This window comes from Micromonospora sp. NPDC050200 (assembly GCF_040656135.1).
Lineage (GTDB): Bacteria > Actinomycetota > Actinomycetes > Mycobacteriales > Micromonosporaceae > Micromonospora.
The window spans coordinates 1-57,249 of sequence record NZ_JBFALG010000032.1; the positions used below are offsets into that span (position 1 = coordinate 1).

Annotated in this window: 53 protein-coding genes (1 of these 53 only partly in view); 37 read left to right on the forward strand and 16 right to left on the reverse strand. The window is 73.1% G+C overall.

Going from position 1 to position 57,249, the window contains the following annotated elements:
* Together AB0I41_RS21215 and AB0I41_RS21220 are read left to right on the forward strand one after the other, a co-directional pair.
* Positions 1–247 (forward strand): hypothetical protein (locus AB0I41_RS21215; RefSeq protein WP_357110085.1); only part of this gene is annotated, 247 nt, incomplete at its 5' end.
* Positions 248–317: 70 nt separating this feature from the next.
* Positions 318–860: a phosphatase PAP2 family protein gene (locus AB0I41_RS21220; protein ID WP_357110088.1), complete on the forward strand. Its 543-nt coding sequence runs from the start codon at positions 318–320 to the stop codon at positions 858–860.
* A 15-nt stretch (positions 861–875) separates the two neighbouring features.
* Here AB0I41_RS21220 and AB0I41_RS21225 read toward each other — a convergent pair whose 3' ends face one another.
* From AB0I41_RS21225 to AB0I41_RS21235, 3 genes are read right to left on the reverse strand one after another with little or no spacing between them, the layout of a single operon-like run.
* Entirely contained in the window at positions 876–2,102 is a 1,227-nt protein-coding gene (locus AB0I41_RS21225; RefSeq protein ID WP_357110091.1) for a hypothetical protein, read from the reverse strand.
* 53 nt (positions 2,103–2,155) lie between these two features.
* Positions 2,156–3,817, reverse strand: coding sequence for a GTPase (locus tag AB0I41_RS21230; RefSeq protein WP_357110094.1), 1,662 nt, complete (start codon positions 3,815–3,817; stop codon positions 2,156–2,158).
* 17 nt (positions 3,818–3,834) lie between these two features.
* Positions 3,835–5,676, reverse strand: a complete 1,842-nt coding sequence (locus AB0I41_RS21235; protein WP_357110096.1) for an ABC transporter — start codon at positions 5,674–5,676, stop codon at positions 3,835–3,837.
* A 208-nt stretch (positions 5,677–5,884) separates the two neighbouring features.
* On the opposite strand from AB0I41_RS21235, the gene dnaK reads away from it, so the two are divergent.
* The 5 genes from dnaK (at position 5,885) to AB0I41_RS21260 (ending at position 10,704) form a co-directional block, all read left to right on the forward strand.
* Complete coding sequence (gene dnaK, locus AB0I41_RS21240; protein ID WP_357110099.1) at positions 5,885–7,753, forward strand: molecular chaperone DnaK; 1,869 nt, start codon at positions 5,885–5,887, stop codon at positions 7,751–7,753.
* 48 nt (positions 7,754–7,801) lie between these two features.
* Entirely contained in the window at positions 7,802–8,557 is a 756-nt protein-coding gene (grpE, locus tag AB0I41_RS21245) for a nucleotide exchange factor GrpE (protein ID WP_357110101.1), read from the forward strand.
* A gap of 82 nt (positions 8,558–8,639) precedes the next feature.
* Positions 8,640–9,830, forward strand: a complete 1,191-nt coding sequence (gene dnaJ, locus AB0I41_RS21250; RefSeq protein WP_357110105.1) for a molecular chaperone DnaJ — start codon at positions 8,640–8,642, stop codon at positions 9,828–9,830.
* A 29-nt stretch (positions 9,831–9,859) separates the two neighbouring features.
* Positions 9,860–10,300 (forward strand): MerR family transcriptional regulator, encoded by a 441-nt coding sequence (locus AB0I41_RS21255; protein WP_357110273.1) that lies wholly within the window; start codon positions 9,860–9,862, stop codon positions 10,298–10,300.
* A gap of 194 nt (positions 10,301–10,494) precedes the next feature.
* Positions 10,495–10,704 (forward strand): hypothetical protein, encoded by a 210-nt coding sequence (locus tag AB0I41_RS21260; protein ID WP_357110276.1) that lies wholly within the window; start codon positions 10,495–10,497, stop codon positions 10,702–10,704.
* Positions 10,705–10,836: 132 nt separating this feature from the next.
* On the opposite strand, the gene AB0I41_RS21265 is transcribed toward AB0I41_RS21260, so the two are convergent.
* The 3 genes from AB0I41_RS21265 to AB0I41_RS21275 all read right to left on the reverse strand — a co-directional run bounded on the left by AB0I41_RS21265 (position 10,837) and on the right by AB0I41_RS21275 (position 13,148).
* Positions 10,837–11,268, reverse strand: coding sequence for a hypothetical protein (locus AB0I41_RS21265; RefSeq protein ID WP_357110107.1), 432 nt, complete (start codon positions 11,266–11,268; stop codon positions 10,837–10,839).
* Positions 11,269–11,436: 168 nt separating this feature from the next.
* A complete protein-coding gene (locus AB0I41_RS21270) occupies positions 11,437–12,642 on the reverse strand; it encodes a cation:proton antiporter (RefSeq protein WP_357110110.1) in 1,206 nt (401 codons plus the stop codon).
* Between the two features lie 5 nt (positions 12,643–12,647).
* Positions 12,648–13,148, reverse strand: coding sequence for a cation:proton antiporter regulatory subunit (locus AB0I41_RS21275; RefSeq protein WP_357110113.1), 501 nt, complete (start codon positions 13,146–13,148; stop codon positions 12,648–12,650).
* 32 nt (positions 13,149–13,180) lie between these two features.
* On the opposite strand from AB0I41_RS21275, the gene AB0I41_RS21280 reads away from it, so the two are divergent.
* Entirely contained in the window at positions 13,181–14,278 is a 1,098-nt protein-coding gene (locus tag AB0I41_RS21280) for a hypothetical protein (protein WP_357110115.1), read from the forward strand.
* A 185-nt stretch (positions 14,279–14,463) separates the two neighbouring features.
* Here AB0I41_RS21280 and AB0I41_RS21285 read toward each other — a convergent pair whose 3' ends face one another.
* Positions 14,464–14,682: a winged helix-turn-helix domain-containing protein gene (locus AB0I41_RS21285; protein ID WP_357110118.1), complete on the reverse strand. Its 219-nt coding sequence runs from the start codon at positions 14,680–14,682 to the stop codon at positions 14,464–14,466.
* A 224-nt stretch (positions 14,683–14,906) separates the two neighbouring features.
* On the opposite strand from AB0I41_RS21285, the gene AB0I41_RS21290 reads away from it, so the two are divergent.
* Both AB0I41_RS21290 and AB0I41_RS21295 read left to right on the forward strand, forming a co-directional pair.
* The gene (locus AB0I41_RS21290; protein ID WP_357110279.1) at positions 14,907–15,242 is read left to right on the forward strand and encodes a DivIVA domain-containing protein; all 336 of its coding nucleotides are present in this window, start codon (positions 14,907–14,909) and stop codon (positions 15,240–15,242) included.
* The gene (locus AB0I41_RS21295; RefSeq protein ID WP_357110120.1) at positions 15,239–15,490 is read left to right on the forward strand and encodes a hypothetical protein; all 252 of its coding nucleotides are present in this window, start codon (positions 15,239–15,241) and stop codon (positions 15,488–15,490) included. The genes AB0I41_RS21290 and AB0I41_RS21295 overlap by 4 nt, the downstream gene beginning before the upstream one ends.
* Before the next feature lie 76 nt (positions 15,491–15,566).
* Here the strand turns inward: AB0I41_RS21295 and AB0I41_RS21300 are convergent, their stop codons facing one another.
* The gene (locus tag AB0I41_RS21300; RefSeq protein ID WP_357110122.1) at positions 15,567–16,619 is read right to left on the reverse strand and encodes a Fic family protein; all 1,053 of its coding nucleotides are present in this window, start codon (positions 16,617–16,619) and stop codon (positions 15,567–15,569) included.
* 184 nt (positions 16,620–16,803) lie between these two features.
* Between AB0I41_RS21300 and clpB the strand changes: the two genes are divergently transcribed.
* The 16 genes from clpB to AB0I41_RS21380 all read left to right on the forward strand — a co-directional run bounded on the left by clpB (position 16,804) and on the right by AB0I41_RS21380 (position 31,171).
* On the forward strand, positions 16,804–19,395 hold the full coding sequence (gene clpB, locus AB0I41_RS21305; RefSeq protein ID WP_357110124.1) for an ATP-dependent chaperone ClpB: 2,592 nt from the start codon (positions 16,804–16,806) through the stop codon (positions 19,393–19,395).
* A 157-nt stretch (positions 19,396–19,552) separates the two neighbouring features.
* Entirely contained in the window at positions 19,553–19,933 is a 381-nt protein-coding gene (locus AB0I41_RS21310; protein WP_357110127.1) for a hypothetical protein, read from the forward strand.
* A 60-nt stretch (positions 19,934–19,993) separates the two neighbouring features.
* Positions 19,994–20,785: a hypothetical protein gene (locus AB0I41_RS21315; protein ID WP_357110130.1), complete on the forward strand. Its 792-nt coding sequence runs from the start codon at positions 19,994–19,996 to the stop codon at positions 20,783–20,785.
* 138 nt (positions 20,786–20,923) lie between these two features.
* A complete protein-coding gene (locus AB0I41_RS21320; RefSeq protein ID WP_357110132.1) occupies positions 20,924–21,553 on the forward strand; it encodes a DUF4178 domain-containing protein in 630 nt (209 codons plus the stop codon).
* A gap of 2 nt (positions 21,554–21,555) precedes the next feature.
* On the forward strand, positions 21,556–22,050 hold the full coding sequence (locus AB0I41_RS21325) for a DUF2617 family protein (protein ID WP_357110134.1): 495 nt from the start codon (positions 21,556–21,558) through the stop codon (positions 22,048–22,050).
* Positions 22,047–22,472 (forward strand): DUF4247 domain-containing protein, encoded by a 426-nt coding sequence (locus tag AB0I41_RS21330; protein ID WP_357110137.1) that lies wholly within the window; start codon positions 22,047–22,049, stop codon positions 22,470–22,472. Before AB0I41_RS21325 ends, AB0I41_RS21330 begins: the two co-directional genes overlap by 4 nt.
* Positions 22,473–22,506: 34 nt before the next feature.
* The gene (locus AB0I41_RS21335) at positions 22,507–22,929 is read left to right on the forward strand and encodes a DUF350 domain-containing protein (RefSeq protein WP_357110140.1); all 423 of its coding nucleotides are present in this window, start codon (positions 22,507–22,509) and stop codon (positions 22,927–22,929) included.
* Positions 22,930–22,994: 65 nt separating this feature from the next.
* Positions 22,995–23,699: a hypothetical protein gene (locus AB0I41_RS21340; protein WP_357110282.1), complete on the forward strand. Its 705-nt coding sequence runs from the start codon at positions 22,995–22,997 to the stop codon at positions 23,697–23,699.
* Positions 23,696–25,264: a polyamine aminopropyltransferase gene (locus AB0I41_RS21345; RefSeq protein WP_357110143.1), complete on the forward strand. Its 1,569-nt coding sequence runs from the start codon at positions 23,696–23,698 to the stop codon at positions 25,262–25,264. Before AB0I41_RS21340 ends, AB0I41_RS21345 begins: the two co-directional genes overlap by 4 nt.
* 192 nt (positions 25,265–25,456) lie before the next feature.
* Positions 25,457–26,074, forward strand: coding sequence for an IS607 family transposase (locus AB0I41_RS21350; protein ID WP_357110146.1), 618 nt, complete (start codon positions 25,457–25,459; stop codon positions 26,072–26,074).
* On the forward strand, positions 26,071–27,489 hold the full coding sequence (locus tag AB0I41_RS21355; RefSeq protein ID WP_357110149.1) for a transposase: 1,419 nt from the start codon (positions 26,071–26,073) through the stop codon (positions 27,487–27,489). The genes AB0I41_RS21350 and AB0I41_RS21355 overlap by 4 nt, the downstream gene beginning before the upstream one ends.
* Before the next feature lie 56 nt (positions 27,490–27,545).
* Positions 27,546–28,499 carry a hypothetical protein gene (locus tag AB0I41_RS21360; protein WP_357110152.1) on the forward strand — a complete coding sequence of 318 codons (954 nt, stop codon included), beginning with the start codon at positions 27,546–27,548 and terminating at the stop codon, positions 28,497–28,499.
* 73 nt (positions 28,500–28,572) lie between these two features.
* Positions 28,573–29,208: a hypothetical protein gene (locus AB0I41_RS21365; protein ID WP_357110155.1), complete on the forward strand. Its 636-nt coding sequence runs from the start codon at positions 28,573–28,575 to the stop codon at positions 29,206–29,208.
* A gap of 9 nt (positions 29,209–29,217) precedes the next feature.
* Positions 29,218–30,030: an SDR family oxidoreductase gene (locus AB0I41_RS21370; protein ID WP_357110158.1), complete on the forward strand. Its 813-nt coding sequence runs from the start codon at positions 29,218–29,220 to the stop codon at positions 30,028–30,030.
* A gap of 166 nt (positions 30,031–30,196) precedes the next feature.
* Positions 30,197–30,736, forward strand: coding sequence for an orotate phosphoribosyltransferase (gene pyrE / locus AB0I41_RS21375; RefSeq protein ID WP_357110160.1), 540 nt, complete (start codon positions 30,197–30,199; stop codon positions 30,734–30,736).
* A gap of 57 nt (positions 30,737–30,793) precedes the next feature.
* Complete coding sequence (locus AB0I41_RS21380; protein ID WP_120729245.1) at positions 30,794–31,171, forward strand: metalloregulator ArsR/SmtB family transcription factor; 378 nt, start codon at positions 30,794–30,796, stop codon at positions 31,169–31,171.
* A gap of 177 nt (positions 31,172–31,348) precedes the next feature.
* On the opposite strand, the gene AB0I41_RS21385 is transcribed toward AB0I41_RS21380, so the two are convergent.
* From AB0I41_RS21385 to AB0I41_RS21400, 4 genes are all read right to left on the reverse strand, one after another.
* Positions 31,349–32,227 carry a DedA family protein gene (locus AB0I41_RS21385; RefSeq protein WP_357110165.1) on the reverse strand — a complete coding sequence of 293 codons (879 nt, stop codon included), beginning with the start codon at positions 32,225–32,227 and terminating at the stop codon, positions 31,349–31,351.
* A gap of 109 nt (positions 32,228–32,336) precedes the next feature.
* Positions 32,337–34,856: a polynucleotide kinase-phosphatase gene (locus AB0I41_RS21390; RefSeq protein WP_357110167.1), complete on the reverse strand. Its 2,520-nt coding sequence runs from the start codon at positions 34,854–34,856 to the stop codon at positions 32,337–32,339.
* The gene (locus AB0I41_RS21395; protein ID WP_357110284.1) at positions 34,853–36,433 is read right to left on the reverse strand and encodes a 3' terminal RNA ribose 2'-O-methyltransferase Hen1; all 1,581 of its coding nucleotides are present in this window, start codon (positions 36,431–36,433) and stop codon (positions 34,853–34,855) included. The genes AB0I41_RS21390 and AB0I41_RS21395 overlap by 4 nt, the downstream gene beginning before the upstream one ends.
* 389 nt (positions 36,434–36,822) lie before the next feature.
* Positions 36,823–38,358 (reverse strand): LPXTG cell wall anchor domain-containing protein, encoded by a 1,536-nt coding sequence (locus tag AB0I41_RS21400; RefSeq protein WP_357110170.1) that lies wholly within the window; start codon positions 38,356–38,358, stop codon positions 36,823–36,825.
* A gap of 272 nt (positions 38,359–38,630) precedes the next feature.
* On the opposite strand from AB0I41_RS21400, the gene AB0I41_RS21405 reads away from it, so the two are divergent.
* Entirely contained in the window at positions 38,631–39,116 is a 486-nt protein-coding gene (locus tag AB0I41_RS21405) for a SigE family RNA polymerase sigma factor (RefSeq protein WP_357110173.1), read from the forward strand.
* Positions 39,113–40,174: an LCP family protein gene (locus AB0I41_RS21410; protein ID WP_357110176.1), complete on the forward strand. Its 1,062-nt coding sequence runs from the start codon at positions 39,113–39,115 to the stop codon at positions 40,172–40,174. The genes AB0I41_RS21405 and AB0I41_RS21410 overlap by 4 nt, the downstream gene beginning before the upstream one ends.
* Before the next feature lie 59 nt (positions 40,175–40,233).
* Here the strand turns inward: AB0I41_RS21410 and AB0I41_RS21415 are convergent, their stop codons facing one another.
* The gene (locus AB0I41_RS21415) at positions 40,234–40,446 is read right to left on the reverse strand and encodes a hypothetical protein (protein WP_357110179.1); all 213 of its coding nucleotides are present in this window, start codon (positions 40,444–40,446) and stop codon (positions 40,234–40,236) included.
* A 131-nt stretch (positions 40,447–40,577) separates the two neighbouring features.
* Here AB0I41_RS21415 and AB0I41_RS21420 point away from each other — a divergent pair, with 131 nt between their 5' ends.
* Together AB0I41_RS21420 and fbaA are read left to right on the forward strand one after the other, a co-directional pair.
* Positions 40,578–40,961 (forward strand): phage holin family protein, encoded by a 384-nt coding sequence (locus AB0I41_RS21420; protein ID WP_357110181.1) that lies wholly within the window; start codon positions 40,578–40,580, stop codon positions 40,959–40,961.
* 126 nt (positions 40,962–41,087) lie between these two features.
* The gene (fbaA, locus tag AB0I41_RS21425) at positions 41,088–42,110 is read left to right on the forward strand and encodes a class II fructose-bisphosphate aldolase (RefSeq protein ID WP_357110184.1); all 1,023 of its coding nucleotides are present in this window, start codon (positions 41,088–41,090) and stop codon (positions 42,108–42,110) included.
* A 54-nt stretch (positions 42,111–42,164) separates the two neighbouring features.
* Here fbaA and AB0I41_RS21430 read toward each other — a convergent pair whose 3' ends face one another.
* The gene (locus AB0I41_RS21430) at positions 42,165–43,376 is read right to left on the reverse strand and encodes a hypothetical protein (RefSeq protein WP_357110186.1); all 1,212 of its coding nucleotides are present in this window, start codon (positions 43,374–43,376) and stop codon (positions 42,165–42,167) included.
* Between the two features lie 251 nt (positions 43,377–43,627).
* Here AB0I41_RS21430 and AB0I41_RS21435 point away from each other — a divergent pair, with 251 nt between their 5' ends.
* On the forward strand, positions 43,628–44,056 hold the full coding sequence (locus AB0I41_RS21435; protein WP_357110189.1) for a DUF3151 domain-containing protein: 429 nt from the start codon (positions 43,628–43,630) through the stop codon (positions 44,054–44,056).
* 45 nt (positions 44,057–44,101) lie between these two features.
* Here AB0I41_RS21435 and AB0I41_RS21440 read toward each other — a convergent pair whose 3' ends face one another.
* Together AB0I41_RS21440 and AB0I41_RS21445 are read right to left on the reverse strand one after the other, a co-directional pair.
* A complete protein-coding gene (locus AB0I41_RS21440; RefSeq protein WP_357110191.1) occupies positions 44,102–46,219 on the reverse strand; it encodes a chromosome partitioning protein in 2,118 nt (705 codons plus the stop codon).
* A 76-nt stretch (positions 46,220–46,295) separates the two neighbouring features.
* Positions 46,296–47,306 (reverse strand): hypothetical protein, encoded by a 1,011-nt coding sequence (locus AB0I41_RS21445; RefSeq protein ID WP_357110194.1) that lies wholly within the window; start codon positions 47,304–47,306, stop codon positions 46,296–46,298.
* Positions 47,307–47,428: 122 nt separating this feature from the next.
* Between AB0I41_RS21445 and AB0I41_RS21450 the strand changes: the two genes are divergently transcribed.
* The 6 genes from AB0I41_RS21450 to AB0I41_RS21475 form a co-directional block, all read left to right on the forward strand.
* Positions 47,429–48,718 carry an adenylosuccinate synthase gene (locus tag AB0I41_RS21450; RefSeq protein ID WP_357110197.1) on the forward strand — a complete coding sequence of 430 codons (1,290 nt, stop codon included), beginning with the start codon at positions 47,429–47,431 and terminating at the stop codon, positions 48,716–48,718.
* Positions 48,719–48,947: 229 nt separating this feature from the next.
* Positions 48,948–49,829: a hypothetical protein gene (locus AB0I41_RS21455; RefSeq protein ID WP_357110200.1), complete on the forward strand. Its 882-nt coding sequence runs from the start codon at positions 48,948–48,950 to the stop codon at positions 49,827–49,829.
* Between the two features lie 90 nt (positions 49,830–49,919).
* Positions 49,920–51,170: a phosphoribosylamine--glycine ligase gene (gene purD, locus AB0I41_RS21460; protein ID WP_357110202.1), complete on the forward strand. Its 1,251-nt coding sequence runs from the start codon at positions 49,920–49,922 to the stop codon at positions 51,168–51,170.
* Positions 51,171–51,297: 127 nt separating this feature from the next.
* Complete coding sequence (locus AB0I41_RS21465) at positions 51,298–51,936, forward strand: hypothetical protein (RefSeq protein WP_357110204.1); 639 nt, start codon at positions 51,298–51,300, stop codon at positions 51,934–51,936.
* A gap of 165 nt (positions 51,937–52,101) precedes the next feature.
* Positions 52,102–54,123 (forward strand): flotillin family protein, encoded by a 2,022-nt coding sequence (locus AB0I41_RS21470; RefSeq protein WP_357110206.1) that lies wholly within the window; start codon positions 52,102–52,104, stop codon positions 54,121–54,123.
* Positions 54,116–57,249 carry the 5' portion of a DNA repair ATPase gene (locus AB0I41_RS21475; RefSeq protein ID WP_357110208.1) on the forward strand. The gene runs 1,969 nt beyond the window's last position, so the window shows 3,134 of its 5,103 coding nt (coding positions 1–3,134); its start codon is at positions 54,116–54,118; the stop codon falls past the right edge of the window. The genes AB0I41_RS21470 and AB0I41_RS21475 overlap by 8 nt, the downstream gene beginning before the upstream one ends.

Here is a 57,249-nt window from a genome sequence, read left to right on the forward strand (position 1 = left end):
CGCGGCGTACGACACGTTCCTCACGGACAACTACATGGAGCGCTGGGAGGTCTCCGACCAGGAGGCGCGCCAGCACCTGACCGACGCGGCGAAGGGCAGCCACGACGCCCCCGACCCGGACGGTACGGTGACGGGCGACGCCAGCTGGCCGGGCCGTACGCCCGCCGCCGGCGCCACCGGCCCGGGGCGGGGCCCGGACGGGACGGATCGGGGACGGGGCGCTGAACGGGATCGACGGGGGCGGTGACGACGGTGGGCTCCGCCCGGTCGTCGTACCGCCCGGACCCCTGACCCGGCTGGCCCGGCTGGTCACCGAGGTGACCGCCCCAGCAGTGCTGGTCACCCCGCTGACCGTGGCGCTCGGCTGGCACGGCGCCGGCGGCGCGCACGGGCTGGGCTGGGCGCTGCTCGCCACGGTCTTCGCCAGCGGCATCCCGTTCGCGTACATCCTCGGCGGGGTGCGGCGCGGACGCCTCACCGACCACCACGTGGGCGTCCGCGAGCAGCGACGCGTACCCCTGCTCTTCGGTCTGGCCTCGGCCACCGCCGGCCTGGCGCTGCTCGCGGCGCTCGGCGCCCCCCGGCCGGTGCTCGCCCTGGTCGCGGCCGGGGTGGTCGGTCTGGTGGTGGCGGTGACCGTCAGCCACCGGTGGAAGATGTCGATCCACACCGCGGTGGCGGCCGGGGCGGTGGTGGTGCTGGCGCTGACCTTCGGCCCCCGGATGCTGGCCGCCGTGCCGCTGCCGGCCCTGGCCGGCTGGTCCCGGGTCCGGCTGCGGGACCACACCGTCCCGCAGGTGGTCGCCGGGGGCGTGGTCGGCGGTCTGATCGCCGGCCTGGTCTACGCCGCGCTGCGCTGAGCGCGGCGCAGCCGGTCAGGGCGTGTCGTCGCCGAGGCGCTGCCGGTTGGCCTCGATCCAGGCGTCCAGCGCGGCCGGGTCGTCCGGGTCCACCCCGTCCGCCATCAGCTGCGCCACCGCGGCGGTGGCCGGGCTGCGCCGCTCGCCGGTGCTGTAGAGCCGGGCGAACTCGGGAACCAGCTCCTCGATCGCCTCGTCGGTCCGGGTGGTGGCCTGCTCCGGCAGCCCGCGCCGCCGTCCCGCGTACGCGGCCCAGGCGCGCAGCACCCGGGGCAGCATCGCGGCGTCGTCCATGTCCAGCACGGCCCGGCGGTGCACCCAGTCCAGCAGGAACAGCCCGGCCACCGCCGGGCTCCAGCGCAGCGGGTCGGCGTCCGGGAAGCTCGCCGCGTGGTCGAAGAGCAGGCCCAGGCAGAAGTGCAGCGAGGCCAGCTCCGCGTCGCCGTCCAGGGCGTCCAGGCCGAACCGGGCCGCCTCCGGAGACGCCAGGAAGGCGCGCACCAGCTCGCTGCGCTCCTCGCCGGTGAGCGGCTCGGCGCCCCAGGTGAGAGTGCTGGCCGTCGCGCCGGGCAGCACCGCCAGCCGGGCGCCGACCAGGGCCCGGTCGGTGGCGAGTGAACCCTCGCCGGGCAGGTCGCCCAAGTCGTCGGTGACCGTCAGGTGTCGGCTCACCTCGCCGTGCATCCGGGCCGGGTCCTCCTCGCGGAACCAGGTCAGGTCGTCGGCGGCGCACATCTGCCGGACCTGTTCGAGGATGCGCTCGGCGGGGCCGCCGACGAAGACGTCCTTGGTGATCCCGATGTTGTGGTCGACGAGCGCCACCAGGGCGTGCTCGGGGCCGCCGGTCAGGTCGTCGTAGGCGAAGGTGGCCAGGTAGGAGGTCTGGTCGCCGTACACGTCGCCGTACGACCAGGCGCCGGTGAGATGGACCCGGCCGAGCTGGCCGGACCAGGCCGGGGCCTGCGCGCCGGGGCGGACCTTCGCCGCGCCCTCGGCATCCGGCACCAGCGCGGCGAAGACCGACCGGATGGTGGTCGCGGCGGCGGTCCGCCGGCGGGCGGTGGCGGCCAGGAAGCCGGAGACGAACTCTCGGACGGCCCGCTCCCGGTCGGTCTCGGCGATCGCGTAGACGCTGCCCAGCAGTGCGGCGCCGAGCATCTCGGCATCGAGGGCGGTGTCCAGCCTGGTCACGTCGCGTGCGGCGTGCAGCACCGCGTCGTAGGGGGTCTGTGGCGTGGCCATGGTCCGACCCTACGCCGCTGCGGCGGCCCGGGCACCCGTCGCGCCGGCCACTCTCACCGGGCGGCGTCGCGCAGCGCGTCCCGAGCCTGCCCGTACCGGTCGAGGACGGCCCGCACCGGGGTGCGGACGTACGTGTCGCCGACCTCGGCCACGGCGGCGGTGAGGCGTTTCTGGGCCCGCTGCCGGGCCCGGCGGGCCGCCCAGCGGATCGCCGGCCGGGTCGCGGTGGCCACCAGCAGGCCGGCGAGCAGGCCGCCGAGCAGCAGCAGGGTCGGCAGTGGCACCTCGCCCACCCGCGGGTACTCCGGTGCGGGCAGCCCGAGTACGCGCAGCGCGTAGCCGAGCAGCAGCCAGCCGAGCCCGGCCAGCGCGGCGAGGGTGACCAGCCACTGGACGCCGCCGACCAGCCGCCACCACAGCGGCCGGCGGTCCAGGCCCAGGTCGGTGTCGGCGATCGCGCGGTCCAGCGCGTCCGGCAGGTCGTCCAGGCGGGACCGGGCGGCCGTGGTGACCGCGTCCGGCCAGGGCGGGGGCAGGTCGGCGCCGGCGCGGTCGGCGACCGCGCGGATGGCCAGCCCGAGAGCGGAACGCTGGGCGGTGGTCGGGTCGGGCACCGAGGTCGCGGCGACCAGGCTCTCCGCCGGCTGGTCCGCCTCGCCGGCAGGGCCGGGCAGGTGCAGCCGGCGCAGCGGATCCGGCTGTAGCCGGCGCCAGCCCCGCACGACCGGCCAGCCGGTCGTGCCGCCGGCCCGGTGCCGGTACGCCCCCTCGACCGCGTCGGCCACCGCCGGCACGCCGGCCGCGCCGGCCAGGGCCCGGTCCAGTGGCCCGACGGTGTCGTCGTCCGGCGCGTTCCGGGGGACGTCAGGGTCGACCAGTTCGCCGAGCCCCGCCACGACGGTGTCCACGTCGCCGGAGAGTCGGCGCAGCGCCGCCTGACGCTCGGCGACCGCCCGCTCCAGCGCCTCCCGCAGCCCGGCCATGCCGGCCTGGTCGACCGCCCTGGTGGCCAGCAGCGGTACGCCGTCCAGCCCGTCGGCGTCGAGCAGCCGGCGCAGGTCGTCGAGGACCCGGGGCAGCTCGGCCGGGGACAGCCGGTCGGCCTGGTTGAGCACGACCAGGGTCACGTCCCGGTGCCGGTGGAACTCGCGCAGGTAACTCGTGTGGATCACCCGGTCGGCGTACTTCTGCGGGTCGACCACCCAGACCACCAGGTCGACCAGGCCGAGCAGCCGGTCCACCTCCAGTCGGTGGGACCGCTGCACCGAGTCGAAGTCGGGCAGGTCGAGCAGGACCAGCCCGTGCAGGGCGGTCTCGTCGTCGGCGTCCAGCGCGCTCTCCCGGACGAACCGGTGCCGGGGCAGCACGCCGACCCAGTCGAGCAGCCGGGTGGCGCCGTCGAGCGGCCCCCAGACGCAGGCGTGCGCCACGCCGGTGGTGGGGCGGCGCACCCCGACCGGGGAGAGGTCCAGCCGGGCCAGCGCGTTGAACAGGCTGGACTTGCCGCTGCCGGTGGCGCCGGCGAGCGCCACCACGGTGTGGTCCCGGGAGAGCGCCAGCCGGGTGCCGGCCCGCTCGACCAGGGTGTGCGCGGTGACCAGGCGGGAGTCCGGCACCTGGCCGTCCACCGCGTCGAGGAACCGGCGTACCGCGTCGAGGCGGGCCACCAGGTCGTCGGCGTCCATCCGCTGGTCTCCCCGGAACGCCTCGCGCATCCGGCCGACGATGCCCGTCACCGGCGGCCGCCGGTCGGGGCGGGCAGGCCCGGGCCGTCACCCTCGGCCAGGCCGGTGCGGTGCCGGGCCACCTCGACCCGGCCGGCGGCCCGGCGCAGCTCGGCCCCGGCGTTCGCGCCGGGCCGGGCCTCGTCGGTGCGGGTCAGGTAGCGCGCCGCCTCCTCGTCCAGCAGCGCCTGGATCCGTTCCAGCAGATCGGCCCGGGCCTTGTTGGCGAGGGTACGCACGGCCTGGTCGCCGAAGATCGCCTGGAGCACGGCCTGCGCGGCGACCGTGGTGCCCGCCCCGGTCGCGACCTCCAGGCCGGTGGGGATGAACGCGGTCGAGGCGAAGACGGCGATCATGACGGCGAGGCCGGTGGCGTTGACCGCGTACGCGGCCGTGCGGGCCACGAAGCGCCGGTCACCCCCCTCGGCCCGGACCAGGTCGAGCACGCCGCGCTGCCAGTCCCGGACGAGTCGTTCGGCCCGCTCGGACAGGTCGTCGGAGGGGTGGGCCAGCCCGGGTTCGAGCAGTCCCGCCCCGGCCGGGTGCGCCTTCCAGGCGGTGTACGCGTGTTCGGCCGCCTCGGACGAGACCCCGCGCAGCAGGGTGACCAGCTGGGACTCGATGGCGTTGTGCAGCTCGACGGCGGGGCTGGCGGGACGCCCGGTCATCGCGGCGACCACCCGGTCGCGCAGCCGGCCGATCCGGGCCTCCAGGGTGCGGAAGAACTCGCCGGTGCCGACGAACTCCTGCCACCGGGCCAGCACCTCGCCGCGGAGCAGCCGGCCGTCCTTGAGCCCCTCCGCCACGGTCCGCTGCGCCCCCCGGTACGCGGCCCGTACCCGCTCGTCGAGCGCGTCGGCGGCGGCGACCTGCTCTTCGGCGGCCTCGGCCAGCGCCTCGACGGTCGGGTGCAGCGAGGCGAGCGCGCCGTCCAGCGTCTGCCGGACCACCGCGGCCCGGGCCTCGGCGTCGGCGGCCAGCCGGGCGAACCAGGCGCTCAGCGGCGCGGTGACCTTGTCCGGCAGCAGGCCCTGGCCGTCGACCCAGGTCTCGGGCAGGACGAAGAGCGGCGCGGCGCCGAGATCCTGCGCGGCGAGCATCTCCGACAGGTGGGCGGCGATCTCGTCGGCGGCCTCCGGCGGCACCCGGTCGAGCACCATGGCGATCGCCGCGCCCCGGGCCCGGGCGCCGCGCAGCAGCTCCCAGGGGACCGCGTCGGCGTACCGGGCGGCGGTGGTGACGAAGAGCCAGAGGTCGGCGGCGGCCAGCAGTTGGCCGGCGAGGGCCCGGTTGGCGTCGACCACCGAGTCGATGTCGGGCGCGTCGAGGAAGGCCAACCCGGCCGGGAGCGCGGGTGCGGTGACCAGGTGCAGGGTGCGCGGGTCCTCGGCCGGCTCGGTCGTGCGGGTCAGGCCGGGCAGCAGCTCGCCCTGGCGGAACCAGGTGGAGTCGGCCGGGTTGCAGACCAGCACCGGGGAGCGGGTGGTCGGGCGGAGCACCCCGGCGGCGCTCACCCGGGCCTGCACCAGGCTGTTGACCAGGGTCGACTTGCCGGCGCCGGTGGAGCCGCCGACCACCACCAGCAGTGGCGCGTCGAGCCGGGCCAGCCGGGGCAGCAGGTAGTCGTCGAGTTGGTCGGCCAGCGCCGAGGCGGTACGCCGGGCCGGCTCGGCCGAGGGCAGGGTCAGCGGGAAGCGGGCGGCGCCGATCGCGGCCCGCAGCCCGGTCAGGGCGGCCGGGAGGCCGTCGGCGCTGGTGCCGGGCGGCGTCTCGGCGACGTCCGGCGATCCGGTGCCGGCGGCGACGGTGGGCGCGCCGGACCGGGTGGCGGGATCGCCGTTCGTCGTCACCGCTAAAGCGTGCCCGACCGATGCAAGGGAAGACAACCGGACAGTAGTAACGGTCGGGTTGCGCCGGGTCGACTCAACCTCGACTTGCGGTTTGCCGGGGGCATGGCACTATTGAGTCAAGTTCACTCAACTTATGGTGCGGTCGCTGCGGGCGACCCGCCGGGCAGGCCCCGTGACCTGCTCAACGTTACGAAGCGAGGAAGCGAAGATGGCACGTGCGGTCGGTATCGACCTCGGCACGACGAACTCCTGCGTCAGCGTTCTCGAGGGCGGTGAGCCCACCGTCATCGCCAACGCTGAGGGGTCGCGGACGACCCCGTCGATCGTCGCGTTCGCCCGCAACGGCGAGGTGCTCGTCGGTGAGGTCGCCAAGCGCCAGGCGGTGACCAACCCCGACCGGACCATCCGGTCGGTCAAGCGGGAGATCGGCACCAACTGGTCCGTCGACATCGACGGCAAGAAGTACACCCCGCAGGAGATCTCGGCGCGGACGCTGATGAAGCTCAAGCGGGACGCCGAGGCGTACCTGGGCGAGCAGATCACCGACGCGGTGATCACCGTCCCCGCCTACTTCAACGACGGTCAGCGCCAGGCCACCAAGGAGGCCGGTGAGATCGCCGGCTTCAACGTGCTGCGGATCGTCAACGAGCCGACCGCGGCCGCCCTGGCGTACGGGCTGGACAAGGGTTCCAAGGAGCAGACCGTCCTGGTCTTCGACCTCGGTGGCGGCACCTTCGACGTGTCGCTGCTGGAGCTGGCCGAGGGCGTCATCGAGGTCAAGTCGACCAGTGGTGACAACGACCTCGGTGGTGACGACTGGGACCAGCGCATCATCGACCACCTGGTGAAGACCTTCCGGGGCGAGCACGGCATCGACCTGGGGCAGGACAAGATGGCCCTGCAGCGGCTCCGCGAGGCCGCCGAGAAGGCCAAGATCGAGCTGTCCGCCGCCACCACCACCAACATCAACCTGCCGTACATCACCGCCGGCGCCGCCGGCCCGCTGCACCTGGACGTGACGCTCAGCCGCGCCGAGTTCCAGCGGATGACGCAGGACCTGCTGGACCGCTGCAAGGGCCCGTTCGAGCAGGCCGTGAAGGACGCCGGGATCAAGATCGCGGACGTCGACCACGTCATCCTGGTCGGCGGCTCGACCCGGATGCCGGCCGTGACCGACCTGGTCAAGCAGCTCACCGGCAAGGAGCCCAACAAGGGCGTCAACCCGGACGAGGTCGTCGCCGTCGGCGCCGCCCTGCAGGCCGGTGTGCTCAAGGGCGAGGTCAAGGACGTCCTGCTGCTCGACGTGACCCCGCTGAGCCTGGGCATCGAGACCAAGGGCGGCATCTTCACCAAGCTGATCGAGCGCAACACCACCATCCCGACCAAGCGCTCCGAGGTCTTCACCACGGCGGACGACAACCAGCCGTCGGTGCTGATCCAGGTGTTCCAGGGCGAGCGGGAGATCGCGGCCTACAACAAGAAGCTCGGGACTTTCGAGCTGACCGGCCTCCCGCCGGCGCCGCGCGGCGTGCCGCAGATCGAGGTCACGTTCGACATCGACGCCAACGGCATCGTGAACGTGCACGCCAAGGACCTGGGCACCGGCAAGGAGCAGAAGATGACGATCACCGGCGGCTCCTCGCTGCCGAAGGACGACATCGAGCGGATGCGCCGGGACGCCGAGGAGCACGCCGAGGACGACAAGCGTCGGCGCGACGAGGCGGAGACCCGCAACCTGGCCGAGGCGCTCCAGTGGCAGACCGAGAAGTTCCTCGCCGAGAGCGGCGACAAGCTGCCCAGCGAGAACCGCGACCAGATCAACGAGGCCCTCGGCGAGCTGCGCGGCGCGCTCGGCGGCCAGGACATCGAGAAGATCAAGGCGGCCCACGAGCGGCTGGCGCAGGTCTCCCAGCAGGCCGGTTCGCTGCTCTACTCGCAGCAGGCCGAGCAGGGCGAGCAGCCGGGCGCGGCCGGCCCGGGCGCGGCGGGTGCGGGTGCGGGTGCCGCCGGCGGCCCGCAGGCCGGGGCCGCCGACGACGTGGTCGACGCGGAGATCGTGGACGAGGACAAGAAGTGACGATTCGTCCCGGACCCGGACTCACGGCAGAGAAATCGAGGTAGCCGCATGACGGAGAAGCCACGAGCCGCCGACCCGGGCGCCTCCGGGTCGGTGCCGGGTGGCTCCGCGCCCGGCGAGCCGGCCGCCGGCGACGGGCCGCGGGTCGTCATCCGCAACAACCGCAAGATCGGCAAGACCGAGGAGGCGCCCGCCGCCGCCGACGCCGGGGCGGACGTCCCGGCCGAGGGCCTGGTGGAGGAGGGCGAGGTCGTGGTCGACGAGATCGAGGCCGAGGCCGATGCGGTCGACGGTCCGGCCCCGGCCGGCCCGACCGTGGTGGACGCCCCCGCGCAGCCGGCCGACGGCGGCGCGGCCGGCTCCCCGTTCGGCGCCGAGCTGGAGGCCCTCCGGGCCGAGCTCGACGAGCGGACCCGGGACCTGCAGCGGGTGTCGGCGGAGTACGCCAACTACCGCAAGCGGGTGGACCGCGACCGCGGTCTGGTCCAGGAGCAGGCGATCGGCACGGTGCTCACCGAGCTGCTGCCGATCCTGGACGACCTGGACCGGGCCCGCGAGCACGGCGACCTGGTCGGGCCGTTCGGCTCGGTGGCCGAGCAGCTCACCACGGCGCTGGGCAAGTTCGGGCTGACCCCGTTCGGGGAGCAGGGCGACCCGTTCGACCCGACCCGGCACGAGGCGGTCGCGCACCAGACCTCGGCCGACGTGGACGAGCCGACCTGCGTCCAGGTCATGCGTCGCGGCTACCTGCTGGCGGAGCGGCTGCTGCGGCCCGCGCTGGTCGCGGTCGCCGACCCGGAATAGTGCACGACCATCCGGTCGCCCCGCCCGCCGTCGCACGGCGGGCGGGGCGACCGGGCCTCATCACGCGGAAGGGGGTGGACCGGTGAGTTCCAAGGACTGGATCGAGAAGGACTACTACGGCACGCTCGGCGTGCAGAAGTCCGCCTCCTCGGACGAGATCAAGAAGGCGTACCGGAAGCTGGCCCGGGAGTCGCACCCGGACCACAACCCGGGTGACCCGAAGGCCGAGGAGCGGTTCAAGGCCGTCTCCGAGGCGTACGCGGTGCTCGGCGACGAGGCCAAGCGCCGCGAGTACGACGAGATGCGCTCGCTGTTCGGCTCGGGCGCGTTCCGGCGCGGCGCCCGGGGCGCCGGGCAGCCCGGCGGGGTGCCGTTCGACGTCTCCGACCTCTTCGCCGGTGGCGCCGCCGGTGGCGCGGACAGCCGGTTCGGTGGGGGCGGCTTCACCGACCTGTTCAGCTCGATCTTCTCCGGCGGTGGCGGGGCCGGCGGCCCGGCGCGTCCGCGCGGCCCGGCCCGCGGCCGGGACGTGGAGACCGAGGTGGCCCTGGACTTCGACGACGCGGTGCGCGGGGTGACCGTCCCGCTGACGCTGCGGGCGCCGGGGGTCTGCGACACCTGCCACGGCGACGGCGCGAAGCCGGGCACCCGGCCGAAGGCCTGCCCGGTCTGTCACGGGGCCGGGGTGACCACCCGCAACCAGGGGTCGTTCAGCTTCTCCGAGCCGTGCCGCACCTGTCAGGGCGTGGGCACCGTCGTCGAGGAGAAGTGCCCGGAGTGCCAGGGCACCGGCGGGGTGACCAAGACCCGCACGCTCAACGTCCGTTTTCCCGCCGGGGTGGCCGACGGTCAGCGGATCAGGCTGGCCGGGCGCGGCGAGCCGGGTGAGCGCGGCGGCCCGGCCGGTGACCTGTTCGTGCAGGTCAAGGTCCGTCCGGACGAGCTGTTCGGGCGTACCGGGGACGACCTCACCCTGACCGTGCCGATCACCTTCGCCGAGGCGGTGCTCGGCACCGACCTGCGGGTGCCCACCCTCGACGGCGCGGTGACCCTGCGGGTGCCGCCGGGTACGCCGTCCGGGCGGGTGCTGCGGGCCCGGGGCAAGGGCGTGGTTCGGCGCGACGGGCAGGCCGGTGACCTGCTGGTCACCCTGGACGTGGTGGTGCCGGCGGCGGTGTCGGACGAGGCGCGGGCGACGCTGGAGTCGTTCGCCGAGCAGACTCCGCCGGCGGCTCGGGAACATCTCGACGCGCGGGTGCGTCGGGTCGGTTGACCGGTGGATCAGGTGCGGAGGTGAGCGGGATGTCGGGCGAGTTCGTCGGTTCGGGTGACCCTGCCTACGAGGCCAAGGTGCTGATGATCTCGGTCGCGGCGCGGATGGCGGGGATGCACCCCCAGACCCTGCGCCAGTACGACCGGTTGGGCCTGGTGCAGGCCGGCCGGGCGGCCGGTGGTGGGCGTCGCTACAGCGTGCGTGACGTGGTGCTGCTGCGGGAGGTGCAGCGGCTCAGCCAGGACGACGGCATCAACCTGGCCGGGGTGAAGCGGATCATCGGGCTGGAGCGCCTGCTGGACCAGGCGCAGCAGCGGGTGGCCCGGCTGGAGGCGGAGCTGGACGCCGCGTACCGCCGGATCGCCGAGCTGGAGTCGCTGGGCGGTTTCCCGCGCGGTGACCTGGTGCCGACCAACCGCACCTCGACGGCGCTGGTCGTCTGGCGTCCCCGCCGTACGCCCGACCGCTGAACATCCTGCCGCGCCCGGCCGCCCGCCCTGTGGTGGCCGGGCGCCGCCGTCCGCGCACACCCCACACCCGCGTCTGCGGCAGTGGCCTCCACCGGTGCCCGGTCTCCGGTTTCCCGGCGGTGGTCGGAGCCGTTCCGTTAGCCTCAGAATGAGGTCCAACCGACTCATTCCGGACTCCGATGGCAGGGGGAGCCATGACGGAATCGGCGAAGAAGGTCGCCCGGCAAACGGAGGACCGGCTCGACAAGGTGGCCGAGAACGTCCGGCAGGGATTCGAACGGATCACCAAGGGCCGTTTCACCGACGAGATCAAAAACGGCAGGTTCGCCGACCAGGTCGACCACGGCATCGACCAGGGACGCGCCGAAGTGAAACGCCGGGAGCAGGGTGGATCGGAACGCTGATCCGCCGACGTGCGGGCCGGGACCCACGGGGGGTCCCGGCCCGTTCGCCGTCTTGAAACCGGGACCGCGATGCGACCACGCCGTCGAGGGTTCACGGGCGGCGCCCCGCCCACGTCGTGCCGCCGACGGGCGTCAGCCGATCCGGCGGTTCTCCCGGACCAGGCCGCCCTCGCACCAGTCCTGGTAGACGAAGAGGTCCTGCCGGGCCAGCAGCACCCGGCTGTTGTGCGCCCAGTCGCGCATCAGTTCGTCGCCCTCCCGCTCGGCCTGCTCGACCAGCTTGCGGAAGCGGCGCTTCGGGTGGGCACGGAAGTTCGTGCGGATGCCGTCCGCCGCGTAGATGTAGAGGCAGTGCAGGGCGAACCGGCGGGCCGGGCAGGTCGGATCCATCGCCAGATCGAAGAGGGTGAGCACCAGATGGTCCCCGGCGAGAAGCAGGTCCCAGTCGGGCGGCATCGAGGCCAGCGGCACCGAGTCCGGGTAGTAGGCCCACGTCCGCAACTCCGCCGGCGACGGGTCGACGGGGTTGGCGAAGCCGTGGAACGTCCTATCCTGCACGCTCACCGGCAACCTTCCCATTCGCGTCCGCGGGACGCACCGGCCACCCGCGGAGCCCTCGCTTGCTGGGGCGAAACGGTAACCGCCGCCGGCGGGTTGACGGAAGAGCCTGTCGGGAGCAATTCGACAACGGCCGGACCGGCCGGGTTGGCCGTACGGCCGACCCGGCCGCGCTCAGTCGGTGATCGGCGCCGGTTCCGGCCGGCGGACGCCGGCCCGCCGCCGCAGCCAGGCCTTGAACCAGCCCATGTCGGGCAGTCGCGCCAGCATCGGCCCGGTCACCACGGTGATCAGGACGTACGCCGTGGCGAGCGCCGCCAGCCGGGGTTCGACGGTGCCGGCGGCGACGGCCAGGCCGGCGATGACGATGGAGAACTCCCCGCGCGGCATCAGCGCGAAGCCGGCCCGCCAGCGACCGGGCTCGGCGATGCCCGCCCGGCGGGCCGCCAGGTAGCCGGTGAGCAGCTTCGTTCCCATGGTCACCACGGCCAGGGCCAGCGCCGGCAGCAGCACCGGCGGCATGTCCCGGGGGTCGGTGACCAGGCCGAAGAAGACGAAGAACACCGCGGCGAAGAGGTCCCGCAGCGGGGAGAGCAGCTCAGTCGCGTGGTGCGCCACCGGCCCGGAGAGCGCGATGCCGACCAGGAACGCGCCCACCGCGGCCGACACCTGGAGCTTGGCCGCGACGCCGGCGACCAGCAGGGTCAGCCCGAGCACGCCGAGCAGCAGCGCCTCCGGGTCTTTGGCGGACAGCGCCGACGAGATGAGGTGGCCGTACCGGATGGCCACCACCAGGACGACGACCACGGTGAGCACGGCGACGGCGAGGGCGATGCCGCCGGTGACCAGCCCGACGCCGGCCAGCAGCGCGGTGACCAGCGGCAGGTAGAGCGCCATGGCCAGGTCCTCGATGACCAGCACGGAGAGGATCACGGGGGTCTCCCGGTTACCGACCCGGCCCAGGTCGCCGAGCACCTTGGCGATCACGCCGGAGGACGAGATCCAGGTGATGCCGCCGAGGACCACGGCGGCCACCCAGCCCCAGCCGAGCAGCAGCGCGAACGCGAAGCCGGGCAGCGCGTTGAGCAGCGCGTCGATCAGCCCGGCCGGCGCCGCCGAGCGCAGGTTGCCGACCAGCTCGTTGGCGCTGTACTCCAGGCCGAGCATGACCAGCAGCAGGATGACGCCGATCTCCGCGCCGACGGCGAAGAACTCCTCGCTGGCGGCGAGCGGCAGCAGGCCGCCGTGGCCGAAGCCCAGGCCGGCGAGGAGGTAGAGGGGGATCGGGGACACCCCGAACCGCCGGCTGAGCCGGCCCAGGAGCCCGAGGAGCAGCAGCAGCGCGCCGACCTCGACGAGCAGTGTGGTGGTTTCGTGCATCCGCCTCAGCCGTCCGGGTCACTGTCGGCGAGGATGGCGGTCACCCCGTCGAGACCCTGGCGGGTACCGACCACGACCACCACGTCACCGGCCGCGAAGCGGAAGGTGGGATCGGGCGAGACGTTCACCTCGCCCTGACGGAGCACCGCCACGATCGAGGCGCCGGTGCGGGTGCGTGCCCTGGTGTCGCCGAGTTGCCTGTTGACGTACTTCGACCCCGCCGAGATGGCGATCTGCTCGGTGAGCAGCCCGGCCGCCTGCTCGCGCAGCCCGGAGAGCTGGCCGAGCATCAGCGACGCGCCGAGGATGTCGGCGAGCGCCTCCGCCTCGTCGTCGGTGAGCGGGATGTCGGCCTGGCAGGAGTCGGGATCGTCCGGGTCGTACAGGACGAGGTCCCGACGGCCGTTGCGGTGGGACACCACGCCGAGCCGGCGACCGGATTCCGTCACCAGATCGTGACGTACGCCGATCCCCGGTAGGGCAGTCTGTTCGACACGTACTCGCACCCGGGCAAGGCTACCCTGCCGAGGAGACGCGCATGATCGGTCGAATCCTCCGCCCGGTCTTCGCCCTGCTGCTCGTCCCGGTGCTCGCGTCCTGCTCGGCGATCGGCGACGTCCGCCGCGATCCGCCGGCCCGGACCGCCGCGCCGTCTCCGCCGCCCGCGACCGTGCCGGCACCGCCGCCGTCCGCCGGCTTCGACGAGGTACGCGCCGTCCGGGTCGCCGTCGCCCAGCGGTACGACGATCCGTACCTGGAGTTCTCCGACGCCGCCCACGGCTGGGCGCTCTTCGCCGGCTGCGACGGCCGCCCGCCGGACCGGAGCTGCCCGGCGCTGCTCTTCTCCACCCTCGACGGGGGCCGCTCCTGGCTGCAGGTGCGCCACCCGCGCCCGGTGGCCGACAACCAGCAGCTCTACACCGCGCCCGGGCTGGTGGTGCTCGGGGCCGAGCCGCACGGCTGGTACGCCTCCACGAACGGCGGCGCGAGCTTCGTGCGTACCGCCGAAGTGCCGGCGGAGTGGCGGGCCGCGCAGGGGCGGTTCCAGGTGATCGAGGCCACCGGCCGGGTGGGCGAGTGGGACGGCCGGCGGTCGCGCCCGCTCGCCGCCCAGCCGCCGGTGCCGGGCCTGGACACCGTCGCCTCCTCCGACGACCTGCTGGTGGCGGCAGGCATGGCGGACGACCGGCCGTACGCGGCGGTCTCGACGGACCGGGGCCGGAGCTGGCAGCCGACCCCGGTGCCGGCGCCCGACGGCGCGGTGTCCACCCTCCGGGTGCGGGTCGCGCCGGACGGCGACGTGTGGCTGGTGGGAGAGCGGCCGGACCGGATGGATTTCCCGGCGCTCTGGCGCTACCTGGGGCGCTGGCTGCCGGTGCCCGCGGAGTCCTGTCCGTCGCGGATCCTGTCGGTGGCCCCGGTGGGGGCCGGGCGGGTCGCGGTCACCGGCCCGTCCGGGGTCGGCGTGGTCATCGACGGGCGATACACGCCGGTCGCCTGGCCGCTCGGGCCGAACCACTACCTCAGCCTCCTCGGCGACGGCACGCTGGTGGCCCGCGCTCCGGACGAGACCGTCCTCGCCGTCGGCCCGGTCGGTACCCGCCGGTGGATCAGGGTGGTCCTGGTCGGAGAGTGACCGCCGCGCTCCGCGCCGGTCCTTGTCCTGGTGTGCGGCTCGTGCTGCCGGCGCTTGCGGCTCGTGCTGCCGGCGCTCGGTCGACCAGCGCCGGTGGTGGCGGCGTCCTTTGGAGCTGAATCGCTTACGTCATCACGCCATTGACAGCGGCGGGGTGGCAGGGACGAGAGCCGGGCCTGTCCCTGCTACTTCGGCTCGGCGACGAACACTCCGACCCCTTCCAGGGTCTCGGTGAGGCCGGTCGCGCGCAGGATCATCATCGCCTTGCCGACCACGGTGTCCGACACGCCGTATTCCTTGCACAGTTGCGAACGGCTCGGCAGCTTGGTGCCGGGCGGCCACTCTCCTGAGTCGATCTTGCTTTTCAGCTCGTCTGCGAGCACCTGGTACTGCTGCTTGGGCATACACACTCCCCGGATGGCACGCCCATTCGATCACGTAGCGACCTCCAACCTCAAGCAATCGTTAGTCGGTCATTGACCTACAACCGGTGGCGATTGTGGGTTCCTTGCGAACGCCTCCGGATGGCACTTGGGGCGCTCATCTGGTCGGGGCGGGCATCCCCCGTGGTCCGTCCCGACCTTGCCCAGCCCAGTAGCCCGACAGTCGTCGAAAGGGCATGTTCACCGTGCGTAATTTCCTGCGGCCGCTCCTGAGGCGACGCAACGCCGGCCCGCCGATCCGGTCCGGCCCGCACCGCCAGCCGCCGGCCGGCGCGTACCGCTCGACGTCTTACCTCCCGCTGCGGCCGTGGCAGGTGCGCAGCCGGACCTTCGCCACCTGCCGTCGCGGCCTGGACCCGGGCGAGGTCGCCGCGTTCCTCGATCGGGTCGCCGGCGACCTTGCCGCCGCGCACGCCGAGGTGGTCCGCAGCCGGGAGGAGACCGCCAGGATCAAGGACGCCCTCCGCGAGTGGCAGTCCCGTCAGGTTCCCACCACGCGCGACTCGGCCCGGTACCCGTGACCAGCCGGTACGTCATCCACCTGCCGGTCACCGCCGCCGACCTCGCCCGAGCCAAGATCCTCGCCCGGACCGCCGCCCGCTCGCTGGCCTTCCTCGCCCACGTCGATCCCGGCGAGACCACCGTCTCCACCGAGGACAAGCAGGGGGTACGCCACCGGGTGTTCTGCGACCAGCGCCTCGACAACGGCCGCCGCTGCGTCCTGCGTGCCGACCACGAGACTCCCTGTACGGCCCGGCTGCCCCGCTGACCAAGCACCCCGGCGTCTGGCGACAACACGAGCGAGCTGCTCAGGAGTGCTGCGGCCTGATCGCGCCTGAAAAGGGTCAGCGGCTCCCGCGGCGCCACGTCGCCGATCGTCCCAGACCCTCGGGGAAGATCGCGCCCTCGCGGCGGAGTCGGTCGAGGACCACGCGGATCGTCGGGTCGCTGACGCCGGGCAGCGCGGTGCGGACGTCGGCCATCCGGAAGACGACAGGAGCATGGTTCAGCACGTAGTCACGTACCCGGTCCTGCTTCGAGCCGTCGGCACGGTCAGAGGCGGCCCGTTGCGCGAACGTCCGGTAGGCCGTGGCCAGGATGTTGACGAAGTAGGTCAGCCAGGGCCAAGGGTCGGCCCGGTGGTCGTGCCATCCGTGGGTGGAGTCCAGCAGGGCCTGGTAGTAGGCGTCCGCCGTCTCGGCGATCTGCTGCTCCAGGCTGACGTAGCGGGAGACGGTATAGCCGGCATCCATTAGTAGAGCGTTGGTGACGGCACGGGTCACCCGCCCGTTGCCGTCTTCGAACGGGTGGATGACCAGCAGGTCGAGTGCGAAGAGCCCGACCAGGAGCACCGGATGGTGCCGTTGAGCCGACATCTCTGCCAGGTAGCGGTCGATCAGTTCTGACACGTGGAACGGCGTGTCGGAGGCTCGGACGGGCCGGAAGCGGACGGTCATCTCTCCAGAGGTCGCCCGGTCGACCACCAGGTTGTCCTCTGCCTTGAACCGACCGCCCTCGGCGGCCGTGTGCGCGAAAAGCATCTTGTGCAGGTGCAGGAGAAGTCCGCTGTTGAGCGGCCGCCACGATCCTTGGAAGAGGTAGTCCTGGGCGTCCCGGTAACCGGCGAGTTCCTGCTCGCTCCGTGTCCGTAGCTGGGTGACCTTGCCGGCGAGGATCCGGTCCGCCCGTGCGTTGTCGGGGACGACGATGCCCTCGATGGCGGAGGATGCCGTGATGCTGGCGACCCGGGCCCGATCGGCGAGCTGGCTGAGCAGCCCGGGAAGCTGATCACGGTAGAGCGCCTCGGAGCCACGACCCACGTCCACCGTGCCGAGAGCGGTGACCACCGGCCCGGGAACCTGGCCGATGAGCCGGTCCAGGTCGGCGAAGCTCCGCATCACGCCACCCCTGTCTTGAACTATATAAGACGTGCTCTCCATGCATAGTTTATGTATTTCTCTTGGGTAGTTTCGCCGCGCCCAGCGGCTCGGTGAGTGACTGGTGTCACAGCGATAGACTTGAGCGGAATACGCTCAACTCTGGTTGTGTCCTTCCCAGTGGACACGCCGATCCGGAGGGCCCATGAACACCGAACGCCTCACCACCAAGAGCCGCGAGACCATCACCGGTGCCGTCGCGCTGGCGAACCAGCGCGGTCACGCCACCGTGGAGCCCTGGCACCTGTTGCTGGCCCTGCTGGACACCGACGGCTCCACCGCCGCCGGCCTGCTGCGCGCCGTCGGGGCCGACCCCGCCGAGCTGGGCCGGGTCGCCCAGCGCGCGATCGACGCCCTGCCCGCCGCCCGCGGCTCCAGCATCGCCGAGCCCACCCTGGCCCGCGAGTTCGTCAACGCCATCGCCGCCGCCGAGCAGATCGCCCGGCCGCTCGGCGACGAGTACACCTCGACTGAGCACCTGCTCGCCGGCCTGGCCCGGGTGGGTGGCGCGGTCTCCGGCGCGCTGAAGACCGTCGGGGCCACCGAGGAGAACCTGGTGGCCGCCTTCCCGACCGTCCGGGGCGGCGACCGTCGGGTCACCACCGCCGACCCCGAGCAGACCTACCGGGCCCTGGCCAAGTACGGCGTCGACCTGACCGCCAGCGCCCGGGACGGCAAGATCGACCCGGTGATCGGACGGGACTCGGAGATCCGCCGGGTGATCCAGGTGCTGTCCCGGCGGACCAAGAACAACCCGGTGCTGATCGGCGAGCCGGGCGTCGGCAAGACGGCGATCGTCGAGGGCCTGGCCCAGCGGATCGTCGCCGGTGACGTGCCCGAGTCGCTGCGGGACAAGAAACTGGTCTCGCTCGACCTCGGCGCGATGGTCGCCGGCGCGCAGTACCGGGGCCAGTTCGAGGAGCGGCTGAAGTCCGTCCTCGAAGAGATCAAGAACTCGAACGGTCAGGTCATCACCTTCCTCGACGAGCTGCACACCGTCGTCGGCGCGGGCAAGGGTGAGGGCTCGATGGACGCCGGCAACATGCTCAAGCCGATGCTGGCCCGCGGCGAGCTGCGGATGGTCGGAGCGACCACCCTGGACGAATACCGCGAGCACATCGAGAAGGACCCGGCGCTGGAGCGCCGCTTCCAGCCGGTGCTGGTCGGCGAGCCGACCATCGAGGACACCATCGGCATCCTGCGTGGCCTCAAGGAGCGCTACGAGGTGCACCACGGCGTACGGATCACCGACGCCGCGCTGGTCGCCGCCGCCGCCCTGTCCGACCGCTACATCACCGACCGGTTCCTGCCGGACAAGGCGATCGACCTGGTCGACGAGTCCGCCTCCCGGCTCCGGATGGAGATCGACTCCCGTCCGGTCGAGGTGGACGAGATCGAGCGGGCCGTACGCCGGCTGGAGATCGAGGAGATGGCGCTGGCCAAGGAGCCCGATGTCGCCTCCGCCGAGCGGCTGGAGCGGCTGCGCAAGGAGTTGGCCGACAAGCGCGAGCAGCTCACCGCTCTCTCAGAGCGCTGGCAGCTGGAGAAGAGCCACATCACCAAGCTCTCCACCGCCAAGGAGGAGCTGGAGCGGCTCGGCGGCGAGGCCGAGCGGGCCGAGCGCGACGGAGAGCTGGAACGCGCCGCCGAGCTGCGCTACGGCCGGATCCCCGCCCTCAAGGCCGAACTGAAGCAGGCCGAGGAGGAACTGGCCCGGCTCCAGGCCGACGGCGCGATGCTCAAGGAGGAGGTCGGCGCGGACGACATCGCCGCCGTGGTCGCCTCCTGGACCGGCATCCCCGCCGGCCGGCTGCTGGAAGGCGAGACCGCCAAGCTGCTCCGGATGGAGGAGACGCTGGGCTCCCGGGTGGTCGGCCAGGCCGAGGCGGTCACCTCGGTCTCCGACGCGGTCCGCCGCGCCCGGGCCGGCGTCGCCGACCCGGACCGTCCGACCGGCAGCTTCCTCTTCCTCGGCCCGACCGGCGTCGGCAAGACCGAGCTGGCCAAAGCGCTCGCCGAGTTCCTCTTCGACGACGAGCGGGCCATGGTGCGCATCGACATGAGCGAGTACGGCGAGAAGCACTCCGTCGCCCGCCTGGTCGGCGCCCCGCCCGGGTACGTCGGCTACGAGGAGGGCGGCCAGCTCACCGAGGCGGTGCGCCGCCGGCCGTACTCGGTGATCCTGCTGGACGAGGTCGAGAAGGCCCACCCGGACGTCTTCGACATCCTGCTCCAGGTGCTCGACGACGGCCGGCTCACCGACGGCCAGGGCCGCACGGTGGACTTCCGCAACGCGATCCTGATCCTCACCTCCAACCTCGGGTCGTCGGTGATCAGCGACCTGACGCTGGCCGAGGAGCAGCGCCGCGAGGGCGTCCTCGCGGTGGTCCGGTCGCACTTCAAGCCGGAGTTCCTCAACCGCCTCGACGACATCGTGGTCTTCGCCTCGCTGCGCGGCGACGACCTGCACGCCATCGTCGACATCCAGCTCGACCGGATGCGACGCCGTCTCGCCGACCGTCGGTTGGCACTGGAGATCACCGAGGCGGCCCGCACCTGGCTCGCCGACCACGGCTACGACCCGATCTACGGCGCCCGTCCGCTGCGTCGCCTGGTCCAGTCCGCCATCGGCGACCAACTGGCCCGGGCCCTGCTGTCGGGCACGATCCGCGACGGCGACACCGTCAAGGTCGACCTTGCCGACACCAGGGACGCCCTGACGGTCACTCCGGCCTGACCCACCCACCCCGGCCGCCGGGGAGCGGGCCCGCCCCGGTCGGGCCCGCTCCCCGGCGGGCCGGCCCCGATCCGGTGATCGAGAAATCTTCCGTTCGTCGACGCAAACCTCTTGATCGACAGGGTGCGGGCTGGCGGGGAGGGGAAAGGATGGGGGCATGTTCGGGATCGGGAAGAGCAGGGACCGGGAGCTGGACGCGGCCGTCCAGGAGCTCGCCGGGGCGGACACCGTCGCCTTCGGCGGAGTGGGGATCGCGGGCACGCTGCTGCCGGTGACGGAGGCGTACCGGCGGGTCGAGGGGGCGCTCGACGCGCACCCGGACGAGGCGCGCGAGAAGGTCGACTGGCTGCTCCGGCACGGCTCCCCGGCCGGGAAGGCGTACGCGGCGACGCTGCTGGAGCGGGTCGACCCGGCGGCGGCCCGGGACGCCTGGGCGTCGCTGCGCGACGACCGGGGCGAGTTCACCACCTTCACCGGCTGCCTCATGGACAACGCCACGCTGGGCGGGTACGCCACCGAACGGCTCGCCGGAACGTAGCGGGAAGTCCGACCGGACCGGGGCTGCGGTGACCGACCGGCACCCCGTAGCTTCCCGGGCATGACGCAGGACGCCGCCGCGCCGGCCCGCCCACCCCGACCCACCGCCGTCACCGTCGCCTTCTGGATGCAGATCGCCGCCGCCGTCGTGCTGCTCGCCCTGGTCGGACTGGTGCTCTGGCAGGCGGTCGAGTGGAACGGCGAGATCGACCGCGCGGCGCGGCTGGTGCCCGACGCCGATCCGGACGAGGTCTCCGGCGAACGGTCCTCCAACGTCGTCATGTCCTGCGTGCTCGGTGTGCCCGCGCTGCTGCTCGCCGTCGGGCTCGCCGTGACCGCACGCGGCGTACGCCGGGGCAGCAACATCGCCCGGATCCTGGTCTTCGTGGCCGGCGGCCTGCAACTGCTGGTCGTCTGCGCACAGTGCGGTCTCGCGACCCTGTTCATTCCCTTCCTCTTCGCCTTCGGGGGCCCGGACGAGGAGTGGGACTCCGACGTCCCGGGCGAGTTCGCGCCGGAGGAGTCGAGGTTCATGCGGGAGCTCTACGACACGCCCGATCAGACGGGGGACGTCCTCTTCGGCGTCGGCAGCCTGGGCGCGCTGCTGGTCCTCGGCCTGACCGTCACCGCGGTGGTGCTGCTGGCGCTGCCGGCCGTACACCGCTGGTTCGTGCCCCGCGCCGCCGAGGACGCCCGCCGGCCACCGCTCGGCCCGCCCGCCCCGACCGCCTTCCTGCTGCCGCCCGGCTACATGGTCTGCCCCGACCCGCGCGCGCACGGGGCGCCGCCGCAACTGGCCCCCGCTCCGCCGCCGCCCGCACCGGACAGCCGGGAGACGCCGCCGACGAGCTGACCTCGCCGGTCCGCCCGCGCCTCGCCGGTCCGCCCGTGCGGGACGGTGAGTGAGTGGCCGATCACTCAGGTGCGGACGTGTCTCTCCAGGTGCGCGGGGTTGTTACCGTCTCCGCCGACACGTGGGGAGGCGGTCGCGGTGGACGGTTCGGTGGCGTACCTGGTGACGGCGGTGGGGTGTCTGGTCGGGGTCGCCGGGGTGGTGATCGCCGTGGTCGCCCTCGCGCGGCAGCGGAGGAGGACCGTGCCGCCGGCACCGGGTGATCCGTTCCGGGACACCGACGCGGACGCGCTCCGGGGCGACCCGCGCAAGCTCAAGCCCGGTGACATCGTGGAGATCCGGCAGGTGTCGTACGCGGTCCGCGGCTCGGTGCACCTGGTCGAGGGCGCCTGGAGCTGGGCCGAGCACCTGCTGGACGACGCCGGTGGGGCCAAGCGGTGGCTCTCCGTCGAGGAGGACCCGGACCTGGAGCTGGTGCTCTGGAACGCCGAACCGGGCGTCACCGTCACGCCGGGCGCCCCCACCCTCGACTTCGCCGGCCGCCGCTACTCGTGGGAGGAGTCCGGGCAGGCCCGCTATTCGGCCACCGGCACCACCGGCCTCGACCCGACCGGCACCGTCCGCTACCACGACTACCGGGCGCAGGGCGGGGCCCGGCTCGCCTTCGAGGCGTACGGGGACGCCGGCTGGGAGGTGGCCGTGGGCGAGCCGCTGCACCGCTCCGAGGTGATGGTCTACCCGCAGGCCGGACCGGACAAGGTGGGCTGAGCGTGCTGGTCAGCATCGACACCCCCTATGTGGACACCAGCGCCGCCGACCTCGGCCTCGCCCTCGGTGGCCCCGAACTGCCGGCCCTGGCCGTACGCGAGGTCGAGCTGCCCGGCGGAGCCCGGCTGCGGCTGCGCCTGCTCGGCGCCTCGCACCAGGTCGTCCTCGGCGGGCTCACGGAGACGGTGGCCTGCCTGCCGGGCCGGCCGCCGCACCTGCCGAGCACGCTGCACGACGAACCGAACGGCTACCGGTTCACCGCCACGGTGCTCCGGCCGTCCGCCGGTGAGCTGCGCGTCCGCGTCGCCGCGCTCCGCGCCGAACTGGCCGACGACCCGTACGCGCTGGTCGGGGTCTTCCCCGGCGGCCCGGACGCGGTCACCGCGCTCGCCGTCCGCCCGGACCCGCGAGGCGGATCGGTCGGCTGGCGCACCTGGCACGCGTACCCCCAGACCAACGAGCTGGTCCTGACCGAGACGGTGGTGGCACTGCGATGACGTACCGGCGCTGGTTCGTGGTGGGGGTGGGGTTCGCCGTCGTCGGCGCCCTGGTCGCCGCCTTCGCGATCTTCTACGGCAACTTCTCGCCGCGCGGTTACGTGCAGGACCGGTACACCCGGGCGGTCAGCCGGGACATCGGGCGGGAGGCGATCGCCTACACCTCGAACAAGGCGCCCAGTCAGGTGGCGAAGGACGTGACCGGCGCCTGGCAGCCGGCCGACCAGTACGTCGACGGCAGCGGCGTCTACCTGCGCTACGACGACGACTCGGGGGTCATCCTGCCGATCGCCACCGGTTCGGTGATCCTGCTGGAGCGGCTGGGCACCGCCTACCCCCGCTACCACTCCACGGTGGGCAACCACTGGGGCTGGGGTCGCGGCAGCACCGTACGCGGCGGCGGCCCCGGCGCCGGCAAGTAGCCCGACCCTTCCACCCCTCACCCTGGAGTCCCCTGTGCAGACCCTGGTCACCGATCTGCTGGTCACGCTCGCCTACGGCGTGGTCGGTGTCGTCCTGATGGCCATCGGCTACGTGCTGGTCGACATGGCCACGCCCGGCCGGCTCGACGAGCTGATCTGGACGCGGCGCAACCGCAACGCCGCGCTGCTGCTCGCCTCGAACCTCGCCGGGGTCGGCGTCATCGTGGTCGCCGCGATCGCCGCCAGCGACGACGACGTCGTGCTCGGGCTGGTCGGGTCCGCCGCGTACGGGATCCTCGGGCTGCTCATCATGGCGGGGGCGTTCCTGCTGCTCGACGCGGTGACCCCGGGCCGGCTCGGCGAACTGCTGGTCGACCCGGAGCCGCAGCCCGCGGTCTGGGTGTCGGCCGTCGTCCACCTCGCCACCGGCGCGATCATCGCCGCCGCCATCAGCTGATGACCCCGGCGAAGCGCCCGGCGGGCAAGGACGCGAAGACCACGTCCTCGAAGGCCGGGTGGGTCATCTGGCTCAGCATCGGCGCGGTCGTCGTGGGCTGCGTGGCGGCCGGGCTGCGTGGCGGTACGGAGAGCACGGACGTGCCGGCGCCGGCGGCGCAGGAGCGGACCGACACGGTGCCGATCCTCCAGCGCGCCGCCGCCAGCCAGGGCATCTGCTACGGCTGGCGGCTGGCGGACGGCCTCGACGCGGTCAGCGTCGGGTCCAACCTCGGCGACGGGGTGTCGGTCGAGGACAACCCGGCCTGCCCGCGCTGGGTCCAGGTGGTCGCCGACGTCACCTACACCTCGGAAAGCAGCGAGAGCGAGGACTACGCGTACGTCCGGGTGACCGGTTCCGACGACCTCTCCCGCGTCGAACTGTCCTCGATCGAGAGCGGTCTGGACCGGTTCGGGCTGACCGACGACGCCTTCGTCGACGATCCGGGCTGGGCGGTCATCCGCGCGGCCGTCATGCTGCCGCTGCTGGCCGTCGAGGCGGAGCTGGCCGGGCCGGCGCCCACCCCCACCGCCGCCACGGCGAGCCCGTCCCCGCTGCCGGCCGCCGGCAGCGACCTGTGGCGGGACCGTTGGGGCTACCTGCTCGCCGCCGCCGGCCTGCTGCTGGTCACCGCGCTGCTGGTGACCGTCGGGCTGGTGCAGCGGCGCCGGCAGCGGCGGCCGGTCGTGACCGGGTCGCCGGCGGCGTCGCGTACCCCGGAGAACGCGTGACCACCGACGCGCCGGCACGGCCGCGCTGGCGGGCGGCCCGGGCGGCGGTCCTGGTCGCGGTCTTCGTCTGCGCGGCCTGCGGCCTGGTCTACGAGCTGGCCCTGGTCGCGCTCGGCAGCTACCTGATCGGCGACACGGTCGGGCAGGCGTCGATCGTGCTCGGCGTGATGGTCTTCGCGATGGGCGTCGGCGCGCTCGCCGCGAAGCCGTTGCAGTCCCGGGCCGCCGCCGCGTTCGCCGTGGTCGAGCTGACCCTCGCCCTGCTCGGCGGGCTCTCCGTGCTCGGCCTCTACGCCGCCTTCGCCTGGCTGGACCTCTATGGCCCGGCGCTGGTCGGCACCGCGTTCGTGCTCGGCCTGCTGATCGGCGCGGAGATCCCGCTGCTGATGGTCATGCTGCAACGCATCCGGGAGCAGTCCGCCGGCAGCGCGGTCGCCGACCTCTTCGCCGCCGACTACGTCGGGGCGCTGCTCGGCGGGCTGGCCTTCCCGTTCCTGCTCATGCCGTTCTTCGGCCAGCTCAAGGGCGCGCTGGTGGTCGGCGCGGTGAACGCGGTGGCCGGCGTCGCGCTGGTCTGCACGGTGTTCCGGGCGGAGCTGAGCCGCCGGGCGCGGGTCGTGCTCGCCGCCGGCTCCGTCGTGGTCGCCCTCTGCCTGTCCTACGCCTGGATCACCGCCGCCGACTTCGAGCTGACCGCCCGGCAGCAGCTCTACCGGGACCCGGTGGTGCACGCCGAGCGCAGCCGCTACCAGGAGATCGTGCTCACCCGGTCGGTGCGGGAGGTCGGGCACGCCGACACCGACCTGCGCCTCTACCTCAACGGCGACCTGCAGTTCAGCTCGGTCGACGAGTACCGCTACCACGAGGCGCTGGTGCATCCGGCCATGCGCGGGCCGCGCGGCGAGGTGCTGGTGCTCGGCGCCGGCGACGGCCTCGCCGTCCGGGAGATCCTGCGCTACCCCGACGTACGCCGGGTGACCGTGGTCGACCTCGACCCGGCGGTGGTGGCGCTGGCCCGCACCGAACCGCAGCTGCGCCGGCTCAACGGCGACGCGTTCGCCGACCCCCGGGTCCGGGTGGTCAACGTCGACGCGTTCGGCTGGCTGCGTACCGCCACGGACCGGTTCGACGTGGTGGTGGCCGACCTGCCCGACCCGGACGAGACCGCCACCGCGAAGCTCTACACCGTCGAGTTCTACGCGCTGATCCGGTCGGCGCTCGCCGAGGGCGGACGGCTGGTGGTGCAGTCCGGGTCGCCGTACTTCGCGCCCCGGTCGTACTGGTCGATCGAGGCGTCGGTGCGCGAGGCCGGCTTCGCCACCGCGCCGTACCACGTGGACGTGCCCTCCTTCGGCGACTGGGGTTTCCTGCTCGCCGCCGTCGGGGGCACCCCGCCACCGCTGGAACTGCCGGCGGACGCGCCGCAGCTGCGCTTCCTCGACCCGTCGGTGCTGCGGGCGGCGACCGCCTTCCCCGCCGACCGGGCCCGTCTCGACGTCCCCGCCTCCACGTTGCTCCAGCCCAGGGTGCTGGAGTACGCCCGCGCGGAGTGGCGCGGCTATTAGCGCCGTCGTCCTGCCGGCGGTGGTGGCCGCCGGGCACCGCGGCGGTGCCGGCGGACCACGCCGACGGCCTTCGCGGGCTGCGTGGGTGCGCGCGAGGTTGGGCCGGAGTGGATACGGTGTGGGCGCGTTCTAGGGGAAGGAGCAGCGACTAGTGGTTGCTTTCCTTTCTAGAGCTGTCCATAATTGACTGTCGTGGGGAGTGTCTATCGGATCGGCGAGTTTGCCAAGCGGGTGGGCCGCTCGGTGAGCACGGTGCGCCGGTGGGAGGCGGAGGGCCGGATCACGGCCCGTCGTCTGCCGTCCGGGCAGCGGTATTTCGACGATTCGGATGTGCGCGGGGTGCTTCTGCCGGGCTTCGACGCCGGACGGCGGAAGGTTGTGGTGTATTGCCGGGTCTCGTCGCCGGGCCAGAAGTCGGACTTGGCCTCGCAGGTGGCGGCGATGCAACAGTTCTGCCTCGCTCGTGGTTTGGCCGTGGACGAGTGGATCAGCGAGGTCGGCGGCGGGATGAACCTTCGCCGCAAGGAATTCCTGGCGTTGATGGACGCCGTCGACCGGGGTGAGGTCGCCACGCTGGTGGTGGCGCACAAGGACCGGTTGGCCCGGTTCGGGTTCGACTTCCTGGAGCACGTGGCGGCCCGCAACGGCTGCGAGATCGTCGTCGCCAACCAGGAGTCCCTGTCCCCACGGCAGGAACTGGTGGAGGACCTCCTGGCCGTCGTGCACGCCTTCTCCGGTCGGCTGTACGGTCTGCGCCGCTACGAGAAGGAACTCGAAGGGGCGGACTTGACCGTGGAGGGCGGCCGGTGAAGGTCACCCGGATCGCCTACTCGGCCCGGCTGAATCCGGGCAAGTACGCCGCCCTGGTGGAGCAGGCCCGTCGGTTGGGCCGGGTGCGTAGCGAGGTGTGGCAGCGTTACGGCTCGATCCTCGGAGTCGGGTCGGGGTTGACAGACCGGCAGGTGCGGGACCGGTGGCTGGCCGACGGCACGCACGCGTTGTTTGGTGTGCTGGCGAATGCGTGGAAGGAAACCGTCCGCGACGGCATGGCCGACATCGGAGCGAACATGGAGGCGGCCAAGGTCGACGTCCGGCGGGCGATCAGCCGACGCACCAACGATCCGGCGGAGCGTAAGCGGATGTTCACCGCGCTGAAGGCCGACCAGTGGGCCAGTGACCCGTTCCTGGCCCGGCAGATGCGCAAGCACTGGAAGCGGGGACGCAACCGCACGCACGATCAGATCGTGGTGCGCGCCGACAAGTACAACACCGCCGTCGATGGGCGGGGCCGGTTGTGGCTGGCGATTCCCGGTCTCGAGCCCCGCAAGATGGTCAGGATCCCGCTGTCCACGACGGTCGCGCCGACGGGTACCTTGCGGCTGATCCTGCGCGGCGGCCGGGTCGAGGTGCACTACCAGATCGACGCGGCGCAGATGCGGTCGTCACAGCGGCCGTGCGGTGACCGGACAGTCGGTGTGGACAAGGGCTACACCGAAGCCCTGACCGACTCCGACGGCCAGCCCCACGGTGTAGGGCTCGGCGTGCTGCTGACCGCGGAGTCGGATCGGTTGAAGGAACGTAACCGGCGGCGGGCGAAGCTGCGCTCGATCGCGAACACCGCCGCCCTGCGTGGTGACCAGGCGAAAGCGCACCGGATCAAGGTCAACAATCTCGGCACGGTGAAGCGGGACCGGCAGGCGGCCCAGCATCGGGCGCGGGTGCGGACGGAGATCTTCACCGCGGTGCACGAGGTCGTGGACGAGGCCGCCACCGTGATCGCCGAGGATCTCACCAAACGCTTCACCAGCCGCAAAAAGCTTCCTAAGAACGTCAACCGGCGTCTCGCCGCGTGGACCAAGGGGGTCACCGCCGAGGCCCTGAAAAGCGTGTCGGAGCGTAGAGGTTCTGCGCTCGTTCCCGTCAACGCCGCCTACACCTCACAAACCTGTCACCGCTGCGGCCGGTTCGGCCGACGCAGCGGGGACCGGTTTCACTGCACCGGGTGCGGGGTGGTGTGGCAGGCCGACGTGAACGCCGCGATCAACATCCTGCACCGAGCCGGCGACCCCGACATCGCCCTGCACACCCCACACCACAAGGTGAAGCAGATCCTGCAGGACCGGACCGATCGCCACCGGACCAGACTGCCGGTCCAGGACTCCAGCCCAGCCACCGCAGGGCGGAGAGCGAACCATCCGAACTGCTCAGCTATGAGCAACGAGTAGGAAGCAGAATCGTGGTCGATTCCCAGCACACACCGGCCCGCGTCCGGCCAGCCGTCGTGACGATTTCCAGCTATCTGCTGATTCTGTTCGCGCTCATCCAGGTGATCAACCTGATCATCGCCCTCTCCACCATCGGCACCATCCGTGAGGTGCTGGACGAGGCATACCGTGGCACCGCCGCGAACGGGGTCCAGGGCGTGGCGGACTTCGCCATCGCGGCCAGCCTGGGTGGCGCCATCGTGGGGCTGCTGGTGGCGATCGTGCTCGCCGCGCTCGGCCTGTTCAACAACAGGGGCGTGAACGGCACCCGGATCGCCACCTGGGTGCTCGGCGGCCTGATGTTCTGCTGCTGCGGCCTCGGCACGGTCAGCAACGCCGCCGGTGGGTTCGCCGGCACCGGCGGGACGACCAGCGGTGACGTCCCGAGCGCCGAGGAGGTGCAGCGCCGGCTGGCGGAGGCCCTGCCGTCCTGGTACGGCCCGGTCACCACGCTGCTCTCCGTGGTCGCCCTGCTCGCCCTGCTGGCGGCGCTGATCCTGCTGGCGCTGCCCAGGGCGAACGAGTTCTTCCGCAAGCCGCAGCAGGCCTGGGAACCGCCGGTCCCCGGCGCCGCCTACCCCGGCCAGCCGAGCTACCCGGCCACCCCGGGCTACCCGCAAACCGGTTACCCGCCCGCCCCGGGCTACCCGTCGGCCCCGGGCCAGCGGGGCTACCCGTCGGCCCCGGGCCAGCCGGGCTACCCGTCGGCCCCGGGCCAGCCGGGCTACCCGGCCGCGCCCAGCTACCCGGCCACCCCGAGCTACCCGGCGACCCCCGGTTACCCGGCCACGCCGGACCAGCCGCCGGCCGCCTCGCCGTGGCAGCCGCCGTCGGCCCCGTCCTCCCCGCCGCCCTCGGCGCCATCGTCGGATGCGCCCCCCGCGCCGCCGGCCGGCCCGCCGCAGCCGGGTGGCCCAGCACAGGGTGAGGGCGGTCCGTCGTCCGACCCGACCCGCCCGCCGGGCAGCTGACGGGCGAGTACGAGCGACGCCGACGATTCCCTCCGAGTAGGTTGCAAGCCGACGCCTACCGGAGGGAATCGTCGTGTCGTACCCGGATCAGGCACCAGCGCGTCGGCCCGCCGCCGTCACGTCGGCCGCGGCGGTGCTGGGGCTGATGGCCCTCGCCGCCGGGGCCTACGCCGTCGCGGCGCTGCTCGCCCTCGGCGGCACGGTGGACCGGCTCCGGTCCGCCGCCGCCGGTACGACCGCGGGCCCGGACGATGTGGACGCCGTGGTCGCCCTGCTCCGGGTCACCACGATCCTCTCGGCGGTGGTCACCGTCCTGGTGGGCCTGCTGCTGCTCGGTCTCGCCGCCGGGCTGCTTGCCGGGCGCCGGGGCGCCCGGGTGGCGACCTGGGTGGTCGCCGGGCTGGGGCTGCTCTGCGGCTGCGGCGGCCTGGCCGCGTTGGTCGGCCAGCGGGCCGGCCCACTGCGGACCGGGCAGACCACCGCCGAGCTGCTCGGCCTGCTCGGCGACGCCTACCCGTCGTGGTGGATCCCGGTGAACGCGGCCCTTTCGGTGGGCCAGGCCCTCGGCTACCTTGTGGTGGCCGTGCTGCTGGCGCTGCCCGCGGCGAACGGCTGGTTCGGCCGGGCCCGGCCCACGCCGCCCCCGCCCCCGGCTCCGGTCCCGTACGGCCCGTATCCGCCCCCGCAGGCTCCGCCGCCGTCCCGCTGAGGAGCGCCCGTGAGGTCCGATTCCCCGGCCACCGAGCGACGGGCACTGGTCACCGGCGCCACCACCGGCATCGGCGCGGCGTTCGCCCGCCGGCTCGCCGCCGAGGGGTGGCAGCTGGTGCTGGTGGCCCGGAACGCCACCCGGCTCGCCGAGGTGGCCGCCGAGCTGACCGCCCGGCATGGTCACCGGGTGGAGACGCTGCCCGCCGACCTGTCCACGGACGACGGATGCGCGGCCGTGGAACGACGGTTGACCGACGGCGCCGCCCCGGTCGAGCTGTTGGTCAACAACGCCGGGCTCAGCCTCAACCGGCCCTTCCTGCGCTCCACTGTCGCCGACGAGACCCGGTTGCTGCGGCTCAACGTGCACGCGGTCATGCGGCTCACCCTCGCCGCCCTCGGCCCGATGACGGATCGACGAAACGGGGCAGTGATAAATGTCTCTTCCGTCGCCGGCTTCGGCCCGGTGATGCCCGGCTCGACGTACCCGGCCAGCAAGGCGTGGGTGACCAGCTTCAGCGAGTCCGTCGACCTGTCGGTGCGACCGCTCGGCGTACGGGTGATGGCGCTCTGCCCCGGTTACACCGACACCGGCTACCACGAGCGCAACGGCATCGACATGTCCGGCACGCCCCGCTGGATGTGGCTGCGGGCCGACGACGTGGTCGCCGAGGCCCTGCGTGACCTGCGTAAAGGCCGGCAGATCAGCGTCCCGGACTGGAAGTACAAGCTGGCCGTGGCCGGCCTGCGGTACGCGCCGCGACGGCTGCTGCGGGTGGCGTACCGCGACCGGCGGGGGCGGGTCGAGCCCAGCGACGGCTGACCCGCGACCCAGGGCCGATCCCGGTGGACGGGACGCCGGCAGGGTACGGCTTGTCGGGGGCGGTCGCACAGCGTAGCCGTCCATCGCCACCCATCGGTCGCCCGCGAGGTTGACCCGGGTGGACCCCACATCCGGCGCGCAGACTCGCGCAGTACCCTCTATCGCCATGGGGCACCGCGACGACCTGCGTAAATTCATTTCCGACCTGGCTGTGGTCCACGGCCGGGTGGTGCTCTCCTCGGGCCGCGAAGCGGACTGGTACGTCGATCTGCGTCGCGTCACGCTCCATCACCAGGCGGCACCACTGGTCGGTCGGGTGATGCGCGAGCTGACCGCGGACTGGGACTATGAGGCGGTCGGTGGGCTGACCCTCGGCGCGGATCCGATCGCGCTGTCGATGCTGCACGACGCGGCGGAGACCGACCGCCCGTTGGACGCCTTTGTGGTCCGCAAGGCGGGTAAGGCGCACGGTCTGCAACGTCGGATCGAGGGGCCTGAGGTGGCCGGCCGGCGGGTACTAGCGGTGGAGGACACCTCGACGACGGGCGGCAGCGTGTTGACCGCCGTGGAGGCGCTTCGTGAGGCCGGGGCGGAGGTTGTGGGTGTGGCGGTTATTGTTGATCGAGGAGCCGGGGACGCCGTACGAGCCGCCGGACTGCCGTATCTGGCGGCCTATACGTTGGCTGACCTCGGCCTTGTGGCGTGAAAATATGCCGATTCGGATCTGCTGATATGCAGGCGGATCGATGCTGCTGGTGGAAGGATGGATTTTGTGGGAACTGCTTTGGCTGAAATGACCATGCCTCAGATCTCGCCGCTTGCCGGCGAGCCGATCGAACGTGCCGATGCCGAGCGGCTGGCCGGGGTCCTCAAGGCCCTTGCCGACCCTGCCCGGCTCCGGCTGCTCAGCCTGATCCAGTCGGCTCCCGAGGGGGAGGCGTGCGTCTGCGATCTGACGGCGCCGCTCGGCCTCTCGCAGCCGACGGTCAGCCACCACCTGCGTATCCTCACCGAGGCCGGCTTGCTGGAGCGGGAGAAGCGCGGTGTGTGGGCCTACTACCGGCTGGTGCCGTCCGCGATCGCCACGATCGCGGACCTGCTGACCCCGCCGCGCAAGCGGGCCACCAAGAAGGCCCGCTGACCCGGTGTCCGCGCGTCGTCCCCGCACGGGGCGACGTCCGGTGGCGTACCAGGGGTGGCGTCATCGGGTGGTGACGCCTGCCCGTCACCAGCCAGCTCGCTGATCCGTCCACCGGGTCCTCCCGGTGGCACGAACGGCCGGTCCCTTCCGGGGGTCGGCCGTTCGTGTCTGCGCGGGTCAGCGGCCCTGGCCGTGCCCCGGGTAGCGCTCGTCACCCTGCGGCGGCTGCTGCTGGTACGGGTGCCGCGGCTGGTCGTGCTGCTCGACGGTGTCCCGCACAGCCTCCACGGCGCCGGCCGCGCTGGCCGCCGCCACCACCGCGACGGCCTCGCCGCGCTTGCGGGCCCGCCGGTCACGCAGGAACTCGATGATGATCGGCAGCACCGAGATCAGGATGATCAGCGCGACCACCGGCAGGATGTACCGGTCGATCTTGTCGCCGATCGCGGCGTAGATCTGCTCGGCGAGCAGGTAGCCGATCAGCAGGATGCCGTCCACCCAGAGGATCGCGCCGACCACATTCCAGAGGAAGAACTGCCGGGCCGGCATGCCGAGCACGCCCGCCACCGGGTTGAGGAAGGTCCGCACGATCGGGATGAACCGGGCCAGCACCACGGCCTTCGCCGGGCCGAACTTCTGGAAGTAGTACTCCGCCTTCTCCACGTACTCCTTCTTGAAGAGGCGGGAGTTGGGGCGGTCGAACATCCGCCGGCCGTACCGGGAGCCGAGCCAGTGCCCGAGCTGGGCGCCGGCGATCGCGCAGATCGGCCCGCCGATCAGCAGCCCGATCAGGGAGAGCCGGGTGCCGTCGCCGAAGATCGCGTCCGCCACCGGGGACGCCGCGACGCCCGCCAGGAACAGCAGCGAGTCGCCCGGGAAGAAGAAGCCGACCAGCAGGCCGGTCTCGGCGAAGAGGATCACCCAGACGCCGATCAGCCCGAAGGTCTGCAACAGCTCCTTGGGATCGAGCGGATTCAACGCGACCGTCTCGACGACGACCCGGCTCTTCTCACCTGTGTCCACGGCCACACAGGCTACCGAACCCCGCTGTGCCATCACCCCCCACCGCCCCCACTCTCCGTCCTCCGCGCGCACTTTCAGAGAAAGAGTGCGTGTTCGACGCTCGATAGCCACTCTTTCCGTGAAAGTGCGCGCGGAGGTGGGGTCAGAGGCGGGGGTCGACGGGTTCGGACTCGCAGGCGAGGATGGCGAAGACCAGCTCGTGGCGGCGCCAGAGCGGGGCGTGCTCCGCGAACGCGTCGAGGGCGGCCAGCCCGAGGGCGTGCTCGCGCAGGGCCAGGCCGCGCTTGCGGCCCAGCGAGCGGCGGCGCAGCGCGGCGAGCTGGTCGGGGGCGGTGTAGCCGGGGCCGTAGATGATCCGCAGGTACTCCCGGCCCCGGCACTTGATCCCCGGCTGGAGCAGCGAGCCGCGCGCCGACCGGGCGGCCAGGCCCGCGTACGGCTTGACCACCATGCCCTCGCCGCCGGCCGACGTCAGCGCCAGCCACCAGTCGGTGGCCGCCGCCACCGCCGTGGCGTCCGCCAGGTCGACCACCTGCCGCCGGGTCGGGGTGAAGAACTCCGGGTCGGCCGCGCAGAGCCGGTCGGCCAGGTCGAGGTGCCAGCCGTGGTCCCGGCCGGCGAAGCTGACGCCCGCGCCCGCCAGCACCGCGAACGGCGCCAGGATCACCCCGCGTAGCCCGTCGGTCGGCGCCACGTACGCCCGGTAGGCCGCCGAGTAGCCGTCGACCTCCGCCCGGCGTCCGGCCATCCGCTCCCGCAGCCCGTCCACCGGCAGCCCCCGGGCCGCGGCGGCGTCCAGTGTGGCGAGCACCGCCGGCAGCGCGGCCCGGCCGGCCGCGCCGACGCCGGCGTACTGCTCGCGGATCAGCCCGCCCGCCTTCGCCGACCAGGGCAGCAGCTCGCAGTCGAGCAGCAGCGCGTCGGTGCCCAGCTCGGCCCAGAGGCCGGCCGCGGTCACCGCCGAGCGCACCCGGGCCAGCAGTTCCTCGTCCAGCGGCGCACCGAAGAACGGCCGGCCGGTGCGGGTGTGCACCACCCCACCGCCGAACGGCCCACCGGTGGCCTCCCGCTCCACCAGCACCACCGCCCGTGAGCCCATGTGCTTCTCCTCGCAGACCACCCGGTCCACGCCCGCCGCCCGGTAGTCCTCGAACGCCTGCGCCGGGTGCTCCAGGAAGCCCTCGACCGTCGACGTCGAGCAGGGCGCCATGGTCGGCGGGAGCCAGACCAGCCGGCCCGGGTCGACCGCGAACCGGCTCATCACCTCCAGCGCGGCGGCGGCGTTCTCCGCCGGCACGGTCAGCGTCCCGTACGCGTGCTGCAGGTGCCGGCGGCCGGTGACGTCGGCCAGGTCCAGCACGGTGTCCGGCCGGGCCGGCGTGCTGACCAGCGGGCGGACCGGGGCGTACCACTCCTTGACCGCCGGAACGGCGACCAGTTCCTTCTCCGGGTAGCGCAGCGCGGTGAGCCGGCCGCCGAAGACGCAGCCGGTGTCGATGCAGATGGTGTTGCTCACCCACTCCGGGTCCGGGGTCGGCGTGTGGCCGTACACGACCATGGCCGAACCCCGGTAGTCGCGCGCCCACGGGTAGCGGACCGGCAGGCCGTACTCGTCGGTCTCGCCGGTGGTCTCCCCGAAGAGCGCGAACGCGCGGACCCGGCCGGACGCGCGGCCCTGGTAGGCCTCCTTCAGGCCGGCGTGCGCGACCACCAGCCGGCCGCCGTCCAGCACGAAGTGGCTGACCAGGCCGTCGACGAAGGCGGAGACCTCCGCGACGAACTCCGCCGGCTCCGACTCCAGCTGGGCCATCGTCTCGGCCAGGCCGTGGGTCAGCCGCACGTCCCGGCCACGCAGCTTCCGCAGCAGCTTCTGCTCGTGGTTCCCGGGCACGCAGATCGCGTGCCCGGCGGCCACCATGCCCATCACCAGGCGGAGCACGCCGGGGGAGTCCGGGCCGCGGTCCACCAGGTCACCCACGAAGACCGCGGTACGACCAGCCGGGTGCACCGCGTCCACCGGGCGGCCCGCGTCGTCGCGGTGCAGTGACCAGCCGAGCCGGAGCAGCAGCGACTCCAGCTCCTCCCGGCAGCCGTGCACGTCACCGACGATGTCGAACGGCCCGGTCAGCTCGCGCCGGTCGTTGTAGAGCCGCTCGTAGCGGATCTCGGCGGTCTCGATCTCCTCGACCCCGCGCAGCACGTGCACCTTGCGGAAGCCCTCCCGGGCCAGCAGCCCGTACGTCCGGCGCAGGTCACGCTGCATCCGGGCCAGCACCTGCCGGCCGAAGGTCCGGTCGGTCCGCCCCTCGGTCCGCTCCCAGGCCAGCGCCTCCGGCACGTCCAGCACGATCGCCACCGGCAGCACGTCGTGTTCGCGGGCCACCCGCACCAGCCCGGCCCGGGCGTGCGGCTGGAGGTTCGTCGCGTCGACCACGGTCAGTCGGCCCCGCCGCAGCCGGGTCGCGGCGACGTGGTGCAGCGCCTCGAACGCGTCGGCGGAGGCGGACTGGTCGTTCTCGTCGTCGGCGACCAGCGCCCGGAACATGTCCGAGGAGAGCACCTGGCTGGGCGGGAAGTGCCGGCGGGCGAAGGTGGACTTGCCCGCGCCGGAGACGCCGACCAGCGCCACCAGGGCCAGCTCGGGAATGTCGAGGATGGTCATCGGCGCTCCTCCTTCCGGGCGTCGCTGCTCTGGTCGGTCATGTTCTTGTCGGTCGTGGCCCGTTCGGGCGCTGCCTGCTCCGCCGCGGTGAACACGGCCAACTGGGTGGGGGCGCCCACCTCGGGATCGTCCTCGCCGACGCCGCCGATGGTGGCGGTGTAGCCGTACGTCGCCGCCACCCGCTCGACCCAGGCCGCGAACTCGGCGCGGGTCCACTCGAAGCGGTGGTCGGCGTGCCGGAACCGCCCCGCCGGCAGCCCCTCGTAGCGGACGTTGTACTCGGCGTTCGGCGTGGTCACCACCACCGTGCCCGGCCGGGCGTGGCCCAGCACGGCGTCCTCCAGCGCCGGCAGGCGGGGCGGGTCGAGGTGCTCGATCACCTCCATCAGCACCGCCGCGTCGTAGCCCCGCAGCCGGTCGTCCCGGTACGTGAGGGCGGACTGCCAGAGCCGGATCCGTTCGCGCTGCCGCTCCGGCAGCCGGTCCAGGCGCAGCCGGCGGGCGGCCAGCGTCAGCGCGTGGGTGGAGACGTCGGTGCCGACGACCTCCGTGTAGCGCCGGTCGGCGACCAGGGCGGTGAGCAGCGCGCCGCCACCGCAGCCCAGGTCCAGCACCCGGGTCGCGCCGCTGGCCGCCAGGGCGGCGAGCACCGCCACGCGTCGCCGTACCGCCAGCGACGCCCGTCCCGGCCCGGCGCCGTTCTGGTCCCCGGGCCCGGTGCCGCCGGTCGATCCGGCCTCGTGCACGGGCATGCCGGCGTCGGGCCCGGTGTCGGCCGTCGGCGTCTCGTCGATGCTGTCGTCGGGCAGGGGATTGTCGGCGAGGCGAAGCTCGGTCAGCCGGGCCAGGGCCTGCCCGGCCAGCGCCCGGCGGTGGGCCAGGTAGCGACGGGTGATCAATGCCCGCTCCGGGTGGTCGGCCAGCCAGCCCGCGCCCGCCCGCAGCAGCTTGTCGATCTCGTCCGGCGCCACCCAGTAGTGCTTGGCGTCGTCCAGCACCGGCAGCAGGACGTACAGGTGGTTGAGGGCGTCGGCGACCCGGAGGGTGCCGGCCAGGAGGAGGTCGACGTACCGGCTGTCACCCCAGTCGGGGTGCTGCTCGTCGAGGGGGATCGGGGTGGCGGTGACCGTCCAGCCCAGCGGGGCGAAGAGTCGGCCGGCCACGTCGGCGCCGCCGCGGCAGCGCAGCACCGGCACCCGTACCTCCAGCGGGATCGCCGTGCCGGCCAGCTCCGGACGGTCCCGGGACTCGCCGCGCAGCGCCGACCGGAACACCGCCGACAGGGCCGAGGCGAGCAGGCTGGACGCGGCGTACGCCCGGTCGTTGACGTACTGCCCGAGGGTGAAGCTCTCCGGGGTGGTGGCCTGCCGGCGCCCGCGACCCCGGCCCGTGCCGAGCCGCTGCGGGTCGATGTCGACCAGGAGGGCGGCGGTGCAACGCTCCTCGCCCGCCTCCGGGTAGAAGACGTGCGCGGTGCCCGCCGGCAGCTCGAACGACTGCACCCGGTCAGGGTGCTTGACCAGCAGGTACCCGAGGTCGGACGCCGGCCGGTGAGTGGTGGTCAGGGTGAGCAGCACGTTGCTCATGGTCTCAGGGGTCTGGATCTTGCGTCGTCCCGTTTTCTTCGTCCTGAGTGGGGTTTCCGGGGGGAGCCCCGCCCGCTCCGGGCGGTCAGGCTTGATCCCTGCGCGGGCGGGGCTCCCCCGGAAACCCGACGTGGGCGGGCGGCGGGCGGTGGTTCCGGCTGGTGTGGGCGTGCTGCTCGGGTTCGGGATCTTGGGTGGGCTGGCTGCTTTGCGGGTCGTGTCAGGGGCGGGTGTGTTCGGTGGGGGACGGGTCGGGCGCGGGCCCGGCGGGTTCAGCGGGGCTGCGCGGTTGGGTCGGGTCGTGCGGCCTCCTCGGGCGGGAGACGGCGGCGCCCCGCCGACCCTGGGGGTCGACGGGGCGCCGGGTGATGCGGGGTGGGTCAGGCGACGAAGCGGGTCTTGCGGCGGCGGGCCAGCACGTAGCCGCCGACGCCGGCGGCGAGCAGCAGGCCGCCGACGCCGGCCACCAGGCCGGTCGACTCGCCGGTGATCGGCAGCGAGCCGCCGTCACCGCCACCGTTGCCGCCGGCCTTCACGACCAGTGCGGCGATGTCGTTCTTCGGGTTCAGGTCGGCGACCTGGTCCCCCTCCTCGAGGTCGAAGTGGAACAGCTTCACCGAGCCCGCGGTGCCACCCACCTTGTCGATCCGCAGGCCGAACTCGTAGGCGGCGGCGTCGCCCTTGTGCAGGACCTGGTACCACTCACAGAAGTAGACGCGGCCGCCCGGCTCGCCGTACCCGCCGGTCGGTTCCTCCGCGGTGCCGGGGGAGCACTCGTCGGGCGCGTCCAGCACGGTCACGCCGGCCGGGATGGTCACCACCGCGCCGGTGACGATCTCACCCGGCGTGTACGCGTTGGTCATGGCCGGCCCGTTGTTGACGTATCCGACCGTGGCGGTGACCTTCTTGCCGACGGTGCCGGGCAGTTCGGCGCCGGTGGCGGCCAGGTCCGCCCGCTGGTCACCGGTCACGGCGGCCTCGATGAACGTGACGTTGTTCTTCGAGTCCTTGTCGGTCTGCCGCAGGCTGCGGGCCTGCGTGGCCGGGGCCGGCACCAGCTTCAGGGCACTCCCGCCGCCCTTCTGCCAGCCGTCCTCGGGCAGGTACTTGGCGAACTCCTCGAAGTCGCCCTGGGCGAACCAGATGGCCTGGCCGAACTGCCGACTCGGGGCCCAGGCGTCGCCGGCGATCTTCAGCGCCAGGGAGCTGTCGAGCTGGAGCGCGGCATCGGCGGCGATCTCGTCGTCGAAGCGGCACATGGTCAGCAGCGCGCCGTACTCGTCGATGTAGGAGCAGTTGCTGTAGCGCTGCGTCGGGGTGAGCGCGGGCGCGGTGGCCAGGAGCAGCACCGCGCCACGGGCGGCGGTGTCACCGATGTTGGCCAGGCCGAGCGGGGTCTGCACCGTCGCGCCGGGAGCGCCGGAGGCCTTGAGCAGTTCCTGCGCCTGCAGGTCGACACCCTCGCCGATCTCCACGGTGGACCGGATGGTGGCGCTCGGCCCTCCCTTACCGGTCAGGCTCAGGACCAGGTCCCCGGTGGCACCTTCCTTCGCCGTTTCCTTGGCGGTGACCGTCAGGTTCACCGCGTAGTCCATGAGATCGGCACTCTTGAGGTTGCAGGTGATGACCGCGTCGGTGTCCGTGCAGCCCTTCATGTCGTCGCTCAGCACGACCGTGGCGAAGTCCGTGACGGCGCTGCGGTCGATCGTGACGGTCACCTGCTCGGGCAGTGCCTCGGCGAAGGCGTACAGGGTCACCGACTTGGCCTCGCCACCCGCCGCGATCAGCGCGTCGTTGGCGTAGAGCAGCACCTCGTCCGAGCCGGGCGCGGCGACGGCGGGGGTCGCGGAGGCGGCGACGAACGCGCCTGCGACGCCCAACCCGGCGAGCCAGCGCCGGGTGGAGTGCTTGAGCATTGGGGGGTTCCTCCCGTGGGGGTGTCCAGGTGGAGCCTGCGGATCTTAGGAGTCCTTGAGGCTTCCCGTCGCCCGGGACAGTCCCCGGACCAGGTAGATGAGCCGAACGGCTGAGCATGATCGGCGCAACGGCGGACCACGACGCCCGCCGCCCGGACGGCAACGAGGCGTGACGCGGTGCTGTCCGGGTTGTCCGCCGCGCCCGGCGAGCGGGCAGCGCAACGTTTCGGCCGCCCGCCTCCGTCATCAGGGTCGGGACACCGGGAGGTGCAGTGACGTACGAGGAGTTCGCGGACTCGCGGCTGACCGCGCTGCTGCGGTACGCGGTCATGCTGACCGGCGATCCGCACCAGGCGCAGGACCTGGTGCAGGACACCATGGTCCGGGTCCAGCTGAACTGGCGGAGGGTGGCCCGGGCGGACTCCCCGGAGCGCTACGTCCGCCGGATGCTCACCAACCAGTACGTCGACTGGCGGCGCGGCTCCTGGGTACGCCGGGTGCTGCTGCGCGGCGATCCGGACGAGTCCCCGCCGGTGGCCACCGACCACGCCCAGGACGCCGTGGAGCGGGACCAAATTTGGTCCTGGCTGTCCCGGCTTCCGCGCCGGCAACGCGCCAGCCTGGTGCTCCGCTACTACGAGGACCTGCCGGACGCGGAGATCGCCGAGATCCTCGGCTGCGCCGTCGGCACCGTCCGATCGTCAATCTCCCGGGCGTTGGCCACCCTGCGCGCCGAACACATGGAGGTCTGCTCATGACCGTCGAGGAGGAGCTGTCGGCTGCCTTCGCCCAGCACGAGCCGCTCACCCCGCCCGCCGGGCCGCTGCGCGCCGCGATCGACCGGAAGGTCGCTGGACGCCGCCGACGCCGGCGGAAGCTCCGGGTCGGTGCCGTCGCGCTGGCCGTGCTCGGGCTGCTGGGCTTCGCGGTTCCGCAGCTCACGCCGTATCGACCGGCCAGGGAGGCTGCGTTGCTGCCCGGCCGGGTCGCGGCCGCGCCGACCGGGGCGGTGAACGTGCTGGTGCTCGGGCTGGACGGGTCGGCGACGGAGGAAAGGCCCCGGTTTGCCGACTCGGTGCTGCTCGTGCACGTTCCCGCCGACCGCAGCCGGCCCTACCTGGTCTCGCTGCCGCGGGACATGGAGGTGCCGATTCCCGGCCACGGCACCGGGAAACTCAACAGCGCGTTCCGGTACGGCGCCGGCCAGGGGCGGCCGGACCTGGCCGGCGGCTACGAGCTGACCCGTCGGACGGTGAGCGACCTGACCGGCGTACGGGTCGACGCCGGGGCGGTGCTGACGTACCCGGTGCTGCGGAAGCTGACCGACGCGCTGGACGGGGTCGAGGTCTGCCTGCCCCGCGCGGTGAGCTCCCGGCACACCTCGCGGGTCTTCCCCGCCGGCTGTCAGCGGCTCGACGGCGCGGCCTCGGTCGACCTGCTCCGCCAGCGGCAGGGGCTTCCCGACGGCGCGCTCGACCGGGACCGCACCGCCCAGCTCGTCGTCGCCGGGCTGGTGCGCGGGGCCGTCGACCAGGGTGTGCTGACCAGCCCGGCGCGACTGTCCCGGATCCTCACCGCGGTGGGGCCGGACGTGACCGTGGCCGGGGCGTCCCTGCTGGAGCTGGTCCAGCTGGCGCCGGAGCTGAAGTCTGTCGAACCGGTGGGGCTCGGGCTGCCGGTGAGCCCACAGCCGGATCAGGGCTGGCGGCTGCGGCCGGATCCGGAGGACGCCCCGGCGTTCTTCGCCGCGCTGCGCGCCGACCGGCTGGCCGAGTGGACCGCGGGGCACCCGGACCGGGTCACCCGGCTGCGCTGAGCGCAGCCGGCACCCGGCTGCGGCGACCACCGTCGGTCACCCGGCCGCCAGGACCGCAGTCAGCGGTAGTCGTCCTCGTCGGCGGTGACCACCCGGGCCTGCTCCATCGCGTCCCAGTCGGCGACCTCCAGGCCGCGGTGCGGCTCGGCGTCGTCCTCGCTGGGGCCGGCCACCGCGGCCTGCTCGACCGCGTCGGCCGGCTCGGCCTCGAGGTCGCGCTCCTCCGGGCTGAGGTGGTCGCTCGGGGCGAAGTCCTCGTCGGGCTGACCCATCGTCCCTCCCTGGTTCCGGCGGATTACCACCCACACCGTACGGGCTGGGCGGGCCGGATGCCCGGTGGGCGGGGGAAGCGGACTCGGTGGATCGTCCCACCGCGGTTGCCCGACGGTGCCAGGATGGGGGCGTGGGGTTCCTGATCCGACTGGCGATCACCGCGGTCGCGCTGTGGGTCACCACGCTGATCGTGCCCGGGGTCCACGTGACCGGCCGGAACGGCGCCCAGACGGCGTTCACCCTGGTCGCGGTGGCGTTGATCTTCGGTGTGGTCAACGCCGTGCTCAAGCCGGTCATCAGGGTGGTCGGCTGCGTGTTCTACCTGCTCACGCTGGGTCTGATCGCGCTGGTGGTGAACGCGCTGCTGTTCCTGCTGACGAACTGGATCGCGCGTGGGCTCGACCTGCCGTTCCGGGTGGACGGTTTCTGGGCCGCCTTCTGGGGGGCCATCGTGATGGCGGTGGTGAGTTGGCTGATCAGCGTCGCCGTTCCGGAGCGGCGGGAGTACCGGTGAGGGGAGGCGGTTGGGTCCACCGCCACCTCCTACGGGATACTGCCGTTGGTGGACAGCGCGGTCCGGCGCACCCGATGGAAGACAGCGGCCAGCTCGGCCGAGAGCGGTAAGTAAGGAGCGTTCGACATGCCCATCGCTTCCCCCGAGGCTTACGCGGAGATGCTGGACCGGGCCAAGGCCGGCCGGTTCGCGTACCCCGCGATCAACGTGACGTCGTCGCAGACCCTGAACGCGGCGTTGAAGGGCTTCGCCGACGCGGAGAGCGACGGCATCATCCAGGTCTCGACCGGTGGCGCCGAGTACCTGTCCGGCCCGTCGGTCAAGGACATGGTGACCGGCGCGGTGGCGTTCGCGGCGTACGCCCGCGAGGTCGCCAAGAACTTCCCGGTCAACATCGCCCTGCACACCGACCACTGTCCCAAGGACAAGTTGGACAAGTTCGTCCGGCCGCTGATGGGGATCTCCCAGGAGCGGGTGAAGCGCGGCGAGGAGCCGCTGTTCCAGTCGCACATGTGGGACGGTTCGGCCGTGCCGGTGGCGGAGAACATGGAGATCGCCGCCCAGCTCCTCGACGAGGCCGCCAAGGGCAAGATCGTCCTCGAGATCGAGGTCGGCGTGGTCGGCGGCGAGGAGGACGGCGTCGAGAACGCCATCAACGAGAAGCTCTACACCACCGTCGAGGACGGCCTGGCCATGGTCGAGGCGCTGGGCCTGGGCGAGAAGGGCCGCTACATGGCGGCGCTGACCTTCGGCAACGTGCACGGCGTCTACAAGCCGGGCAACGTCAAGCTCCGCCCCGAGGTCCTCGACCACATCCAGATGGCGGTCGGCGCCAAGTACGGCAAGGAGAAGCCGCTCAGCCTGGTCTTCCACGGCGGCTCCGGCTCGCTGCTGTCGGAGATCCGCGAGGCGCTGGACTACGGCGTGGTGAAGATGAACATCGACACCGACACCCAGTACACCTTCACCCGCCCGGTCGCGGACCACATGTTCCGCAACTATGACGGTGTGCTGAAGGTCGACGGCGAGGTCGGCAACAAGAAGATGTACGACCCGCGCGTCTGGGGCAAGGCCGCCGAGGCCGGCATGGCCGCCCGCGTCGTCGAGGCCTGCGAGCACCTCCGCTCGACCGGCACCACGATGAAGTAGTCACCCGGGACCCACGACGGCCGGCCCCCGCATCGGGAGCCGGCCGTCGGCGGGTCAGGCGGTCGCGGTGAGCAACCGGACGGCCTCCCGGACGTCGTCGGTGAGGTGCACGGTCGCCGACAGGTCGCCGAACGGGGACGCGGCGAACAGCGGCCGCAGCAGCGACTCGATCGGCAGCTCCCGGGTCCAGTACGCGCGGTCCAGGAAGACGTACGCCCCGCTCGCCCCGTCGGTGCCGTAGTAGGTCTTCGTCGCCGCCTGGAACACCTCCTGCACCGTGCCCGCCCGGCCGGGCGCGAAGACGATCCCGCCCCGGGCCAGCCGCAGGATGGTGTCCTCCCGGATGGCGTTGGAGAAGTACTTGGCGATCCGCCCGGCGAAGAGGTTCGCCGGCTCGTGCCCGTACAGCCAGGTGGGGATGGCCAGCCCGCCGGAGCGGGCCCAGCCCAGCCCCGGCGTCCGCTGCTGCGGGACGGCCGGCCCGGCCGCGTACCGCTCGCGTACCGCCAGCGCCGCCGCCGTGTAGCGGTCGTGGTCGGTGAAGTCCGGCGCCCCGGCGAGCAGATCGATCGCGGCGTTCAGTTCCTCCGCCGGCCAGGCGGCGAGGAACGCGCCCAGGTTGGCCGCCTCCATCACGCCCGGTCCGCCCCCGGTCACCACCAGCCGGTCGGCCCGCGCCAGCTCCCAGCCCAGCACCGCCGCCATCCGGTACGGCACGCTGCCGCGCGGCACGGCGTGGCCGCCCATCACCCCCACCACCGACTGCGGCCCGTGCGTGGCGAGCCAGGACCGGGTGGCGTCGACCAGGGCGTTGTCCACGCCGTGGTCGTGCAGCCGCTGGCCGAGCGCCTCCCGGACGTCCGGCAGCGCGCCGCCGTGCTCGCGGAAGTGCGCGTACACCCGGGTGTCGTACATCCCGGCGAAGCCGCCCTCGGCGAACCCGGCAGCCAGGTCGTCCGGCGTGTAGAGGTGCGACGGCTGGGTCGGGTACGGCAGGCCGGAGAAGGGCGGCACCACGTTCGCCCCGCGCCGGACCAGGTCGGCGCCGACCTCGCGGGAGGCGAACCGGCAGCCGACGAAGAGGGTGCCGGCGACCTCGATGCGGGTGAGGTCGGGGACCGGCGCCAGGTCGAGGCGGAGCCCCTGCACGGTCAGGCCGGTGAGGCCGCCGGTGGCCAGGCGCCGGTCGAACTCGGCGCGCGTCTCGATCTCGTCGTGGCTGGTGTCGTGCGGCGCGATGACGTCCGCGGGAGGTGGGGTCGGCACCAGACCATCCTGCCCGGTCCGGGCAAGGGCCCAAACCCGCCGGGCCGGGGGCTGGGACGACAGGAGCCCGGCGGTCGGGACCGCCGGGCTCCTGCGTAACCGGGTCCTGGGGAGGCTCCGGATCAATAGTTGTAATGGAAAACATCTCGCGGCGGCATGGGCCGCAGGCGTGACGGACACCTCCCCCGTTCAGCCAGCGCGCTGGGTCGATCCTCTCGCGCGACGCGGGGCGAAGCCGGTTGAATGGGGCGATGCAGAACCTGTTGCCTGAGCCACCGGCCACCCTCCTGCCCGCGCACGAAGAGGCGGACGCCATGCTGGCGGCCGCCGCCGAGAAGGGCACCGACGAGGCGTACGCCGAGGTCGCGGCCCGCTTCCCGACCTACAGCGCGGCCTGGGCGGTGCTGGGGACCCGGGCCTTCAACGCCGGCCAGGTCATCCCGGCGTACGCCTACGCCCGCACCGGCTACCACCGGGGCCTGGACCAGCTGCGCCGCAGCGGCTGGAAGGGGCACGGCCCGGTGCCCTGGTCGCACGGGCCGAACCAGGGTTTCCTCCGCTGCCTGTACGTGCTGTCCCGGGCAGCGGGCGAGATCGGCGAGGCGGACGAGGCGGCCCGCTGCGCGCAGTTCCTGCGCGACTGCGACCCGGCCGCCGGGGACGCCCTCGGCAGCGAGTGACCCGTCGCGACGGCCGGTCCGGGGGCATCGGGCCGGCCGTCGCGCCTACAGCCCCTCGGCCACCGCGGCGGCGATCTTCAGCCAGGCGTCCCGGGTGGCCGAGGAGAGCCCGCCGTACCGGATCGGCTCCCCGGTGTCGATCAGGCGCTCGTACGGCGCGAGCAGCACCGCCCTGGTGCGGGCCGCGAAGTGCTCCTGGATCGCCGGCAGGTCGATCTCCTTGCGGGACGGCGGCATCGACACCACCGTCACCGCCTGCCGGACCAGCCGCTGCCGGCCGCTCTGCTCCAGGTGGTCGAGCATCCGGGCGGCCGTCTCCGCCGAGTCGTTCCGGGCCGACATGGTGACCAGCAGTTGGTCGGTGGCGTCCATCGCGGCCTGCCAGTTCTGCGCCCGGACGTTGTTCCCGGTGTCCACGAAGATCAGCTTGTAGAACCGGCTGACCACCTCGCGGATCTCCGCGAAGGCCGCCGCGGTCAGCATCTCGCCGCCGGTGGCCGACTCGTCCGAGGCGAGCACGTCGAACATCCCCTCGCCCTGCGAGCGGACGTACTGCGACAGGTCGCCGATCCGGCCGTGCGCGCCCTGGAACTGCCCGAGGTCGCGCAGCATGTCCCGGACCGTACGGGAGTGGAAGTCCTGCTGGGCGCGCATGCCCAGGGTCCCCTGGGTCTCGTTGTTGTCCCAGGCCAGCACGTACCCGCCGCGCTTCTGCCCGAAGGTCATCGCGAGCAGCAGGATGGCCACCGTCTTGCCGGCGCCGCCCTTCGGGTTGACCACGGTCACCTGCCGCAGCCCGCCGAAGTTGCGGCGGACCATCTCGACGTCCCGCTTGATCTCCTGCTCCTGCCGTCCGGGTGGCAGCTTGACCAGGCCGATCCGGTTGACCACCGCCCGTACCCCCATGGTGGCGACGGGATCGGCCGGGCGGGCCTGCCGGCGGCGGGCGAAGTCCTCGGCGGTCGGCGCGGTCCCGCCGTCGGGCGTCCAGCCCGCGTCCGGGTAGCCGGCCTGCGCCGCCCGCGCCGGCTGTTCCGGATACGGCTGCCGGGGCAGCCCGGCCGGCGGGGTGCCCTCCTGCCAGGACGGCTGGTACCACCCGGCGGGCGGCTGCGGCCCCGGCGCTGCGGGCGCCGGTCCGGGCCGCGGCGGGCCGGCGTACGGGGGCGGCACCGCGAGCGTGGGCCCCGGCGGGTACTCCGTCGGTGGGTGCGGGCCTGGCGGCGTCAGCGGCGTCCCGGGCGAGGGCGGGAACGGACCCAGCTTCGGCGCCGGGGGCGTGGCCGCCACCGGCTGCCCGGGGACCGCCGCGCTGCCGACCGCCTCGCCGCTGCCGGCGATCTCGTCGCCGCGCGCCGCCTCGTCGCCCCCGGCGGAGGCGCGCTGCGGCGGCTGGGCCCACGGCGACTCGCCCTGCGCCCGCCCGCCGCCCGCCTCGGCGGTGCTCGACAGGGGTACGACCGGGGTGCCCGGCGCGGTGTGTGGCGCGGGGGTGGTGATCGGCTGGTCCAGGGTGAACGGCAGGTCGAGGTCGACCGGGGCGGGCTGCCCCACCCGGGGTGCCGGCACGATGCGCTCCGGCCGCCCGGTGTCCTCCGCCGGCCCCGCCTCGGCGGCCGCCACGCCGTGCCCGGCGGCGGTGCCGCTGGTGGCCGGGACGTTCGGGCCGGTGGTCGGGTGGTTCGTGGTCGGGGCGCCGTCACCGGTGGCCGTGCCGTTCGGGGCGGGAGCGCTGCCGTTCGTGCCTGGAGTGCCGGCCCCGCTCGCCGCGAACCCACGCGTGGGCTCGGGCCCGCCGCCGGCGGACGAGCCCTCACCGACCGGGCCGCCGCCGGCGGTGCCGTCGCTGAACGGGAGGCCGCTCCCCTCGCCGGTGCCGTCCGGCGCGGCGGACCGGTCCCCGGGGCCGGCCGCGTACGGGTCCGGTGGGATCGCCTGCCCGGCCGATTCGTCGGATCGCAGGGACGCCCAGTCGCCGTCCGGCGGGGAAGCCGTCCAGCCGTCGTCCACCGGTGGGGTGTTGACCTCGGCGGTCAGCGACGGGTACAGCGGTGCGGGCGGGACGGGGTCGGTCGCGTCGGGTGGCCAGAGCGGTTCGACGTCCCGCTCCGGCACCGCATGCTGGCCGGGCAGTTGGCCCCGGTCGGCGTTCTCGTCCACCACGGTTCCTCCCCATTCCTCCTGCCGAGGATAGGCCGTCCCGTTCCGGTGACGGAACGTAGCGGAACGCCGTTTCGGGTCAGCCCGCCCAGACCGCCCAGGCGCCCGGCTCGGTCCACCAGGACCGCTTGCGGCTCAGTTCGCCCTCGACACCGTCGTCGAGGAAGGGGACCTTCTCGTCCCGGGGGACGACCGCCACGGCCCGCCCCCGGGCCCGGCGGACCTCGAACCGGATCCGCTTCCTGCCCCACGCCGACCGGGTGACCACGGGAACGGCCACCGCCACCTCGACCACCCCGTCGGTCGGGTCCGGGCCGGTCAGCAGCGGCAGCCCGTCCAGGGTCGCGTACCCGCCGGCGTTGCCGATCGCGCAGGCCAGGATCGGGTCCTCGCCGTCGGAGAGCACCGCGTCGTCCACCTCGACCCGCCCGCGCCAGTGCAGCGGCCGGCCCGCGTCGTCGGCCGCGCCGAGCAGCGCGCCGTCCAGGGTCACCGAGCCGGCGTCGTTGCGCAGCAGGTCCAGCCGGCGCGGGGCACCGTCCAGCACCGCGGCGGCCACCGCCGCCGGGTCGCGGGGCAACCCGAGCTGCGCGGCCAGGTCACGCCGCGCCCCGCTGCGGGCCGGGTCGAGCGGGAGTACGCCGATCGGCGGCAGGTCCGGCACCGTGCGGTTGCCGGCCAGGTCCGGCGGGCGGCGGCTGGGCGGTGGGGCGTACCGCCGGACCAGCCGGCGCAGGACGGCGCGCAACTGTGCGTCACTGGCCGTGGCGACGACCAGCCGGGTCTTGGAGTCGGGGTCGGGCCAGGTGAGGCCGTCGGGGCGGGCGGGGGCGTCGAGCCGGGCCAGCACCTCGTCGATCTCGGCGTCCGAGCGGGCGGTGACGGTCTCCACCCGGGCGCCCCGGGCGGTCAGCGCGTCCGCGCAGGCCAGCACCGGTACGCGCGGTGTCTCGCAGCGCTCCTCGGTCTGCTTCGGCGCTCCCGCGCCGTCGGAGGTGTCCCCGCCGCCGCAGCAGGGTCCGCCGCTGCCACAGCCCCCACCGGGAGCGTCCCGCTCCGAGCCGAGGGTGAGCAGCACCACGTCGTACACTCCGAGCCTCCTGCCTCTCGACGCGACCCCTGCCGGCCCCGCCGTCACTACTTGTTAGCCTGACACCCCGGGCTCGCCAACCGGTCGCCACCTGGCACCCGAGCCTTCTGGAGGCGGAGAAGATGCCAGCGATCGTGCTCATCGGCGCTCAGTGGGGCGACGAGGGCAAGGGCAAGGTTACCGACCTGCTGGGTGAGCGGGTCGACTACGTGGTGCGCTACTCCGGCGGCAACAACGCCGGCCACACGGTGATCACTCCGGACGGGCAGAAGTACGCGCTGCACCTGATGCCCTCCGGGGCGCTGTCGCCGACCGCGAAGATCGTCATCGGCAACGGTGTGGTGGTCGACCCGAAGGTGCTGCTCACCGAGATCGACGGGCTCGCCGAGCGGGGCGTGGACGTCTCCCGGCTGCGCATCTCCGGCGACGCGCACCTGATCATGCCGCACCACCGGGCGCTGGACCGGGTGGTCGAGCGCTACCTCGGCAGCTCCCGGATCGGCACGACCGGCCGGGGTATCGGCCCGGCGTACGGCGACAAGGTCGCCCGGATGGGCATCCGGCTCCAGGACCTGCTCGACCCGGGCATCCTGCGCAAGAAGCTGGAGCTCGCGCTGCGCGAGAAGAACCAGCTGCTGTTCAAGATCTACAACCGCAAGGCGATCGACGTCGACGCGACGATCGAGGAGTACCTGGAGTACGCGGAGCGGCTCAAGCCGTACATCGCTGAGACCCGGGTGATGCTCTGGGACGCGCTGGACCGCGGCGAGACGGTGCTGCTGGAGGGCGCCCAGGCCACCATGCTCGACATGGACCACGGCACCTACCCCTTCGTGACCTCGTCGAACCCGACGGCCGGTGGGGCGTGCGTGGGCGCGGGCATCCCGCCGACGGCGATCAACCGGGTGATCGCGGTGAGCAAGGCGTACACCACCCGGGTGGGTTCCGGGCCGTTCCCGACCGAGCTGTTCGACGACAACGGCCAGCACCTGCGCAAGATCGGTCACGAGTACGGCACCACCACCGGCCGGGAGCGCCGCTGCGGCTGGTTCGACGCCGTCGTCGCCCGGTACGCCTGCCGCCTCAACGGCGTCACGGACCTGGTCGTCACCAAACTCGACGTGCTCACCGGCCTGGCGAAGGTCCCGATCTGCGTCGGGTACGAGATCAACGGCGAGCGGTTCGACGACATGCCGATGACCCAGACCGACTTCCACCACGCCACGCCGATCTACGAAGAGCTGGACGGCTGGTGGGAGGACATCACCAAGGCGAGGACCGAGGAGGACCTCCCCGAGAACGCCAGGCGCTACATCGCCCGCATCGAGGAACTCTGCCGCACCCGCGTCAGCGTCGTAGGCGTAGGCCCCGGCCGCGAAGAAAACGTGGTCCGCCACCCCCTCCTCCCCTAACCCCCCACCCCGGGGTCGGTAGCCGGTTGCCGGTTGATCATGAAGTTATTGCCGTCCACCTCGGCGTGTCGGGGCAATAACTTCATGATCAACGGGGTGGGCGAGGGGTTGTCCACAGGGTCGGAGGGGTTGTCCACAGGGGGTTTTGTGGATCCTGGCTGGCCGGGACAGTCGGTTGGTGGATGGTTTGGCGGTGGTCCGGCGGATTGCGGCTCGGCGGGACGGGATCGTGACGTTGGCGCAGGCGCGGGCGGCTGGCTTGACGGTGCACGAGGTTCAGCGACTCTGTCGGGCGGGCCGATGGCGAGCGGTGGCCCGGGCCGGTTACCTGGTAGACGCCGACCTGCATGAGGGCGTGCCGAGGAAGGCGCGGGTGCGTGCGGCCGTCGCCTCCTTCGGTCCCGCAGCGGCTGCCGTCCTGCAGACGGCTGCGGAGTTGCACGGCATCGCCGGCTGTCAGGCGACGGAGGAGATCCATCTGTCGGTCCCGGGCCCGGTGGCCCGGCCCGCGCGGCTCGCCCATCCGGAAGTGATCGTCCATCAACTGGTCATCGGGGAGAAGCAGTTGGTCCGGGTCGACGGCATTTCGGCGACCGCTCCGTTGCGCACGGTCGCCGACCTGATCCTGAGAGAGGGCCGCTATCCGGCGGTCTCGCTGCTCGACTCCGCCCTGAATCGCCGGCTCGTGAGCGAGGACGATCTGCTGGACCTCCCTCGACTCATCCGCGGCCGACGAGGCGTCGTCGCTGCCCGCGGATACCTGGCGGAGGTGGACGGTCGAGCGCAGTCGCCGTTGGAGACCCGGGCCCGGCTGCGCTGTGTCGACGGCAAAGTTCCACCGGACGCCCTGCAGTTGGAGGTGCGGGACGACGACGGCTACCTGCTCGGCATCGGGGACCTCGGTTGGCGTGGTCCCAGAGTCATAGCCGAGGCCGACGGCCGAGCCGCGCACGACAACCCCGAGGCGGTTTTCGCCGACCGCCGCAGACAGAACCGCCTGATCAACGCCGGCTGGTCAATCCTCCGCTTCACCTGGCGAGACACCCTCGACCCCGACTACATCCCCTGGACGGTCCGCCACGCCATCGCCGCCGCAGGCCGTCGTCGTTGATCATGAAGTTATTGCCCCGACACGCCGAGATGGAGGGCAACAACTTCATGATCAACGGGGTTGGGGGCCCGGTCGGTAGGATGCCGGGTCGTGCGGGTTCTTCTTGTGGGTGGTGGGGGGCGGGAGCATGCGCTCGCGCTCGGGTTGATCAGGGATCCGGGGGTTGAGGGGCTGGTTGCGGCGCCTGGAAATCCGGGCATCGCTTCGGTTGCCGAGGTGCGGGAGGTGGACGCCTGCGATCCGGCCGCCGTTGCCGGGCTCGCCGTCGAGGTGGGGGCGGACCTGGTCGTGATCGGGCCGGAGGCGCCGCTGGTGGCGGGCGTTGCCGACGCGGTGCGGGCCAAGGGCGTCGCGGCGTTCGGGCCGTCGGCCGAGGCGGCCCGGCTGGAGGGTTCCAAGACCTTCGCCAAGGAGGTCATGACGGCGGCCGGCGTGCCGACCGCGCGCGCCCACACCTGCACGGACGCCGAGAGCACCGCCCGGGCCCTGGACGAGTTCGGCGCGCCGTACGTGGTGAAGAACGACGGGCTCGCCGCCGGCAAGGGCGTCGTCGTCACCGAGGACCGGGCCGCCGCGCTGCGGCACGCGCAGGACTGCGGCCGGGTCGTCGTCGAGGAGTACCTGGCCGGGCCCGAGGTCTCGCTCTTCGTGGTCACCGACGGCGAGGCGGCGCTGCCGCTGCTCCCGGCCCAGGACTTCAAGCGGGTCGGCGACGGCGACAGCGGCCCGAACACCGGCGGCATGGGGGCGTACGCGCCGCTGCCCTGGGCGCCGCCCGGCCTGGTCGATGAGGTGATGGCCGACGTCGTGCACCCCACGCTGGCGGAGCTGCGCCGCCGGGGCACCCCGTTCGCCGGGCTGCTCTACGTGGGCCTGGCGCTGACCGCCGCCGGCCCCCGGGTGATCGAGTTCAACGCCCGCTTCGGCGACCCCGAGACCCAGGTGGTGCTCGCCCTGCTGGAGACCCCGCTGGCCGGGCTGCTGCACGCCGCGGCCACCGGCACGCTGGCGACGCATCCGCCGCTGCGCTGGCGCGACGGCGCCGCCGTCACCGTCGTGGTCGCCGCCGACGGCTACCCGGCGTCCCCGCATACCGGTGACGTGATCACCGGCGCGGAGCGCGCCGGGATCATCCACGCCGGCACCGCGCGTCGGGCCGCCGACGGCGCGTTGCTCTCCGCCGGCGGCCGGGTCCTCTGCGGTACGGCCACCGGCCCCGACCTGGCCGCCGCGCGGGACGCCGCCTACGCCCTGGTACGCGGCGTCGAGCTGGCCGGCTCGCACCACCGCACCGACATCGCCGCCGCAGCGGTCGAGGGCCGGATCGCCGTTCCGGGCTGACCCCACCGCCGCCTCCGGCCGGCTGCCGCGAACCAGCCGTTCGGGGGCCGTCGGGCGTTGACAACCCGTGTCACGATCACCGTGCCGGTGGGTGTGAGGTCCCGCCGGAAACGGGGAGGTGGATGCGGTGACCGGGTTCCTCGGTACGGCGCTCAGCTTCCCCACCGTGCTGTTCAGCTTCCTGCTGCTGGTCGTCGTCGGCTACTGGCTGTTGGTGCTGACCGGGGTGCTGGATCTCGGGGACGACCTCGACGTCGACGGCGTACCGGGTGGTGTCCTCGCCGGGCTCGGGCTCGGCGGCCTGCCCAGCACCATCGTGTTCTCCCTGATCGTCGCGGTCGCCTGGTTCGTCAGCCTGGCCGGCACCGCGCTGCTCGACGGGCTCGGTTTCGGCGCGGTGGCGCGGATCGTCGTGTCGGTCGGGGTTCTGGTGGCGGCGGTGCTCTGCGCCTGGCTGGTGACCCGGCTGCTCGCCGTGCCGTTGGCGCGCCTCTTCCCGACCGGTACGGAGTCCAGCCGGCACGCCTTCGTCGGCGGCCTCTGCACCATCCGCACCGGGCGGGTGACCGCCGACTTCGGTCAGGCGGAGGTGACCGCGGCCGACGGCTCCTCCGCGGTCGTGCAGGTACGCCAGCCCGGCGACGAGCCGCTGCGTGCCGGCAGCTCCGCGCTGATCTACGACTACGACGTCGAGGGCGAGTTCTTCTGGGTCATGTCCGCCGGCATCGCCTTCGATCCCGACCCTTCGCGCCACACACCGATGTAACCGTCGCCGGTGACCCTCTCCGGCGACGGCGGGTCACCCCTCGAGCCAGACCGGACGGTCACCCCCGCCGTCGGTCCGTCCCACGCTGCCCCCCCAGCCCCTGAAAGGAGGATGCGCGGCATCCACCGGTCCACCAGCACACGGACCGGCCCCGCGCGCTCAGCCATGGATGTCATCACCACCGGGATCGGCGTCCTGCTCGCCGTCCTGCTCCTCGTCGCCCTCGGCGTGGTCATGCTCGTCAGCCGGCTGTTCCGCAAGGTGGAGCAGGGCAAGGCGTTGATCGTGTCCAAGGTCCGGCGGGTCGACGTCACCTTCACCGGGGCGGTCGTGCTGCCCGTGCTGCACAAGGCCGAGATCATGGACATCTCGGTCAAGACCATCGACATCGAGCGGACCGGCAACGAGGGTCTCATCTGCCGGGACAACATCCGGGCCGACATTCGGATCACCTTCTTCGTCCGGGTCAACAAGACCGTCGAGGACGTCATCAAGGTGGCCCAGGCCATCGGCACCGCCCGGGCCAGCGACCGGGAGACCCTCCAGGAGTTGTTCAACGCCAAGTTCTCCGAGGCGCTGAAGACGGTCGGCAAGCAGCTCGACTTCGTCGACCTCTACACCAAGCGTGACGAGTTCCGCGACCAGATCATCCGAGTGATCGGCACCGACCTCAACGGCTACAGCCTGGAGGACGCGGCGATCGACTTCCTGGAGCAGACTCCGCTGTCCCAGCTGGACGCCAAGAACATCCTCGACGCGCAGGGCATCCGGAAGATCACCGAGCTGACCGCGATCGAGCACGTGCGCACCAACGAGTTCCAGCGCAGCGAGGAGAAGGAGATCACCCGGCAGAACGTCGACGCCCGGGAGGCGATCCTGGAGCTGGAGCGGCGGGAGGCCGACGCCGAGGCCAAGCAGCGGCGCGAGATCGAGACGGTGCGGGCCCGCGAGGAGGCCGAGATCACCCGGGTCCGGGCGGAGGAGCGGCTGCGGGCGGAGACGGCGAACATCCGCACCGACGAGCAGTTGGGCATCCAGCAGGAGAACCGGGCCCGGGAGATCGCGGTCGCGGAGAAGAACCGCGAGCGGGTCATCGCGATCGAGACCGAGCGGATCGAGAAGGACCGCCTGCTGGAGGTCATCGGCCGGCAGCGGGAGACCGAGCTCAGCACGATCGCCAAGGACAAGGAGGTCGAGGCGGAGAAGCGGGCCATCGCCGAGGTCGTCCGGGAGCGGATCGCGGTGGAGAAGACCGTGGCCGAGCAGGAGGAGAACATCAAGCGCCTGCGGGTGGTCGAGGAGGCCGAGCGTACCCGCCAGGCGGTGGTCATCCAGGCCGAGGCCGAGGCGCAGGAGAGCCTGGTCAAGGACATCAAGGCGGCGGAGGCGGCCGAGGCGGCGGCCAAGTTCAGGGCCCGTGAGGAGTTGGTCCTCGCCGAGGCCCGGCAGCAGGCCGCTGAGCTGGACACCCGCGCCAAGATCCGACTGGCCGAGGGCCTCCAGGCGGAGGCGGCGGCAGCCGGCCTGGCCGAGGTGCAGGTCCGCGAGCGCGGCGCCGAGGCGATCGAGAAGGTCGGCCGCGCGGAGGTCGCCGTCGAGCGCGACAAGGCCCTGCTGGCCGCGGAGGCGGTCCGCGAGAAGCTGAAGGGCGAGGCCGAGGGCCTCACCGACAAGGCCGCGGCGATGGCCGCGCTGGACGACGCCACCCGTGAGCACGAGGAGTACCGGCTGCGGTTGGAGCTGGAGAAGGAGGTACGCCTCGCCAGCCTCGACGCCCAGCGGCAGGTCGCCGAGGCGCAGGCGAAGCTCGTCTCCACCGGCCTGGAGAAGGCGAACATCGACATCGTCGGTGGGGACAGCGTCTTCTTCGACCGGCTGCTCAGCTCGATCTCGTTCGGCAAGAGCGTGGACGGCTTCGTCGCGCACTCCGACGTGGCCCGTGGCCTCGCCCAGCCGTGGCTGGACGGCACCGCCAGCTTCACCGACGACCTGACCCGGATGCTCGCCTCGGTGAACACCGGTGACGTGCAGAACCTGACCCTCTCCGCCTTTCTGCTTCAGCAGATGCGGGCCGGCGGCGCCGACGCGGGCAAGCTCCAGGAGCTGCTGAAGGCCGCGCAGCGTCTCGGCGTGGCGGAGACTCCGGTCGGGGCACTGGCCGGCCCGCGGCAGCGTGCCGGTGAGTGAGCCGGTGACCGACGGGAGCACGGGGCCCGCCGCGGGCGGCGCGGCGGCTCCGGGCGGAGGCGGACTGGACGCGGGCAGCTACGAGGTGCTGCGCAACCGGCTCGTCAGACAGGCCGCCGAGCTGACCCGGCGGGCGGAGCGGCTCAACGCCCGGCGGCTGGAGGTCTTCGGCAGCACCGAGCTGCGGCTGCTCAGCACCGAGCGGATCCGTACGGAGCACAACTGCGTCCCCCGGGACATCGTGTCGGTGGGCGGGTTGATGCTCTTCGGCTACAACGTCTTCATCGGCCTCAAGCCGGAGACGACGGTCGACGACGTCTTCTCGCTGCACCACTTCGTGCGGGGACGCGCCGACGACACCGCTGGCAGTGCGGGCGACGACACCACCGGCAGCCAGGGCGGTGACACCTTCCGGTTCGACCGGGTCGGCCCGGACGAGATGCCCGGCCTGCTGCGCGACCCCCAGTTCCAGCGCGACTTCGGCGAGCTGTACCGCTACTACCGGCAGACCCGGCTGCTGCAGCTGCGCCGGCTCGACGGGCGGCTGCTGGCGGTGTTCCAGACCGGCCCGCGCACCGACGACATCCGGGTGCTGCGGTGGCGCATCGACTCCGGCGGTGAGGTCGGGTACGTCGACAACCGGGGCGAGCGGGACCACGTCTTCCCGCCCTCGCACGACTTCGAGTGGATCGAGACGACCCGGGAGGACCACGTCCTCGGCCGGCACCCGCACATCTCCATCGCCGACGAGGTCTTCGTGGAGACGGTCGGCGGCACCCTGACCGTCAAGCTGGAGAACAACACCGAGGTCGGCGAGGGCATCTACGACGAGCCGGTGGACGAGCCGTTGCAGAGCCTCGCCGACGCGGACGTGAGCTGGGCCCGGGTCGGTCCGCTGATCCTGCTGCGGCTGCGGCCGTACAAGGAGACCGAGTGGCGGCACCTGGTCTTCAACACGCTGACCCGGGAGGCCGTCCGGCTCGACGGCATCGGCCCGGCCTGCCAGCGGCTGCCCGAGGACCACGGGATCATCTTCCCCGGCGGCTACCACCTGGCCACCGGGGTCACCCGCACCTTCGACACCGACGTGTCCGGGCTGGAGTTCGAGCGGGTGGTCCGTTCCCCGAACGGGGAGGACGTCCTCTACGTCTTCCACGCCCGCGCGGAGGGCCGGTCGCTGCTGCTGCCCTACAACGCCATCCGCAAGGAGGTGGCGACGCCGATCCCGTGCCACGGCTTCTCCCTCTTCGACGACGGCACGCTGGTGGTGTTCCGGGCGACCTCGGAGGAGCCGACCCGGGTCCACCCGATGCAGATCTGGCAGACGCCGTTCGTCTCCGACGCGTACGCGGCGGCGCAGCCGGCGGGCACCGGCCCGCTGGAACGAGTGGGCAACGCCGACCTGGTCCGCGGCATCTCCGACTGCCTGTCGGTGGCCCGGACGGTCGACGGCACCGCCCCGACGGCCGGGGTCTACGAGGCGTTGATCGCCGCCTGCGCCCGCATCGTCGACCACTACCACTGGCTCGGCGACGGCGACCTCGGTGACCTGCTCGCCCCGGTGGGCGAGCTGCGACGCACCGCCGTCGCGGTCCTCGATGAGTATGAGAACGTCCGTGCCCTCACCGAGCAGGCGCGCACCGCGCTGGACGAGAGCGCCGAGCGGATCGCCTCGCTGGCCCGCCGGGCCCGCGGTGAGGCGCCGCTGACCGCCGACGACTGGGTGAGGCAGCTCGCCGGGCTGCGCCAGGCGCGCGGTCACCTGGAGACCCTGCGCGAGCTCCGGTACGTCGACCAGGACCGGGTCGACGAGCTGGCGGCGCGGCTCGACGAGGAGCTGACGGCCGCGGGCCGGCGGGCGGTGGACTTCCTGCGCCGGGACGACGCGTTCACCGGCTACCAGCGCGAGGTGGACCGGCTCGGCGGGCAGGGAGCCGGGATCGGCACGGTGGCCGAGGCCGGCGCGGTCCGGAACGAGCTGGCCGAACGCGCCGAGGGGTTGCAGACCATCACCGACGTGGTCGGCGGGCTGGACATCGCCGACGCGACGGTCCGCACCGGGATCCTGGCCCGGGTCGGCGAGGTGCTCGGCGGGGTCAACCGGGCCCGGGCGGTGCTGGACAAGCGCCGCCGGGAGCTGCTGGAGGTGGAGGGGCGGGCCGGCTTCGCGGCCGAGTTCGCGCTGCTCGGGCAGGCGGTGACCGGGGCGCTGGCGGCGGCGGACACCGCCGAGCGCTGCGACGAGCAGCTCGGCCGGCTGCTGCTGCGGGTGGAGGACCTGGAGTCCCGGTTCGGGGAGTTCGACGACTTCCTCACCGAGCTGGGCAACCGGCGGACCGAGATCTACGAGGCGTTCTCCTCCCGCAAGCAGGCGCTGCTCGACGAGCGGGCCCGGCGGGCCGACCGGCTGGTGTCGTCGGCGGACCGCGTCCTGGCCGGTGTGCACCGCCGGGTCGGCACGCTGGACTCGCTGGACGCGATCAACACGTACTTCGCGGCCGACCCGATGGTGGGCAAGCTGCGCGCGGTCGTCGACGAGCTGCGTACCCTCGGCGACCCGGTGCGGGCCGAGGAGCTGGACGGCCGGGTCCGGGCCGCGCGCCAGGAGGCCGGCCGCGGCCTGCGTGACCGCCTCGACCTGTACGCCGACGGCGGCGAGACGATCCGGCTCGGCCGGCACCGGTTCGCGGTGAACACCCAGCCGATCGACGTCACGGTGGTGCCGCACGACGGGTCGATGGCGGTCGCGGTGACCGGCACTGACTACCGCGCCCCGGTCCGGGACGAGGAGTTCGCGCGCACCCGCCGGTTCTGGGACCAGTTGCTGGTCTCCGAGTCGCCGCAGGTCTACCGGGCGGAGTACCTGGCCACGTCGATCCTGGCCGCCGGCGAGGCGGGTCGGGACGGGCTGACCCTGGACGGGCTGCGGGCGGCGGCGGCCGACGCCGGTGACCTGCGCGATCTGGTCCGCCGGTTCGCCGAGGCCCGCTACGACGAGGGTTACGAGCGTGGCGTGCACGACCACGACGCCACCGAGATCCTCCGGGCGTTGCTGCGCCTGCACGCCGGGGCCGGCCTGCTCCGCTATCCGCCGGCCGCCCGGGCCGCCGCGCAGCTGTTCTGGCG

What these genes read in the sequence shown, in the direction of transcription:
- AB0I41_RS21225 (WP_357110091.1), bottom strand. Translation starts at nt 2,102, where the DNA reads ATGGCCACGCCACAGACCCCCTACGACGCGGTGCTGCACGCCGCACGC.
- AB0I41_RS21230 (WP_357110094.1), bottom strand. Translation starts at nt 3,817, where the DNA reads ATGCGCGAGGCGTTCCGGGGAGACCAGCGGATGGACGCCGACGACCTG.
- dnaK (WP_357110099.1), top strand. Translation starts at nt 5,885, where the DNA reads ATGGCACGTGCGGTCGGTATCGACCTCGGCACGACGAACTCCTGCGTC.
- grpE (WP_357110101.1), top strand. Translation starts at nt 7,802, where the DNA reads ATGACGGAGAAGCCACGAGCCGCCGACCCGGGCGCCTCCGGGTCGGTG.
- AB0I41_RS21255 (WP_357110273.1), top strand. Translation starts at nt 9,860, where the DNA reads ATGTCGGGCGAGTTCGTCGGTTCGGGTGACCCTGCCTACGAGGCCAAG.
- AB0I41_RS21260 (WP_357110276.1), top strand. Translation starts at nt 10,495, where the DNA reads ATGACGGAATCGGCGAAGAAGGTCGCCCGGCAAACGGAGGACCGGCTC.
- AB0I41_RS21270 (WP_357110110.1), bottom strand. Translation starts at nt 12,642, where the DNA reads ATGCACGAAACCACCACACTGCTCGTCGAGGTCGGCGCGCTGCTGCTG.
- AB0I41_RS21280 (WP_357110115.1), top strand. Translation starts at nt 13,181, where the DNA reads ATGATCGGTCGAATCCTCCGCCCGGTCTTCGCCCTGCTGCTCGTCCCG.
- AB0I41_RS21285 (WP_357110118.1), bottom strand. Translation starts at nt 14,682, where the DNA reads ATGCCCAAGCAGCAGTACCAGGTGCTCGCAGACGAGCTGAAAAGCAAG.
- AB0I41_RS21300 (WP_357110122.1), bottom strand. Translation starts at nt 16,619, where the DNA reads ATGCGGAGCTTCGCCGACCTGGACCGGCTCATCGGCCAGGTTCCCGGG.
- clpB (WP_357110124.1), top strand. Translation starts at nt 16,804, where the DNA reads ATGAACACCGAACGCCTCACCACCAAGAGCCGCGAGACCATCACCGGT.
- AB0I41_RS21310 (WP_357110127.1), top strand. Translation starts at nt 19,553, where the DNA reads ATGTTCGGGATCGGGAAGAGCAGGGACCGGGAGCTGGACGCGGCCGTC.
- AB0I41_RS21315 (WP_357110130.1), top strand. Translation starts at nt 19,994, where the DNA reads ATGACGCAGGACGCCGCCGCGCCGGCCCGCCCACCCCGACCCACCGCC.
- AB0I41_RS21330 (WP_357110137.1), top strand. Translation starts at nt 22,047, where the DNA reads ATGACGTACCGGCGCTGGTTCGTGGTGGGGGTGGGGTTCGCCGTCGTC.
- pyrE (WP_357110160.1), top strand. Translation starts at nt 30,197, where the DNA reads ATGGGGCACCGCGACGACCTGCGTAAATTCATTTCCGACCTGGCTGTG.
- AB0I41_RS21380 (WP_120729245.1), top strand. Translation starts at nt 30,794, where the DNA reads ATGGATTTTGTGGGAACTGCTTTGGCTGAAATGACCATGCCTCAGATC.
- AB0I41_RS21385 (WP_357110165.1), bottom strand. Translation starts at nt 32,227, where the DNA reads ATGGCACAGCGGGGTTCGGTAGCCTGTGTGGCCGTGGACACAGGTGAG.
- AB0I41_RS21390 (WP_357110167.1), bottom strand. Translation starts at nt 34,856, where the DNA reads ATGACCATCCTCGACATTCCCGAGCTGGCCCTGGTGGCGCTGGTCGGC.
- AB0I41_RS21400 (WP_357110170.1), bottom strand. Translation starts at nt 38,358, where the DNA reads ATGCTCAAGCACTCCACCCGGCGCTGGCTCGCCGGGTTGGGCGTCGCA.
- AB0I41_RS21410 (WP_357110176.1), top strand. Translation starts at nt 39,113, where the DNA reads ATGACCGTCGAGGAGGAGCTGTCGGCTGCCTTCGCCCAGCACGAGCCG.
- AB0I41_RS21415 (WP_357110179.1), bottom strand. Translation starts at nt 40,446, where the DNA reads ATGGGTCAGCCCGACGAGGACTTCGCCCCGAGCGACCACCTCAGCCCG.
- fbaA (WP_357110184.1), top strand. Translation starts at nt 41,088, where the DNA reads ATGCCCATCGCTTCCCCCGAGGCTTACGCGGAGATGCTGGACCGGGCC.
- AB0I41_RS21435 (WP_357110189.1), top strand. Translation starts at nt 43,628, where the DNA reads ATGCAGAACCTGTTGCCTGAGCCACCGGCCACCCTCCTGCCCGCGCAC.
- AB0I41_RS21450 (WP_357110197.1), top strand. Translation starts at nt 47,429, where the DNA reads ATGCCAGCGATCGTGCTCATCGGCGCTCAGTGGGGCGACGAGGGCAAG.
- AB0I41_RS21470 (WP_357110206.1), top strand. Translation starts at nt 52,102, where the DNA reads ATGGATGTCATCACCACCGGGATCGGCGTCCTGCTCGCCGTCCTGCTC.